The organism is Mycolicibacterium hodleri, assembly GCF_025822245.1.
GTDB classification, from domain to species: Bacteria; Actinomycetota; Actinomycetes; order Mycobacteriales; family Mycobacteriaceae; genus Mycobacterium; species Mycobacterium hodleri.
Genome location: NZ_JACKTL010000021.1, coordinates 1 through 56398 on the forward strand (window position 1 = coordinate 1; position 56398 = coordinate 56398).

A 56398-nucleotide genomic window follows, 5' to 3' on the forward strand; every position below is an offset into this window, starting at 1 on the left:
CTGCTCGAGACAGTCCTCCGCCGCCGTCGACGCCGCGACCGCGCACGCCCGACACGAGGCCGAGGTCGGCGGATACGTCGCCGCCGATGCCGCCGCGCCCGCGCTGCACGCCGGCCGAGCCGCGGTCGGGGCGCTCACCGGCTTCGCCGCCGCCGACGTCGTCTTCACCACCGGCGCCACCCATGCGCTCCGGGTGGTGCTGGGTGACTGGCGGGGCGGCAAGACGGTGGCCTGCCTGCCCGGCGAATACGGGCCCAACCTCGCGGTGATGGCGCGGCTCGGCTTCGAGACCGTGCCGCTACCGGTCGACGGCGCGGGTCGGCTCGATCCCGACGCCGCCGCTCGCACCCTGGCCGAACGTCCCACTGCGCTGGCGCATCTCACGATGCTGGGCAGCCACCGCGGCACCGTCCAGCCCGTCGCCGCGCTGGCCGCGATCTGCCGCGAGCAGGGCATCCCGCTGATCGTCGACGCCGCCCAGGCGTTCGCCCACCTCGACTGCGCCGACCTTGGTGCCGACGCGGTGTACTCGACCTCCCGCAAGTGGGCCGCGGGTCCGCGTGGCGTCGGGGTGCTGGCCACGCGGTCCGGACTGCTGACCGACGACACCCTCGCCGGCCTCGCGGACGCCGAGGCGAACGTCGCTGCGCAGCTTGGCTTCTCGGTGGCCCTCGGCGAGCACGTCGCGGCGGGACCGGAGCGCGTCCGGGCCCGGCTGGCCGTCGTCGGTGCGCAGACGCGAACGGCGCTGGCCGACGTGCCGGGCTGGCGGGTGGTGGAGTCGGTCGACGAGCCGAGCGCCATCACGACGCTGACCCCGCCCGACGGCGTCGACCCGTTGGACGTGCGCGCGCGGCTGATCGCCGAGCACGGCATCGTCACCACCTTCGCCGGGGTCGGCCGGTCGCCCGGCGAGATGGCGGGCCCCGCGCTGCGGGTGTCCCCCCACGTCGACGTCACCGACGAGGAGCTGGGGACTCTCGCGGCAGCGCTGGTCGCCGTCAGCTCCTAGGTTTCCGGGTCGTCACCCCGCCTTGTGGGCCGTCAGCAGGAAGGCGGGCATCTTCGTGCGCCCCTTGTCATCCCGCTCGTGCGGCAGCTGGAACGGAGCGTCCGGTCCCGACGGCATGTTGGCGTGGATGAAGGCCGGCCGGATCTCGTCGACCTCCCAGTACTTGCCCACCGCGGCGCGCAGTTCGGGCTCGTCGACCTCGTTCGGCTTCTCCGCCACCTCGGCGGGGAAGGCGCCCTTGGCGAACACCAGGATGTAGTAGACCGCGCCGGGGGCGGCCGCCCGGTACACCGACTGCTGATAGCCGTCGCGACCCTCCACGGGCAGCGAATGGAACAGCGTCGAGTCCATGATCGTGTCGAAGCGGCCGTCGAAGCCGGTGAACGTGGTGATGTCGTCCTGCACGAAGGTCGCAGTCGGCAGGTTGCGTTCCGTGGCAGCCCGCGTGGCGGCGGCAACCGCCGTCGGCGTCAGCTCGATGCCCACCACGGTGTAGCCCTGAGCGGCCAGCGCCAGCGAGAGTTCGGCGTGCCCGCTGCCTGCGTCGAGCACCTGGCCCCGCACCTTGCCCGCGGCGATGAGGGCGGCCAGCTCCGGCTGCGGCTCGCCGATGTTCCACGGCGGTGCGCCCTCGAAGTGGCCCTCGCCTCGGTAGGCGCCGTCCCAGTCGATGACGTTGGAGTCAGATGCATCGGTCACGAATTCCAACGTACTCGCCGAGAGCCGGTGTGGCACTCAGCCCTTGGTGACCGATGGCGTGACCCGGCAGCCGTCGGTCACGACGGTCGGTCCCAGGTGTGCACGGGCTCGTTGCTGTGCATCCGCTCGCAGTACAGGCGCAGCATCTCGGCCAAGGCCTGCGGCCGAGCCAGTCCGCGGTCGTGCAGCGCGCGCACCGTCTCGACCTGCCAGAGGGCACCGTTGCGACCGGACTTGGCGCGGCCCTCGATGACGCCGAGGTAGCGGTCGCGTACGTCGGCGGCGACGCCCCACCGCTGCAGTCCTTCGTGGGCGAGGGGGAGCAGTTCGCGGAGCACCAGTTCGTCGGGCGTCACCTCGCCGTACCCCGGCCAGTACAGCCGTGCCGACATGCCGCTGCGCGCGGCGGAGGTGAAGTTCCGTTCTGCCGCAGCGAAACTCAGTTGCGACCAGATCGGTCGGTCGTCGTCGGAGAGGGCGCGCAGCGCACCGTAGTAGAACGCCGCGTTGGCGAGCATGTCCACCACCGTCGGTCCGGCCGGCAGCACCCTGTTCTCGACCCGCAGGTGGGGGCGACCGTCGACGACGTCGTACACGGGGCGGTTCCACCGGTAGATGGTGCCGTTGTGCAGGCGTAGTTCGGGAAGCGTCGGGGTGCGGCCGGCCGCCAGCTCGGCGACGGGATCCTCGTCCGACACCTCCGGCAGCAGCGACGGGAAGTACCTGACGTTCTCCTCGAACAGGTCGAAGATCGACGTGATCCACCGCTCGCCGAACCACACTCGCGGCCGCACGCCCTGGGTCTTGAGTTCCTCCGGCCGGGTGTCGGTGGCCTGGGCGAACAACTCGATGCGGGTCTCGGCCCACAGCTCGTGGCCGAAGAAGTAGGGCGAGTTGGCGCCCAGGGCCAGCTGCGGTGCGGCCAGCACCTGTGCGGCGTTCCAGTTCTGCGCGAACTCCGCCGGTGACACCTGAAGGTGCAATTGCATGCTGGTGCACGCGGATTCGGGGGCGATCGACGCCGCCTGCAGCGTCAGCCGCTCCGCCCCGCCGATGTCGATCATGATGTCCTCGCCGCGGGCGGTGAAGATGGAGTCGTTGAGCGCTTGATACCGCGTCGACTCGCTCATCCAGTTCGCCGCCAGATGCTCGGGCATCAGCGTCGGCAGGATGCCGATCATCACGATGTGCGACCCGTCGGCGTTGGCCTTGGACTCCGCGGCGTTGAGGCTGGCACGCACCTCGTCCTCGAGTTCGCGGCTCGAGCTGCCCCCGAGCGGACGCGGCGGCACGTTGAATTCGATGTTGTAGGCGCCCAACTCGGTTTGGAAGGCCGGATCGGCGATGGCGGCGAGCACGTCGCGGTTGGTCATGGCGGGTTGGTATGCGGCGTCGACGAGATTGCACTCGATCTCCATGCCGGTCAGTGGGCGTTCGCACTCGAAGCTCGACTGGGCGAGCATGGTCTCGAAGACGTCGAGGCTGAGCTGGACCTTCCGCCGGTATTGCAGCCGGTGTTCCCGGCTGTACTCGGTCTGCGTGACCTCTTCTCCCACGGCCCGAGCCTAGTGGCGAAACTCGGCGGGTCGCTTCACTTCGCCGTTCTCCGACAGCGCTCGGAGCAGTAGACGATCTGCTCCCACTGGCCGCGCTGTCGCCACTTCTTCCGGTTCTCGAAGGGCCGTCCGCACGTGATGCAGATCTTGACTTCGGCGTTCTTCGGCATCGTCCTAGCCGCGGCGACGCGACGCTACCGCGACCTGCGGACTGAGAAGTCCGCCGCGGAGTTCCATGGCGACGCCGGCGTGGGCGGCGAGGGTGCGCAGTGCCGAGGGGCTGTAGCTGCGCAGTGAACTGATGACGCCGTCGTGGACGAACGGGATGAACGGAGCCAAGGGGAGCATGGTCGCCAACCTGACCAGATGCAGCGGCGCCGGCGGCCGGGGCAGGTCGACGATCACCAGCTTGTCGGCGACGCGGGTCCCCTCGGCGATCACGCGAGCGGCCAGGGCCGGCGGCAGGTGGTGAAACGACAGCGCGAAGACGGCGAGGTCGAAAGTGCCGTCTGCGGCGTCTATTTCGGTGGCGTCGACGACGCGGACGGTGGCTCGCTCGACGGACCCCAGCGGCCCCGCCGCGATCGCCGCCACCGAGTCCGGTTCGACGTCGGTGACCGTGACGTGTGCGGTGGGGTGCATCTCCAACAGCTTGGCCGACAGGCCGCCGTGTCCCGCGCCGAGTTCGAGGATACGAGGGTCGGGCACCTCGGCGACCTCGTCGAGGGCGACGTGGGCGAACTTCTCGTGGTTGCCGAACCAGTCGCCGGTGAGCTCGAGCGCCCGGATCACGCTGCGCTTGCGTGAGTGGACGCCTGGATCATCGGAGTCGCGGTCGAGGTACTCGAGCCGGTCGGTCTCCAGGAAGCGATCCAGGCAGGACGCGGTAGGGCCGCCACGCGGCATGTCGGAGACGTCGACGTTCGACTGGCTCGTGCACCCCATGATGGACGGCGGCGAGTCAGAACTGCCCGGGAAACGGGACGACGGGCAGGTGCCCGCCCGGGACCTGCAACATCTCCGGCATCACCGGGCGCTCAGTGGGGACCCTCGCGCCGTCGCGGTAGACGAGCGTGCCGGCGTAGGTCCCGTTGTCGTAGTTGTCGTAGTAGAAGTGACCCTCGACGATGTACTGGCACTGAGTGTGCGTCGTCCCGTCCGGCGACGTGGGCCCGTTGACGAACACGCCGCCGAAGTCGGGCGCCTCGCATGCCGCCTGCGGGTCGGGCGCCGGCGCGGGCGGATCGGCGCGGGCAATCCCGCACAGAAGTAGCGGGCCGACGGCGCACGCGGCAGCCAGCGCTGCGACCCCACGGCCGCGCGCAATCGCAGAGGCGTTGATCAGCGGCACCTTCCGGTCGTGGTGATGACCCGACGACGCCACTGTAGCGGTGAGTCGGTGCGACGTCGTCGGGTTCGGGTTAGGGGTTGAAGTCGTCGGGGAGTTCGATGTCGGCGACGGCGAGGTTCTCCTCCAAGTGGGCGACCGACGAGGTGCCGGGAATCAGCAGCACGTTGGGGGCGACCGCCAGGGTCCAGGCGAGCGCGATCTGGGCCGGCGTGCGGCCCAGGTCGGCGGCCGCCTTCTTCACCGCCGGGTTGCCGAGGACCGGGTTGTCGTCGTTGAACGCCGAGCCAAGCGGGAAGAACGGGACGAAGGAGATGCCGCGCTCGGTGCACAGGTCCAACACCGGTTGCGACGTGCGGTCCACCAGGTTGTAGGCGTTCTGGACGGTGACGATCTCGGTCCGGTCGAGCGCGTGTCGCAGGTCGTCCTCGTTGACGCTGGACAGGCCGATACCGCCGATCAGGCCCTCGTCACGGGCGGCGATCATTGCCGTCAGCTGGCGGTCGAACAGCTCGTGGTCGACGACGCCGGGCGAGCTCGGGTCACCGGAGTGGATGCGCAGGTTGACCGCGGCCAGCTGGTCGACGCCCAGCTCGCGCAGGTTCAGCTCGATGTCGCTGCGAAGGTCCTCGGGTTCGGCCGCCGGGACCCAGTTGCCCTCCCCGTCGCGACGGGCACCGACCTTGCTGACCAATGCCAGCCGATCGGAGTACGGATGCAACGCCTCGCGAATCAGTTGGTTGGCGACGTCCGGGCCGTAGAACTGGGCGGTGTCGATGTGGTCGACCCCGAGTTCGACGGCGCGGCGTAGCACCGCGATGGCCTGGTCGTGGTCGCGCGGCGGGCCGAAGACGCCGGGTCCGGGCAGCTGCATGGCGCCGAAGCCGACGCGGTGGACCGTGAACGAGCCGAGGGGGAAAGTCGTCATGCCCCCATCCAACAGCGAAAGGGGCGCATTCAATCCGAATGCGCCCCAATTCGACTCGATCGTCGTTACTCCGTCTCGCCGAGGATGCCGTAGATCTCGCGGCGGGCATTGTTGACGACGTCGACGATGCGCTGCTGCTGCTCGGGGGAGGCGGCGTGCGCGGACTGCGCGACCGCACCCATCAGCTGGCCGACGGCGCCACGCAGGTTCGCATGGCCGGGATCGGCACCGTCGGTGATCTCCTCCCACGGTGGGGTCTCGATCTTCTCGGCGGCTTCGCGGCCGGCGTCGGTGAGCTCGAAGAGCTTCTTGCTGCCCTCGCCGGGTGCGCTCTTGATCAGGTCCTCGTCGACGAGCAGCTGAAGGGTGGGGTACACCGAGCCGGGGCTGGGCTTCCACAGGTCCTGGCTGCGTTCGGCGATCTCCTGGATCATCTCGTAGCCGTGCATGGGCCGTTCGACGAGCAGCGACAGGATGGCGGCGCGGACGTCGCCGCGCTTGCCGCGACCGCGACCGCGGCCGCCGCCACGTGGGCCGCCGAACCCGGGACCGCCGAAGCCCGGGCCGAACCCGGGGCCGAACCCGGGGCCGCCGAAACCGCGTCCGAAGCCTCGACCGAAGCCGGGGCCGAAGCCACCGAAGCCGCCGTCGGTGCCGGCGTCGTGCTCGAGGATGGCCTCGCGGAAGCCGCGCCGAGCGGCATGCCGGCGTTCGTGCATGGCGCGCCGGTCGACGGGTGCGAACCCGAAACCGAAGGCGCCGTTGGGGGGTGTGAATGGGGTGTTCATGTGTGTGTCTCCTTGGCCGGGAAACGCCGAATGCGCTTCCGATACGTTGACGATATATCGGAAACTATCGCGATGCAACCATTTGAGGGGAGTTAGTTCTTCGTCCGCTCGTCGATGGCCGTGACCTGGGCGCGCGCCCAGTCGCCCTCCATGGCCGCCGCCCGGAGCCCGTACTCCAGCGCCGCCCCGCCGAAGAACTCGGCGTCGCTGTCACCCCACGGCGCCAGCTCGTCGCGCAGCGCGCTGAGCCGGGCCAGCTCGGAATCGGCGTGGCCGGCCACGCTCACCATGTACTCACGGGCCTGCGCGCGGGGGATCTCGCCGAGGAGGAACACGCGCAGCAGCGACGCGCTGCGGTGGGGCGGGTCGTCGCGGGGATTGGTCACCCACCGGACCAGTTCGGTCCGTCCGGCGTCGGTGACGCGGTACTCCTTGCGTCCGCGCGGGCCGACGTCGGAGACCTCGATCAGGCCGTCCGCGGCGAGCTTGTTCAACTCGCCGTACAGCTGACTCTGGGTGGCGGGCCACACGTTGGCCATCGACTGCTCGAAGCGGCGCAGCAGGTCATAGCCACTGCCGGGGTGCTGGGCGAGGAGGCCGAGGGCGGCGAAGCGGAGGCTCACGAGACGAGCGTACGGCCCGACGTTCCAGTTGTGGAATGTCGGGCCGTACGGTGTGTCGCGGGGAGGTCGGGCAGCGCCCTACGAACCCTCCGCGTCGACGAGCGTGGCGCCCTCCGGCAGCCGCAGCGCCGTCGACCGCCACGGACCCCGGGTGGCCAGCAGGTAGTACAGGGCCAGGGCCACGCCGCAGCCGATGAACCAGCTGTACTGGGCGGCGCCCGCCATGCCGAAGACGATGCCGCCCAACAACACCGGCGCCATGGCCAAGATCGCGCCGACGACGGTGGCCGTCACGGCCGACAGGTTGTAGCCCTTGGAGTACCAGTAGTTGGAGGTCGTGGACATGGTGAACAGGTCGTCGACGACGATCTTCTGCTTGCGGATCAGATAGAAGTCGGCGATCAGCACGCCGAACAGCGGGCCGATGAAGGCGCCGAGGGTCTCCAGGGTGTAGTGGATGACCTCGGGGTTGTTGTAGAGGTTCCACGGCGTCAGCAGCACCGAACCGACGGCGGCGATCATGCCGCCCATCCGCCAGCTGATCTTCTGCGGGCTGACGTTCGAGAAGTCGAAGGCGGGCGAGATGAAGTTGGCCACGATGTTGATGCCGATGGTGGCGATGGTGAACGTCAAGGCGCCCAACACGATTGCGGTCACGCTGTCGATCCGGGCCACCGTGGCAACGGGGTCGGTGAGCAGTTCGCCGAACACCGGCACCGTCGCGGCCGCCGTCACGACGACGAGCAACGAGAACACCAGGAAGTTGACCGGCAGGCCGAGGAAGTTGCCCTTCTTCACCGCCGCGTAGCTCTTGCCGTAACGGGCGAAGTCGCCGAAGTTGAGCATCGGGCCGGAGAAGTACGACACCACCAGTGCGATGGCGCCGAGCATCACGACCAGCGTGTTGCCCTTCTTCTCACCGCCGAGGTTCAGGCTGACGTGCCATCCCGACTTCCACAGCAGGTAGCCGCAGAGGATGAACATCACCACGTAGACAGCCGGCCCGCAGAAGTCGATGAACTTGCGGATGGACTCCATGCCGCGCCAGAACACGGCGGCCTGCAGGATCCACAGCAGGGTGAAGCTGCCCCAGCCGAGCAGCGACAGGCCGGTGAAGCCGTACTGGTCGACGTCGGCGTAGGGCGCGAGGCCGGGGAACAGCTTGAGCAGCACCACGTCGAGTGCCGCCGAGGCCAGGTATGTCTGAATTCCGTACCAGGCCACCGCAATCAGCCCGCGGATGATGGCCGGGATGTTGGCGCCGAGCACGCCGAAGGAGCTGCGGCACACCACGGGATACGGCACGCCGGCCTGCTGGCTCGGCTTGGCCACCAGGTTGCAGAGGAAGTAGACGATGACGATGCCCACCAACAATGCGATCAGGACCTGCCAGCTGGCCAGGCCGAGCGCGAACAGGCTGCCCGCGGTGACGTACCCGCCGACGCTGTGCACGTCGGACATCCAGAACGCGAAGATGTTGTACGACGACCAGGTCTGCTTGCCGAGCGGCGCGAGGTCCTCGTTGGTCAGTTGCGGGTCGTAGTCGTCCTTGATCACTCCGCTGCCGACCGGATGGCCTGCGGCCTCGACCATGTCGCCGACGGCAATCACCGCGCTTGGCGGTGGTTCCTTGACGTTCGTCATTGCTAGCTCCTGATCGTGTGCACGTGTTGCGATGCGATGTGGGGAAAAGCTAGCGGCGAGTTGTTGCGGTGCCGTTGCGGCGAAAATATATTCTCGTCGCAACCGTCTTCGCAGGCCGTCGACCGATTTCAGTGCTCGTCGGCGACGAGCCCCGTGTCGACGGGCAACGTGGCCACCACCTCGTTGAGCCTGCGGTGGTGCGCGGCGCTGGTGGTCAACAACCGGTCGACGTCACGGGCGAGGAAGGCGTCGAGCATCTCGCCGTGGTCTTCGTGCAGGCGTGCGCGCTGGGAGTGCTCGACGTGGACCATCACCTGCACGGGTTCGGTGATGTTCCAAGCTGATTCGAGCATGTGAATGAGCCGGAGCATGCCCGACGGCCGGGTGAGGCCCATGTGGAAGATTCGGCTCTGCCGGTGGTAGGTCTGCGGATCGTCTTCCGTCACGGCGTCTTCGAGCAGTTGATTGGTTCGCGTGACGTGCGCGCGTTCGTCGTCGGTCGCGCGGACGACGGCGGCGGCCAGCGCGGCGGACTCCAACGTCTCGCGGACGATGTACATCTCGGCCAGTTCGCTGGCGGTCAACTGCGCGACGGCGTAGCCGACGTTGGTCTGATGCGCGACCAGGCCTTCGCCGGTCAACGTCTTCAGGCTCTCCCTGACGGGGATGGGGCTGACGCCGAACAAGTCGGCGACCTCGCTGACCGGGATGGGGGTGCCCGGCGGCACCGCGCCGTCGAGGATGACGCGGCGAAGCTCGTCGACGATGCCCTGCTGGGAGAACCCGGCCCGGTTCACCGCGAGCGGCAAGGCCCAGGCGGAGTGGCGGCGGGCCGACATCGCCTCATCCTGCCCCGTTTCGGGCGCGGTGGCGACGAATCCACATTCCACCATTGACATGTCAATCATGGAGTGTCATGGTGGACGAGTCCCACCCTCAGCCCAGGGAGCATCCGACATGACCGACACCCAGCAGGCCGAGTTGCTCGGCACCGGCACCTTCTTTCAGCGCGGCAACTACGCACCGGTGGCCGACGAACTCACCGAATTCGACCTGACGGTCGAGGGGTCCATTCCGCCCGAACTGGACGGTTGGTACCTCCGCAACGGTCCCAACCCACGCACGCCGACCGGCCACTGGTTCAGCGGCGACGGCATGATCCACGGCATCCGCGTCGAGAACGGGCGCGCCGCCTGGTACCGCAACCGCTGGGTCCGCACGGACAGCTTCGAGAACGACTTCCCGCTCTACAACGCCGACGGCACGCGCAATCTGCGGTCGGCGGTCTCCAACACCCACGTCGTCAACCACGCGGGCAAGACGCTGGCGCTGGTGGAGTCGTCGCTGCCGTACGAGGTCACCAACGACCTCGAGACGGTCGGCGCCTACGACTTCGGTGGCCAGCTGGTCGACTCGATGACCGCCCACCCCAAGATCTGCCCCACCACCGGGGAGATGCACTTCTTCGGATACGGCAACCTGTTCGAGCCCTACGTCACCTACCACCGCGTCGACGCCGACGGGACGTTGACCGTCAACCGGCCGGTCGACGTCACGGCGCTGACGATGATGCACGACTTCGCGCTCACCGCCGAGCACGTGATCTTCATGGACCTGCCCATCGTGTTCAACGTCGAGGCGGCCGGCGCAGGCGACATGCCCTTCCGCTGGGACGACGGGTACGGGGCGCGCCTCGGCGTCATGCGACGCGACGACCCGTTCGGTCCGATCCGCTGGTTCGAGATCGACCCGTGCTACGTGTTCCACGTCGCGAACTCCTACGACGTCGGCAATACGATTGTGCTGCAAGCGGTTCGGTACCCCGAGCTGTGGCGTGGCCACGCCGGCTTCGACCAGGACGCGACGATGTGGACCTGGACGATCGACCTGACCACGGGCACGGTCGGCGAGCGACAGCTCGACGACCGGGCGGTGGAGTTCCCCCGCATCGACGACCGGCTCGCGGGCCTTCAGGCGCGTTACGCCGTCTCCGTCGGCAAGGACAAACTCGTCCGTCACGACCTCACCACGGGTAGCGCCGTGGAGCATCCGTTCGGCACGGCGGCCTCACCCGGTGCGCCCGGCGAGGCGGTCTTCGTCCCGGGCAGCGGGCCGGCCGACGAATCGAGCGGCTACTACCTGGGCTACGTCTACGACGCCGCGCGCGACGGCAGTGATCTGGTGATCCTGGACGCGTCCGACTTCGCCGGAGCCCCGGTCGCCACCATCAAGTTGCCGCAGCGGGTGCCATTTGGCTTCCACGGCAACTGGATTGGCGCCTAGCGGTCAGACGGCAGGCGCGGCCAACGGCGGCCGCCCATGGCACGACCGGAACCGGCTGCCGCTGCCGCAAAAGCACGGATCGCTGCGGGGGATCGGCAGCATGTAGACGTGGTCCTCGTGGACCCGCGCCATGGCGTCCTGCAGCCGGTGGGTCGGAGCGGGCATGTGCCGGTGCGTCAGCCAGGCGATCGCCACGGCCAGCGCCCCGAGCAGCATGACGATCTTCACGGCCTCACCCGAGGCCCGGCGAAACCGGAACCAGGCGGCGACCTCGATGCTGTGACGTTCCAGCGCCTTCGCGATCTGCTCGGTGGACGGCATGCCGGTCCGAAGCTCGTCGAGCAGAGCGTCCTGCAGGCGGCTCAGCTCGACGAGCGTCATCTCGACGAGCACGGCCTCGACGTGCGCGTCGGCCGACAACACGTCCCCAGATGTGTACATACGTCCCCCCGAACACTTACGTCTCCCCAGACGTTCTCATTGAAGACCCTAATGCCGATCGTCGCTCGGCGAATGGGGGAAATCCCTCGCATCGTTCCCACAGGCATCCGGTTTAGGGTGTCCGGATGGCGGTCAAGTGGCTCGACGATCCGGAGGACCACGACTACGAGGCGGCCGCGGACTATCTGAGCCTGATCAGCGAGCCCGAGGCCATCACCGCCACGGTCGACGCCCTCAAGTCGGCGCAGACGTCGCAGCGCAAGGCCAAGGACGTCCTGCGAGCCGCCCGACTGGAGCTGCTGCCCGCGACGAATCCCCGCGTCAAGACCGACCTCGCGAAGATCGACGCGGGCAAGAAGCTCTCGCCGGTGCTCCTGGTACGCGGCAAGGTGCTCGACGGCGTGGCGCTGCAGATCGCCGACGGCTACCACCGGGTCTGCGCCAGCTACCTGACCGACGAGAACACCCCCATCCCATGCCGTCTGGTGTCCTGGCAGACCCCGGGCTGACGTGACACCCATCGGGTTCGGCACGCTGGCGCTGATCGTCGTCGCGGCCATGGTGGGTCCGCTGCTGGCGTCGGTTCCCCGGTTGCGTCTTCCCGTCGTGGTCGGCGAGCTTCTGGCCGGAATCGTGTTGGGCAAGACCGGATTCGGGCTACTGGATCACACCGACCCCACGTTCGAACTGCTGGCCAACGTCGGCTTCGCCTTGGTGATGTTCGTGGTCGGGACGCACGTGCCGATCCGCGACCGCGCGCAACGCTCGGCGGCACCGGCCGCGCTGCTGCGCGCCGTCGTGGTCGGCGCGGTCGCGGCCTGTCTGGGGGTCGGGCTCGCCGCGGTCTTCGACACCGGGCACGCCGCGCTGTACGGCGTGCTGATGGCGTCCTCGTCGGCCGCGCTGGCACTGCCCGTCATCGACGACCTGAAGCTGACGGGCCCGGCCGTCCTGTCGGTCACCGCACAGATCGCGGTGGCCGATGCCGCCTGTATCGTGTTGCTGCCCTTGGTGATCGACCCGGCGCGCGCGCCCCGAGCCGCGCTCGGCGCAGTGGCCATCGGGATCTGCGCGGTGGTTCTGTTCTTCGTGCTGCGGTGGGCCGACGCGAAGGGGTTCCGCAAGCGGCTGCACAAATACTCGGAGAAGCAGAAGTTCGCTCTCGAGCTCCGTCTGAACCTGGCGATCCTGTTCGGGTTGGCAGCACTGGCCATCGGTACGCACGTCTCGATCATGTTGGCGGGCTTCGCCCTTGGTCTGGTGGTCGCGTCGATCGGTGAGCCGCGGCGGCTGGCGAGGCAGCTGTTCGGCATCACCGAGGGATTCTTCGGGCCGCTGTTCTTCGTCTGGCTGGGCGCCTCGCTGCAGGTGCGCGACCTGGGGCAGCATCCACAGTTCATCGGGCTCGGGGTGGCGCTCGGGATCGGGGCGATCCTGGCCCACGCCGTCGGCCGCCTCCTCAAACAACCGGTCACGCTGGCAGTGTTGGCGGCGGCGCAACTCGGCGTGCCGGTCGCGGCGGCGACGGTGGGTACGGAGCAGCACTTGCTGCTTCCAGGGGAACCCGCCGCGCTGGTGCTGGGGGCGATCGTCACCATCGCGGCGGCGTCGGTGGCCGGTGTCGTCGCGGCCCGCGCCAACCGGGCGACGCCGCAGCCCGGTGCGCGTTCGGGCTGACGCCGTAGGCACGCTTGAACGCGCTGCTCAAGGCGAACGGGGTGCCATAGCCGACCTGGTGGGCGACCGAGGCGATGGTCGCACCGCTGGCCCGCAGCAGATCGGCGGCCAGCGCCAGCCGCCAGCCGGTGAGGAAGGCGATCGGTGGTTCGCCGACCTGCTCGACGAACCTGCGGGCGAACAGGGCGCGCGAACAACCCACGGCTCCAGCCAGATTGGCGACCGTCCACGGATGCTCCGGATTCTCGTACATCAGCCGCAGCGCGGGACCGACGACGGGATCGTGCGCGGCGTGCCACCAGGTGGGCGCCTGCTCGTCGCGGTCGAACCACGTCCGCAGCACGTCCATCAGCACCAGGTCCAGCAGGCGGTCGAGATACGCGGCCTGCCCGGGACCGTCGCGTCCTGCCTCGTCGGCGAGCAGCGACACCAGGGGGCTCTGCCACTCGTCACCACGAAGCACCAGCACCGTCGGAAGTGCATGCAGTACCCGCGAACTCACCTCGCTTCGACCCTCGTAGGCGCAGACGACGGCGCGGTCGGCGCCAGACGTCGCGTTGCCCCAGGTGCGCACGCCGACCGACATCTCGAAGCGCAAATCCTCCCCGCGCAGCGTCGTGCACCGATTCCCCGGGTGCACCACCACCTGAGGCTCGGTGAGCGCCCGGTCGGCGAACGCGTAGTGCTCCACCCCGCGCGCGAGGGCGACGTCACCGGCTACGAGATCCCACGAGCGCCCGGAGTCGGTCACGATGACGGCGCTGCCCTGCGTCATGGCAATCAGCGTGAGCGGCGCGTCGTCCTGGATGCGCATCGACCACGGCGGATCCAGGGACAGCCGCAGCACGAACGCGCCCCGGGCGCGCACCCCGTCGAGAAGTCCGCCGAGCGCATCCACGCCCTCGAATGTAGACGCTCGCGTATGTGCGAGGGACTCCTGACGATGGAGCGTCTCGGCGTTACGTACTTGACTGGGCGCATGTCGCCGAGCCCCTACCTGATCGCCACCGCCGCTGCCGCCGTCACGACCGCGGTCGTCGGTGGCATCTTCTTCGCCTTCTCCACCTTCGTGATGACGGGGCTCGACCGCGCCCAGCCCGCCGAGGCGCTCGCCGCCATGCGCGGGATCAACGCCGAGGCGCAGGCCAACGTCCCGTTTCTGGCGGTGTTCGTCGGCTCGGCGGTTCTCGCGCTGGGCGTCGGCGTCGCCGCGGTGTGTCGGTTGTCCCAGCCGGGCACGGGTTACGTGCTGGCCGGAGCGATCCTCGGGCTGGTGGCCTTCGTCGTCACGATGGCGTTCAACGTTCCGCTCAACGATCACCTTGCCGCGGTGGATCTTTCGGGTCCCGCAGCGGACGCGTCGCGGGAATGGCGCGCGTACGTGGGGCCGTGGACGGCGTGGAATCACGTGCGGACGGTGGCCCCGCTGCTCGGGTCGGTGCTGATGCTGGTCGGGCTGCGCGGCCGCTGACTCCGCGGAAGGCCAGCGCCACGACGCCCGCCGCAATCAGCGTGAGCACCGCGGCGATGGTCGCCGTCGGCGCGATGCCCGCGTCGAATGCGACCCGGGCCGAGTCCATCAGCCGACCACTCAGCGCGGGCGGCAACGTCTGCGCCACCGAGGCGGCGCCGCCGATGCTCTCCCGGGCGTCGGCAGTCTGCAGCTCGGTGAGACCGCCGGGCAGTTCGACGTTGGCGCGGTAGTACGCCGTGAAGATGGTGCCGAGGGTCGCCGTGCCGACGACCGCACCCAGCTCGTAGGCCGTCTCCGACACCGCCGACGCGGCACCGGACTTGGCAGGCTCGACCGACGCCACGATGGTGTCGTTGGAGATGGTCTGGGACACCCCGACGCCGATCTCCAGGATCACGAACGAGACGACGACCGCCACCACCGTGAGGTCGTGCCGGAACATCAGGATGGCCAGGAACCCGGCGGCGACCAGCACCAGGCCGGCAATCATCAGGGCATGCGGCGCAATGCGTTTCGCGACGGGAACTACCGCGATGCCGGCGATCATCGAGAGCACGGCGCCGGGCAGGGTGACCAGTCCGGCGGCCAGCGGGCTCAACCCGAGCACCAGCTGAAGGTGCTGAGAGATGAAGAAGATGAACCCGATGAGACCCACGATCGACAGGAAGTTGGCCAGGATCGACGACGTGAACGCGCTGTTGGCGAACAGTTCGACGTCGAGCATCGGGGTGGCGGTGCGGCGCTGGCGGCGGACGAACAGCATCCCGGAGCCGACGCCGATCACGACGGCGGCGACGACGAGACCGGACAGGCCGTCGTGTGCCGCGGACTTGACGGCCCAGACGACCGGCAGCATGGTCGTCAGCGTCAGCAGCACGCTGACCAGATCCAGTGGGCCCGGATTCGGATCCCGGGACTCCGGCACCAGTCGGGGCGCCAGTACGAGAAGCGGCAGCAGGATGGGGACGGCGACGAGGAACACCGCGCCCCAGTGGAAGTGCTGCAGCAGCGCCCCGCCGACGATGGGGCCAAGCGCCGAGCCGGCCGTGAAGCACGACGCCCACAGCGCGATGGCCAGCCGGCGAGCGGAGGCGTCCATGAAGATGTTGCGGATCAACGACAGGGTCGACGGCATCAGCATGGCGCCGAATACGCCAAGCAGTGCGCGCGCCGCGACGAGGTATTCGGCGCTGGGGGCGAAGGCCGCGGCGACCGACACGACCGCGAAGCCGCCCGCGCCGATCATCAGCAGCCTGCGGCGGCCGATGCGGTCACCAAGGCTGCCCATCGTCACCAGCAGGGCCGCGAGCACCAGGGAGTAGACGTCCACGATCCACAGCTGGGTGGTGGCCGGTGGCCGGAAGTCCTGCGCGATGCTGGGCAACGCGAACGCGAGCACGGTGTTGTCGACGGCGATCAGCAACACGGGCAGCATGAGCACCGCGAGTGCGAACCAGGCGCGCCGCGGGGTGGGGATGGACGTCGGGGTGGCGTCCATTCGGATGGACATTTCGATTCTCCTGAGAACTACTGAAACTTCTTCGCTGGGGTGAAACCCCTTGGCGTCAAGACTGATTCGGGTTGATGGTGCCCTGGGTGAGACTGGCCATGATGGCGTCGACCACCTGGACGCGGGGAGCGCCCTGGCGCGCGGCGTCGTGGCCGGCGTCCAAGAGCGCCCAGAAGACCAGCCGGGGCCATCCCGGCGGTCCGGCGGTGCCCTGGGTGGCCACCCGGTCGAGCACCTCGACGATCAGTTCGTCGCCGGTGTCGAGTTCGGCGGTCAGCTCGTCGTCGCGCACGATCGACGAGTCGCAATAGACGAACGACGCGATCGGGCCCAGGTCCAGCTGACACTCGACCACCCGGCGCAACGCCTCGACCGGAGGCCCGCAGTTGGGCTCGGCACGCTCGATGGCCGACTTGCTCAGCTCGTGGACGTGCAGGGCCAGGGCCCGCAGAAGGTCGGTGCGCTCGGCGAAGTACCGGTGCAACGTGCTGCGGCCCACGTCGGCCGCCGCGGCGACGTCACCGAGGGACGCGTTCGGATTGGTGCCGAGCACGTCCATGGCGGCGTCGAGAATCGCCTTGCGGGTCCTCGAGCGCGGGCCACCGATGGACGACAACGACGCAGTCATGTACACCAAAATAGCACATCTGACCCATAATGAGACAACCATGTCCCACTATGACGGGGTGGTGAACCCTCCGGGCGGCCCGGCGAGGCTCGCCGGGGGTGGCGGGGCCTGCGGCGCGGGCGGCCACGAGGTGGGCGAGGCAACCGGCCGCAGGCGGGCGAGCTCGCGACGATGCCGCTCGGCCAGCACGGCCGCCAGCACCAGTGGCGGGGGTGCCGAGGCCGGCGGCGGCGGGGAAATCTGCGAGACGACCTCGGCGTAGATGCGGTGTGCCATCTGGTCGCGCAGGGTCGGCTCGAGCTGACCCGCCCGCGAGAGGAACTGACGGGCCAGCTCCGCCTGCTCGGGTCGCAGCCCCGACAACTGCAGCGAGGACGCCCACCACGCCAGGTCCGGCGGCATCGGAACGGGCGGCGGCATCTTTGGTCCGCGCTCGGTGATCACCATGGTGCCCGCGAACACGTCGCCGATCCGCTTGCCCTTGGCCGACAGCATGCTGCAGACCACCGCCGGCGCCCCGGCGAACGCCCAGATCTCGATGAAACCCGACAGCCCCCGAAACAGCGCCTGGCGGAAGCGTTCCGGGCCGCCGTCGTCGGAGACGACGCGCAGGCCGAGTGCCATCTTGCCCAGTGATCGGCCCCGGGTCGCAACCTCGAAGACGACGGGATAGCCGACGAAGCTCAGCACCGTGAAGACGATGAGCACCGCCGCCGACAGGGCGTCGTCGAGGTCGGAGATGGTGAGGGCCCACAGCGCGACGCCGATGAGGTAGGCGACGAAGACCACCGTCAGGTCGATCAGCGCGGCCAGGGCGCGCACCGGCAGTTGGGCGATTTGGACGTCCAGGACGACGGCGTCACCCGTGACCATCGGCTCGGGCTTGGCCACCATGGCACCCCACGCTACTAGGCTCGCCCGTGTGGACGTCGACGCATTCGTCCTGGCCCACCGACCCGCGTGGGACAGGCTGGAGGATCTGGTCAAGCGTCGCCGCACACTGACCGGCGCCGAGGTCGACGAGCTGGTGGACCTCTACCAGCGCGTGTCGACCCACCTGTCGATGGTGCGCAGCGCGTCGAGTGACTCGGTGTTGGTCGGCAGGCTCTCGGGCCTGGTCGCCTCGGCGCGGTCGGCGGTCACCGGTGCCCACGCCCCCGTGTGGAGCGAATTCACCCGCTTCTGGACGGTGTCCTTCCCCGTCGTGGCATACCGCGCGTGGCGCTGGTGGCTCGGTGCGGCGGTCGCGTCCTTCGTCGTGGCCGTCCTCATGGGCAGCTGGGTGGCCGGCAACCCCGAGGTGCAGGCCGCCGTCGGAACCCCCTCCGACGTAGCGGAATTGGTCAACCACGACTTCGCCTCCTACTACAGCGAGAACCCGGCGGGCTCGTTCGCCCTGCGGGTGTGGATCAACAACTCGTGGGTGGCGGCGCAGTGCATCGGCTACGCGGTCGTGCTGGGTCTGCCGATTCCGTACGTGCTGTTCCAGAACGCGGCCAACGTCGGAGTCATCGGTGGACTGATGTTCGACGCGGGCAAGGGCGACGTCTTCCTGGGCCTGCTGACCCCGCACGGCCTTCTCGAGCTGACCGCGGTGTTCCTCGCCGCCGCCGTCGGGATGCGCCTCGGGTGGTCGGTGGTGTCACCCGGTGACCGGCCGCGGGGCCAGGTGCTGGCCGAGCAGGGTCGTGCCGTGGTCTCGGTCGCCGTCGGACTGGTCGTCGTGCTGTTGGCGTCCGGTCTCATCGAGGCGCTGGTGACGCCGTCCCCGCTGCCGACGTTCGTGCGCATCGCGATTGGCGTCGTCGCCGAGATCGGGTTCCTGGCGTACGTGGTCCACTTCGGCCGCAAGGCCGCGCGCGCCGGCGAGACCGGTGACGTCGACGACGCCCCGGACCTGCTCCCGACGTCCTGATCGCGGGCGCGCTACAGCTTGCCGGAGGCCTTCATCGCCAGATAGCGGTCGGCCAAGGCGGGCGCCAATTCCTCGGGCATCGCGTCCACCACGTCGACGCCGTGGCGACGCAACCGCGCCGCCATCGCGCCGCGGTCGTTGCGGGACCGTTCGGCCGCGGCCGCGTCGTACACCTCGGCGGCGTCGGCCCGCCCCGCGGCCAAGCGGTCGACTCTCGGATCGCCGACCGCGGCGAGCACCACCTGGTGCCGGGCGGCCAGCTGCGGCAGCACCGCCATCAGCCCCTCGTCGAGCGCCGAGGAGTTGAGGTCGGTCAGCAGCACCACCAGCGCGCGCCGCCGGATGCGGCGCTGCACCGTGGCGACCGTCGCCGCGGCGTCCGACTCGACCAGCGCCGGCTGCAGCGGTGCCATCGCCTCGACGAGCGCAGGCAGCAGTTCCGAGCGCGTCGCGTTGAAGACCCCGGCTCGAGGCAGCCGATCGTGCGCGACGAAGTCGACGTGATCACCCGCCCGAGATGCCAAGGCGGCCAACAGCAGTGCGGCGTCCATCGACCAGTCCAGTCGCGGCCAGCCACTCGGGTCCCCGGAGGTGGGGTCGACGCCGACCCGGCCCGCGGACGTCCGGCCGGTGTCCAGCACGATGACCACCCGGCGGTCGCGCTCCGGCCGCCACGTGCGGACGACGACGTCGGCCCGCCGCGCCGTCGCGCGCCAGTCGATGGATCGGACGTCGTCGCCGACGACGTATTCGCGCAGCGAGTCGAATTCGGTGCCCTGGCCGCGGATCAGGACGGGGACGGCGCCGTCGAGCTCGCGGAGCTTCGCCAACCGCGACGGCAGGTGCTTGCGCGACAGGAACGGCGGCAGGATGCGCACCTGGGCCGGCACCCGGTGCGAGCTCTGCCGGCCCGCCAGGCCCATGGGGCCCACGGACCGCACCGTCACCAGGTCCGACCGTTGGTCCCCACGGCGGATCGGACGCAGCGTCGTGTCGACCCGAATCCGTTGTCCGCCAGGGATCTTCGCCGCGTGCGTGCGCGGCTCCGCGCGCGCCGACGGTGCCCACGCGTCACGAATCCAGCCGCGGAGTTCGCGGCGGCCCGGATTCTCGACGACCAGTGCCGCGTCGACGGGCTCACCCAACCGGGCGGCGCCGTCGCCAAGTCTGGTGAATCGCAGCCGACGGGTGTTGGCCGCACGCGTCGCGTCGACCACGATGGCCGCCACGAGCAGGACCAGCAGCACCATGAATGTCTCTGCGGGCCACGGCGACACGCCAACGGGGAGGACGCAGATCAGGGCGACCAGTCCGGCCCGGCCGGTGAGCACCACTAGCGCGGTACCGGCACCGCGGACAGGATGCCGTCGAGGACGCCGTCGGGGGTGGCCCCTTCGAGTTCCGCCTCGGGTCGCAGCGCAATGCGGTGTCGCAACGTGGGCCGTGCCATCGCCTTCACGTCGTCGGGGGCGACGTAGTTGCGTCCCGACAACCACGCCCACGACCTCGCCGTCGCGAGCAACGCCGTCGCGCCGCGGGGCGAGACGCCGAGTTGCAGTGCCGGGGACGCCCGCGTCGCGCCCGCGACGTCGACGATGTAGCCCATCACCTCGTCGGCCACCAGCACCCGACTGACCGCTTCGCGTCCCGCGGCGAGTTCGGCGGGTCCCGCCACGGGGCGGATGTCGGAGAGGTTCCGCGGGTCGAAACCCCTGGCGTGCCTGGAGAGAATGGCGATCTCCTGATCGCGCGGCGGCAGCGGCACGTTGAGCTTGAGCAGGAAGCGGTCCAGCTGTGCCTCCGGCAGCTGGTAGGTGCCCTCGTACTCGATGGGGTTCTGGGTCGCCGCGACGATGAACGGATCGGGGAGGGCGCGGGCGTCACCGTCGACGGTGACCTGACGCTCCTCCATGGCTTCCAGAAGTGCGGCCTGGGTCTTCGGCGGCGTGCGATTGATCTCGTCGGCCAGAAGGAGATTGGTGAACACGGGCCCGGCACGGAACTCGAACTCGGCCGTGCGCGCGTCGTACACCAGCGATCCCGTGACGTCGCCGGGCATCAGGTCCGGGGTGAACTGGACGCGCTTGAAGTCCAATTGGAGCGCCGCGGCCAACGTGCGCACCAACAGCGTCTTGGCGACTCCGGGGACGCCCTCCAGCAGGACGTGGCCGCGGCACAGCAGCGCGATCACCAGGCCGCTGATCACGGCGTCCTGCCCGACGACCGCCTTGGCGATCTCGGAACGCAACGCCAGCAATGCGTTTCGAGCGCCGTCGGCGTCCGTGGGGGAAGTCGTTGGATGAGTCACGAGGTGGCGACCTGCCTTTCGATGTCGTCGAGTAGCCGCGAGAGGTTGAGCAGTTGCGCGTCGTCGGATGGGTCCGGCCCGAAGAGTGCGTACTCGACGGTGGCCGGGTCGTAACGAATGCGGCGGGCGACCGTCTCGACGACGGACGCGGGGTCTGACTGGGCGCCGAGGCCGAGCCGGGGGAGGGTGCGCAGCAGCACCGAGGTCCGAAGCGCCGACGCGGCGCGATCGCGCGCGCGTCGGGACCGGTACAGCCGGCCGCGGCCCTCGACGGTCTCCGAGGCGCGCACCACCACCGGAAGGTCTTCGGCCACCAGCGGACCGATCCGGCGACCCTTCCACAACGCCACGAATCCCACGGCGAGGCAGAGCTGCAGCACGATCCAGCCGACCCGGCCGGGGATGAGGTCCATGATCGACGTGGCGCCGTCCGACTCACCGGCGATGCGGCCGGGGGTGTACCAGATGACCCGCGGCCGGGCGCCCGCCAGGTTCATCGCCAAGGCGGCGTTGCCCTCCTGCAGCAGCCCCGCGTTGGTCATGAAGTCGGCCGCGCCGACGACGGTGATCGTACGGCCGCGCTCGGTGTAGCGGACCAACGCGCCGTCGTAGCAGCGGGCGACTTGGGGGCCGCCGTCGACCGGTTCGTAGGTGTCGCTGAGGTTGAGCTGTACGCGGCCCGCACGGGTGGCTTCGCCGACGTCGCAGCGAGGTTCGCCGCCGAAGCTGGTGTGGTCGGCCGTCTGTATCCCCGGCGCCAACGCCTCCCGGGTCCACGACGACGGCTCGACGAGCAGCACGTCCCCCGGCAGGTTCTCGAGCCGTTCCAATCCGGCGTCGTCCACCAAGTACGGGGTGGGCGCGACCAGCAGCAGGGAGTCCGGACGCGCGGCCCGCTCGACTCCCGCGAGATCCTTGGTGGCCACCACGTCGACCCCGCGATCCTTCAGCAGCGCGATCAAGGCATGGGCGCCGTCCGGCGACGTGGCGTCGGGGTTCATCCGGCCGCCCTGTCGCGGGGCGGTCAAATAGGCGGAGACGGCCGAGACGCCGATGACGAGCACCAGGGCCAGCAACACCCATCGCAGGGTCCGCCACCGCTGCACGACGGTGGCGCCGACTGCCGAGGTGGTGTCGCTCATCGCACCTCGACCCAGGCGTCGGCCGGGCCCGAGCTGCCCCGGTCGGTCGCGGCGCCGACGACGTGGCGCAGCAGGTGGTCGTCGAGGTCGGCGATCATCCGGTACGGAGGTTCGGTGCCGGGCAACTCGCCGTAGGTGACGTCGTTGAATGCCGTTGCCGCGCGGCGTAATTCGTCGGCCTGGTCCGGAATGGCCCGACCGGCGTCGCGGGCGAGCTCGGTCGCGGTGCGCCCCGGCACGGGCAGCAGGACCGCGGTCTCCTCGAGGTGGCGCGCTATGGCCCGCAGGCGTTGTCGGATCGCCGTCGTCCAATCGCCCTGGGAAGCAGCCGTTTCCGCGGCGGCCCGGTGCTCCGCCGAGCTCATCTCGGCCGAGGAGAACAACCCGCCGAGGCGGCCGCGATTGGTGCGCATGGTGCGCCGCGCCACCCGGATGGCCACCACGACGACTACCGCCACCAGCACGAGCAGGACGGTGATCGTGAGCCACCCGCCGGGCACCGAGGCGCCGCCGGACATGATCTTGAACAGCAGGTCGTCCAGCAGGCGCCCGAGTTGGTCGGTGAGGGAGCCGCGCGGATAGATGGGCTTGTTCAGCTCGCGCTGCGCGGCGTCGTGCGCCGCGTCGCGGTCGATGTCGATGGTGGACACGTCAGCGTTGCCGGGTGAGCCACAGATCGTCGGTGGACTCGACCGCCCCGTTCGCCCCCGTCCGCAGCACCAGGTCGAAGGCCTCGGCCCTGATCCGGCGGTCGGCGTAGAGGAGGACCACGACCCCGGCGCTGAACGGGGCCGTGATGATCTGACCGATCGCGCCGCCGACGCTGATCAGCACCACCGCGAGCACCATCATGGTCGTGGACTCGCCGACGACCAGCATGACCTGGCCGACGAGGCTGAATGGCACCGTGACCGCGCCGGAGATCACGCTGGTGATGACGGCCGCCAGCAGGCGGATGCCGAAGACCCGCCAGAAGTCGTTCTTGACCAGGCGGAACGAGCGCGAGATGGAGGCCTTGACGCCGATGCGCTCCAGCACGATCAGCGTCGGGGCGAAGCTCAGCATCGTGTACAGGTAGACGAGCCCGGCGACCAAGGCCAGGGTGAGCAACCCACCGACCACGAATGCCGCTCCGCCACCCACTGTTTCGGCGACGGCCACCACCACGCCCACGACCACGGCGATCAACACCGCGGCACCGATCGCCTCCAGCGCGGTGATGCCGAGCAGGGGGAGCAGCCGCCCCCGCGCCCGTCGCCACGCCTCTCCGACGCCGATGGTCGCACCGAAGATCGCGCGACCCACCACGACCGTGAGCAGGCCGCTGAGCACGATGCCTGCCAGCACGGTGGCGATGGTGGCGGCGACGCTGGACAGCAGCAGCCCCACGATCGAGGAGTCGGAGATCTCCGTGGGGTCGGACTGTCCGAATCCGTCAAGCGCGCTCGGCGACAACATGCCGCTGGTCGCCAGCGGCCCGATCTGCAGGAGCAGGGAGACGACCTGGGCCACCACCATGACGATGGTGGTCAGGCCGAGGGTGGCCTTGGGATTGGCCCGGATGTAGGAGACAGACGCGTTGAAGATGTCCGACATCCCGAGCGGGCGCAACGGGATGATGCCGGGCTTGAGCGCCGGCGGCGGTCCGATCGGCGGGTACCCAGGCGGCGGGTAGCCCTGGTAGCCCGGTGGCGGGTAGTACCCGGACTGCGGCGGGTAGCCCGGTGGCTGGTAACCCGGCGGCGGGTAGTAGCCGGGTGTTGGCGGATACCCCGGTGGCTGGTAGCCCGGTGGCGGCTGGTGCTGCGGCGGGACCTGCCCGTAGGCGGGTGGCGGATATGCGGGCGGCGGTGGGACGGCGGGGCCGCCGGCTTCGCTGCTCATGTCTCCCATCCTGTCGATACCGGCGATCAATGACAACGTGTCCGGGGTGCCCGAGCGTAGCGTCTACGCCATGGCGGAACTCAAGGATCGGCTGCGCGCCGACCTCACGGTGGCGATGAAGGCACGGGACAAGCTGACCACGGCGACGCTGAGGATGCTGATCGCCGCGATCCAGTCCGAGGAGGTGTCGGGCACCGCCGTGCGCGAGCTCTCCGACGACGACGTCCTCAAGGTGCTGGCCCGCGAGTCGCGCAAGCGCGGCGAGGCCGCGCAGATCTACGTGTCGAACGGGCGCGGGGAACTGGCGGCTAACGAACGGGCGGAGGCCCAGGTCATCGACGCCTATCTTCCCACTCAGCTCAACGACGACGAGCTCGCCAACGTGGTGAACACCGCGATCGCTCAGGTGGCCGAGGACATCGGGCACCGGCCGGGCACCAAGCAGATGGGCCAGGTGATGAAGGCGGCCATGGCCATCGCCGAGGGCAAGGCGGACTCGGCACGCCTGTCGGCGGCGGTGAAGGACCGGCTCTAGCCGGTTTTCCTCCGCCGTACCGGGGTAGCCGTACTCCATGACCCGATTCGGCTACACCCTGATGACAGAGCAGAGCGGCCCGAAACAGCTTGTGGAGTATGCGGTTTCGGCTGAACGACTGGGCTTCGACTTCGAGGTCTCCAGCGACCACTACTCGCCGTGGCTGTCGGCGCAGGGCCACGCGCCCAATGCCTGGACGCTGCTCGGGGCGGTGGCGCAGGCCACCGAGCGCGTCGAGCTCTTCACCTACGTGACGTGCCCGACGGTCCGGTACCACCCCGCGATCGTGGCTCAGCAGGCCGCCACGTTGCAGATTCTCGCCGACGGCAGGTTCACCCTCGGGGTCGGCAGCGGCGAGAACCTCAACGAGCACGTCGTCGGCCGGGGATGGCCGACGATCAAGCGGCGCCAGGACATGCTTCGCGAGGCCGTGCAGATCATCCGCGAACTGTTCACCGGCGAGATGGTGGACTGGAAGGGCGACTACTTCGAGGTGGACTCCGCGCGCCTGTGGGACGTGCCGGAGGTACCCGTCGCGATCGCCGCCGCGGTGTCCGGGGAGCGTTCGGTGCAGACCTTCTCGCCGTTGGTCGAGCACCTGATCGCCGTCGAACCCGACAAGGACCTGGTCGACGGGTGGCATGCCGCCCGCAAGGGCACCGGGTTGCCCGGCGACTCCCGGGTCGTCGGCCAAATCCCCATCTGCTGGGACACCGACGAGGCCACCGCCGTCGCGCGGGCCCACGAGCAGTTCCGGTGGTTCGCCGGCGGTTGGTCCGTCAACGCCGACCTGCCCACCACGGCGGGTTTCGCGGGTGCCACCCAATTCGTCCGCGAGGAAGACGTGGCGTCGTCGATTCCCTGCGGACCGGACCTCGACAAGATCGTCGAGGCGGTGCGTGAGTACTGGGAGGCGGGCTTCACCGACATCGCCCTGGTGCAGGTGGGCGACGAGGGACAGGACCGCTTCCTCGACCAGGCCGCCGCCCCACTGCTGGAGAAACTTCGCAACGCCGCTGGTTGAGACCCGTCGGGTTTGGCATTCGCCGTTCTGGGAAGACCTTTGCCGGTAGCAAACCTACGAGGAGGCATCGTGGTCGTGACCTTGCTCATTGCATACACCGCCGTGGCGCTGGTCGCGGCCGTCGTGGTGTTCGTCGCCAGCGCGCGTCTCGGTGACGAGCGTCGGCCCCCTCCGGAGCGCTTCGGTCTGAGCCTCGCGGCGGGTGCGGTGTGGCCCGTCATCCTGCTTGGCCTGGCCGAATTCAGCTCGTTCGCGGTATACGCCAAGGCGCACCAGCACGACGACGAGACCGAACGGGTGCTGGTCAAGGTCTAGGTCAGGTCGACGGTCACGATTCGGTACGAAATCGTGACCGTTTTGAGATAACCTCGTGTGGCGGGTCGGGGAGGACCATCGCGCGAGAGGTTTACCATGTTCGGTTTCGAATCGAATGCACGCCACAGCACCACCGCAGGTCGGTCGAGTTCACTCGGCGCCACGATTCGGCGGGCGGCTGCTGCCATCGCCGTCGCAGCCTTCGCCACGGGGCTGGGTGCCCAAGCAGTCGTCGTCGCGTCCCCGGCAGCCGCCGACACGGTCGACCAACTCGCCATCCGCACCGTCGGGCGCACACAGGCCATCAACCCGGGCACCCCCGGACAGTGCACCTGGGGCGCGGCCGAGAAGTGGTTCGAGGTCACCGGGTCCTATCCGGCGATGCGGGGCGACGCCCTGAATTGGACCAACGCGGCGTCGGCCGCGGGCTACACCGTGGTGGACACCCCGCAGGACCGGTCGCTCGTGGTCTTCCAGCCCGGTGTCGCCGGTGCGGGCGGTTACGGGCACGTCGCATGGGTCGACTCCGTGTCCCCGGGCGGGCAGTTCATCCACGTGACGGAGATGAACGGGCTCGCCGGCGAGGGTCTCTGGAACGACCGCGACGTCCAGAACGTCCCGGGCATGGCGTACGTGCTGCTGCCCTGACCGGGCCCCGAAAAACAGAAAACCCCGGCCGGTGGAACCGGTCAGGGCCTCTGAGCTGCATTTACGCGGTCGGGGTAGCGGGATTCGAACCCACGACCTCTTCGTCCCGAACGAAGCGCGCTACCAAGCTGCGCCATACCCCGCGTAGAGCGTCGTCAGCTTAACGCACCGAGCCAGTCGGAAGCCAAACGCCTGGGCCGTCGCGCCCGGCGTGATTGGCGAACCTGTGAATGGGTAGACAGTGTCGAACGCGAAGACGGTCAGACGCCGTCCCGCGGAATGTAATTCCACGCTGGCGACGTTGTAACCAGCACGTTCGACCATCTTCTCGAGGAGAGGCATTCACATGACCGGGTTGGGAGCCACGATGTACTTCGGGTTGTTCGCCATCGCCGCATTGTGGCTGTTCGCGACCTCCGACCGCTTCAGCCGTAGCGCGTTCCAGAGCGGCGATCAGACCCAGCGACCCGAGCGCTCGAACTCGTGGAGCACCGAAGCCGACTCCGAGGGGTCCAGCCCCTGGCTGGTGAGCCACTCCGAGTCGAAGTAGGTGTCGGCGTAGCGCTCGCCGGCGTCGCACAGCAGCGTCACCACCGACCCGCTACGACCCTCCGAGACCATCTCGGCGAGCAGCGTGAACGCCCCCCACACGTTGGTTCCCGTCGACGGTCCCACCTTGCGGCCCAGCACCCCGCTGACGTGATGTGCCGCGGCCACCGACGCCGCGTCGGGCACCACCATCATCCGGTCGATCACGTCCGGTAGGAACGACGGCTCAACTCGCGGCCTGCCGATGCCCTCGATCCGCGAGGACCTGCCGACGACGTCGCGGCGGCCCTCTGCATACGACGGGAAGAACGCCGAGTTCTGCGGATCCACCACGCACAACTGCGTGTCGTGGCGTCGATACCGCAGATAGCGGCCGATCGTCGCGCTGGTGCCACCGGTGCCTGCCCCGACGACCACCCAGTCCGGTATTGGGAAGCGCTCCTCGCGCATCTGGTCGAAGATCGACTCCGCGATGTTGTTGTTCCCACGCCAGTCGGTTGCCCGCTCGGCATTGGTGAACTGGTCGAGGTAGTGCCCGCCGGTCTCCTTCGCCAGACGCTCCGCCTCGGCATACACCTCACCGGACTGGGCGACGAAATGGCAACGGCCACCCTGTGATTCGATCAGACGGATCTTCGTGGCACTCGTCGACGACGGCATGACGGCGATGAACGGCAACCGCAGCATCGCCGCGAAGTAGGCCTCGGAGACCGCCGTCGACCCCGACGAGGCCTCGATGATCGTCGTGTTCTCACCGACCCAGCCGTTGCACAGCGCGTACAGGAAGAGCGACCGCGCCAGCCGGTGCTTGAGACTGCCGGTGATGTGGGTCGTCTCGTCCTTCAGGTACAGCTGGACACTGAAGTCCGAGCCGCCCGAATCCGCTGAACCACACCATGCCGAGGGCAACGGATACCGCAACAGATGGGTGTCCGCGCTCCGCCTGGCGTCGGCCTCGATCAGTCGTATCGCGTTGTCCACCCAGGCGCGCGGGTACCGGCGAACGGTGACGGAGTCGCGGCCGGTCAACGCGCCGATACGGTCGGGTGCGACATGCTGACCCGGCTGCCGAGGCTGCCCCCGCCGGTCGGGGCGGCCACCAGCGTCAACAGGGTCGCCTCGGGCCGGCAGCAGAACCGGTAGGGCGCGTACGGCGACGTGCCCAGCCCCGCGGAGACGTGCAACTGCATGTGGGCGCCCCATCGCGACGGACCCTTGGCCCGCGACGGGTCCAGATCGCAATTGGTGACCACCGCGCCCTTGAACGGCAGGCACAGCTGCCCACCGTGGGTGTGTCCGGCCAGCACCAACTGGTAGCCGTCGGCCGCGAACCGGTCGAGCACCCGCGTGTAGGGCGCGTGGGTCATGCCGAGGGTCAGGTTCGCCGCCGGGCTCGCCGGGCCGGCGACCGTGTCGTAGCGGTCGCGGGACAGGTGCGGGTCGTCCACGCCGGCGACGGCGACGAGCTGGCCCTTCACCTCGATCTCGCGACGGGTGTGCGTCATGTCCAGCCAGCCGCGCTCGGTGAACGCCGCGCGCAGGTCCTGCCACGGCAGCGGCTCACCGGTGACGCGATGTGTCGGCTTGAACAGATAGTTCGTCGGGTTCTTCGGCGACGGGCCGAAGTAGTCGTTGCTGCCGAAGACGAACAGCCCCGGTACCGACAGCAGGTCACCGAGCGCCTGGACCACCGACGGCACGGCCTTGGGGTGCGACAGGTTGTCACCGGTGTTGATGACGAGGTCGGGCTCCCACCCGGCGAGCTCGCGGATCCACTCCTGCTTGCGGCGCTGCCGCGGCGTCATGTGGAGATCGCTCAGATGCAGCACGCGGAGCGGGGCGGACCCCGGCGTCAGCACCGGCATCGTCGTCTCCCGCACGACGAACGCATTGCGTTCGATCAACGTGGCGTAGGCGATCCCCGTGGCCAGTGACCCGGCGGCCAGCGAGCCGGCAAGGGTGGCGGGGTTCTTCAATACCGTCGAACGGGCGAGCATGGGTGCAGCCTACTGCCACATCCTGACCGCCACCGCCTCTCCGGCTGCCGGATCGCCGACCGCGCGGGTCGGGTTACGGAGGCGGCGGCGGTGGTGGCGGGCCCAGTACCGGAACGGTGATGGGCGGCAGACCGGGGATCATCACGACCGTCGACCCCACGGGCGCGGGAATCGCGTTCGGGTCGTTCGGGTCGATCGGCAATCCCGGCGGCGGGGGCGGCGGTGCCGGCGGAATGCCGTTGCTGATCTGGATCGTGATGATCGACCCCGGCACCGTCTGACCGGCGGGAGACGTTCCGACGACCGCACCCGCAGGCGAGTTGCTGTTGACCGGGTTGGCCTGATCGGCAACCTGGAAGCCGGCGTCCTTCAGACGTTGCCGGGCCAGGTCCTGCGTCATGCCGCCCACGCTGGGCACCTTCGAACCCGGTGCGCCGTCGACGTATCGCGGGTCGGTCGGCGGTAGCGCCACGTCGTCGGGGGTGAACTGCTTCATCGCGGTGAACCAGGTGCGCGCCGGCTCGTTGCCGCCGTAGAGGTTGCCCGAGCCGCACTGCCGCAGCGGGAACGAGCACAGGTCCGACGGCGACGAGGAGTCGTCGTAGATGTAGTTGGCGGCCGCGAAGGCGTTGGTGAACCCGAAGAAGCCCGAGGACCGGTGAGCCTCCGTGGTACCGGTCTTGCCCGACACCGGCAGGCTCCAGCCGGCCGAGCTGGCCGCGCTCGCGGCGGTTCCGCTCTGGTCGTCCTTGCTCATCGCGTTGGCGAGGGTGTTGGCCAGACCCTCGGGGACGACCTGCTCGCACGTCTCGGTGGTGACGGAGACGTCCTTGCCGTTGCGGTCGTAGATCTTGTCGATCGGGTTGGGCGGGCACCACGTGCCCCCGGAGGCGAGGGTGGCGGCGACGTTGGACAGCTCCAGCGGGTTGACCTCGATGGGACCGAGGGTGAACGAGCCCAGATTCTGCCGCTTGACGAAGTCGGCCAGGCTCTCGTTGCTGTCGGGGTCGTAGGCGCGGGCGGTGCCCGGCAGCGCGTAGGAGCGCAACCCGAGCTTGACCGCCATGTCGACGGTGCGTTGCACTCCGACCTGCGAGATGAGCTTGGCGAACGCCGTGTTGGGCGAGGTCGCGAGGGCGTCGGTGACGCTGATGGCGCCGCGGTAGCTGCCGTCGTTCAGCACGCACCACGTGGCCGGCGGGCACCCCTTCGCGCCGCCGCTGCCGAGGCCCTTGGCCTCGAACCGCCCCGGAGCGTCGAGCTGGGCGTTGATGCCCATGCCCATCTCCAGCGCCGCCGAGGTGGTGAAGACCTTGAAGATGGACCCCGCGCCGTCACCCACCAGCGAGAAGGGCTGGGGTTGCATGGTCTCCCCGGCGTCGCTGTTCAACCCATAGGTGCGGTTGGAGGCCATGGCCACGATCGGGTGGCTGTCCTTGCCGGGCTTGATGACGCTCATCACGCTGGCGACGCCGTCGAGGTCGGGCGCGGCGAAGTTGGTGATCGACGACTTCACCGAATTCTGGATGTCGGGGTCCAGGGTGGTCTTGATGAGGTAGCCGCCCTTGGCGACCTGTTCCTTGCTGATCCCGGCGCGAGCGAGGTAGTCGAGCACGTAGTCGCAGAAGAAGGCACGGTCGCCCGCCGCGATGCAACCACGCGGCAATTCGTTGGGCTGCGGGAGCACACCGAGGGGCTCCTGCTTCGCCGCGCGAAGGGCGTCGGCCTCCTGCGGCACGTTGGCGATCATGGTGTCCAGCACCACGTTTCGACGCTCCAGGGCACCCTCGGGGTTGGTGTAGGGATTCAGCGCGCTGGTCGACTGCACCATGCCGGCCAAGAGGGCGGCCTGCTGCCAGTTCAGCTGGGAGGCGTCGACTCCGAAGTAGGTCTGCGCGGCGTCCTGCACGCCAAACGCGCCGTTGCCGAACGACACCAGGTTCAGGTATCGCGTCAGGATCTCCGACTTGGTGAACGTCTTGTCCAACGTCAGCGCCATGCGGATCTCGCGCAGCTTGCGGGCGGGCGTGGTCTCGATCGCGGCGCGCTTCTCGGCGTCGGTCTGCGCGATCACCAGCAGTTGGTAGTTCTTCACGTACTGCTGCTCGAGGGTGGAACCACCGCGGGTGTCGGCGGCGCCGGTGACGTATCCGGACAGCCCGGTGAGCGTGCCCTTCCAGTCGACGCCGTTGTGTTCGGCAAACCGCTTGTCCTCGATCGAGACGATGGCCAACTTCATCGAGTTGGCGATCTGGTCGCTGCGCACTTCGAAGCGCCGCTGGTTGTACAGCCACGCGAGGGTGTTGCCCTTGGCGTCGACCATCGTCGACACGGCGGGAACCTCGCCCTCCACCAGCTGAGCGGAGCCGTTGGCGACGACGTCGGAGGCGCGGTTGGACATCAGACCGAAGCCGCCGACGACCGGGAACATCAGTCCTGCGGCGACGACGCTGGCCAGCAATATGCACCAGGCGAGCTTGATGAGCGTGACCGCGGCGGGCGCGCGCCGCGGCGGCGGCGTCGCCTGCGATCGGTCGGGCATGGCTACAGAGTAGCGAGACCAATCCTTACCAGCGTCGCAGCGGTGCTTCTAACCCCTCGAGCACCCACTGTGCAACCGCAAATCATGGCCGATGACGTATCACGGCACGGTCGTCCCAAAAATTCGTGATTTAGCTGTTGCGCAAAACCACCCTGACCACCTAGCTTTGACTGACAGTGCGATCTAAGTAACACTCCCAATCGCAATGTGGCGTAGATCGCAATGGCGTTCTACACCGAGGTGCGCCGTCGCAGGGGGCGGCTGGACGAAGGGATCGCTGGTGTCAGGAATACGGCCCGCGGCGCGCAGGACAGTCATGAGTTCCCCAGTCAACGGTGTGGTGGTCCAAAGCGCCGAAGCCGAAGCGCGCATCGCGTGGGTTTCCCAGGCTCGCTGCCGCCAGGCCGATCCCGACGAGTTGTTCGTCCGCGGCGCCGCCCAGCGCAAGGCGGCCGTGATCTGCCGCCATTGCCCGGTGATCTCCGAATGTGGCGCAGACGCCCTGGACAACCGGGTGGAGTTCGGCGTCTGGGGCGGCATGACCGAGCGTCAGCGCCGGGCGCTGCTCAAGCAGCATCCCGAGGTCGTGTCCTGGGCCGAGTTCTTCGCCGCCCAGCGCAAACACCGCAGCGCCGTCTGAGCCGTTCGGCTCACTCCAGGTCGCCGGTGATCTGATCGGCGATCGCGCGTAGCGCCTCCAGATCAGACACGTCGAACGGCAGCGACGGCACCCCGACGATCGCCACTTGAGGGTTGGCGCCGGTGAATCGCGACAGCAGCCGCACTTCCCGCTTCGCGGTCTGAGCCCGATCGGCATGCACGCGCAGCACGGCCGCCGCCAGCCCGTCCGTCTGCCCGTCGGCATCCAGCTGGTCGGCGGCCTCCCTGGCCTTGTCGGTCTGCAGATCGCACAGCGTGGGGTGCGTGCGGTTGAGGATGAGGCCGGCCAGCGGCATCTTCTCACTCGACAGGCGGTCGACGAAGAAGGACGCCTCCCGCAGCGCGTCGGGCTCGGCGGCCGAGACGACGACGAACTGGGTGCCCCGGCGCTTCAGCAATTCGTAGGTGCGGTCGGCCTTTTCGCGAAAACCGCTGAACGTCGAGTCCAGGGCTTGAACGAAACCCGCTGCATCCGAGAGCATCTGGGAGCCCAGGACGGTCGACAGCGCCTTCATGGCCAACCCCACCGCGCCGGTCACCAGCTTGCCGATGCCCCGGCCCGGCGCCAACAGCAGGCGCCACAGCCGACTGTCCATGAAGCTGCCGAGCCGCTTTGGCGCGTCGAGGAAGTCCAGCGCGTTGCGCGACGGGGGAGTGTCCACGACGACCAGATCCCACTTGTCCTCGCCCAGCAGCTGGCCGAGCTTCTCCATGGCCATGTACTCCTGCGTGCCGGCGAGGGACGTGGCGACGGTTTGGTAGAACTGGTTCTCCAGAATCGCCTCGGCGCGGTCGCCGCCGGAGTACTGGATGACCATCTCGTCGAACGTGCGGCGCATGTCGAGCATCATCGCGTGCAACTCGCCGGTCACCTCGGGGGCCAGTGGCACGCGTTGCGGCGTGTTGCCGAGGTCCTTGATGCCCAAGGCCTGCGCGAGCCGCTTGGCCGGGTCGATGGTCAAGACGACCACGGTGCGGCCGTACTCGGCGGCCCGCAGCGCCATCGCCGCGGCGGTCGTCGTCTTTCCGACACCGCCTGCGCCGCAACACACTACGACTCGGTTGGAGCGATCCGACAGGACGGAGCGCAGGTCGAGGGCGGCGGGTGTGGTGCTCATCGCTGGTTCTCCTGGTGGTCTTCGCTGGCGCTCATCGCACGCCTTGCTGGGAGAGTGCTTCGGCGAGCTCGTACAGGCTGCCCAGGTCGACGCCGTCGGAGATGGCGGGCAGTTCGAGCCGCGGTATGTCGACCTCGTCGAGCTGGGCCGCGCTCTCCGCCCGCGCGCTGACCCGCGTCGCGTGCTGAATCGTCTCGGTGAGCAAGCCGGCGAAGTCCGCGTCGCCCAACGTGATTCCGGCCTTCGCGAGTCCCGCTCGCACCGAGTCCGCGTCGACGTCCCCCTCGGCTGCCTTCGCGATGTCGTCCGCGTCGAGGTAGGCCGGGATGTTGCGGTTGACGATGACGCTGCCGATCGGCAGCCCGAGCTCCTTGAGCTCGTCGATGGCCTCGAGGGTCTCCTGAATGGGTAGGGCCTCCAGCAGGGTGACGAGGTGGATGGCCGTGAGCTCGGAGTGCAGCAGCTTGACCACGCCGTCGGCTTGGGAATGCACGGGTCCGCCCTTCGCCAGGTCCGAGACGGCCTTGGTGACGTCGAGGAAGCGGGCGATGCGTCCGGTCGGCGGCGAGTCGACCACCACGGCGTCATAACCCGTCGGCTTGCCCTTCGAGCCCTTGGAGCGCTCCTTCTCGGCTCGGACGACGATCTCCTTGATCTTGCCGGTCAGCAGCACGTCACGCAGGCCGGGCGCAATCGTGGTCGCGAACTCGACGGCGCCGATGCGGCGCATCGCCCGACCCGCGATCCCGAGGTTGTAGAACATGTCGAGGTACTCGAGGAACGCCGCCTCGGTGTCGATGGCCAGCGCGTTGACTTCGCCGCCGCGCTCGGCGGTCGCGATCTTCACCTCTTCGTACGGCAGCGGAGGCACGTCGAAGAGCTGCGCGATGCCCTGGCGTCCCTCGACCTCGACGAGCAGAACCCTCCGACCGCCCGCCGCGAGGGCCAACGCCAGCGACGCGGCGATGGTCGACTTCCCGGTACCGCCCTTGCCGGTGACGAAGTGCAGCCGCGCCTTGTTCAGCCGGGACGGCCAGCCAACGGAATTGCGGTTGCTCGATCCGGGAACATCGTTGCTCACTACTGCATGCTAGCCATCGCGCACACAGGCACCGATAAGCTCGGGCCCATGAGCGAACTGATCAAGTGGGAATACGTGACGGTGGCACTCCTGACGCACGCGACCAAGCAGATCCTCGACCAGTGGGGTGAGGACGGATGGGAGCTGGTCTCCATCGTTCCCGGGCCCACGGGCGAGCAGTTGGTGGCCTACATGAAGCGACCAAAGTGACGATCCTGGAACGGCTTGCGGAGCTGGGCGTCGAACTGCCCGCCGTGGTCGCCCCACTGGCCGCCTACGTGCCCGCCGTTCGGACGGGCACCCTCGTCTACACCTCGGGGCAGCTGCCGATGATCGACGGTGAACTGCCGAAGGCAGGCAAGGTCGGCGCCGAGGTCACCGCCGAGGAGGCCAAGGACCTCGCGCGTACCTGCGCGCTGAACGCACTGGCCGCCGTCCACGCCCTCGTCGGGGTCGACTCGGTGGTCCGCGTGGTCAAGGTGGTCGGATTCGTGGCGTCCGCACCGGGTTTCAACGGTCAGCCCGGAGTGGTCAACGGGGCGTCGCAACTCCTCGGTGACGTCTTCGGCGACGCGGGGGTGCACGCCCGCTCGGCGGTCGGAGTGTCCGAATTGCCGCTGAATGCTCCGGTGGAAGTGGAGCTGATCGTCGAGGTCGCGTGAGCGACGATCAGGCGGAGGTCGCGTGACGCATCCCGCCTACGGGGAGCTGCGCCGCGTCACCGACACGGCGTCGGTGCTGTTGTGCGACAACCCCGGCCTGATGACGTTGGACGGCACCAATACCTGGGTGCTGCGGGGGCCGGGCAGCGACGAGATGGTGGTCGTCGACCCGGGGCCCGACGACGACGCACACGTCGAGCGGATCGCGGCGCTCGGCAAGATCCCCTTGGTGCTGATCAGCCACAAGCACGGCGACCACACCGACGGGATCGACAAGCTCGTCGACCGGACCGGCGCCGTGGTGCGGTCGGTCGGCAGCGGATTCCTGCGCGGGCTGGGCGGCCCGCTCGCCGACGGCGAGGTGATCGACGCCGCGGGCGTGCGCATCACGGTGCTGGCGACGCCGGGGCACACCGCGGACTCTCTGTCGTTCGTGCTGGAGGATGCCGTGCTGACGGCGGACACGGTGCTCGGCCGCGGCACCACCGTCATCGACAACGAGGACGGCAGCCTCCGCGATTACCTGGAGTCCTTGGCTCGCCTGCGCGGGCTCGGCCCCCGCGCCGTGTTGCCCGGGCACGGACCGGATCTCGACGATCTCGAGGCGGTGACGGCGGCATACCTCGCCCATCGCGAGGAGCGGCTGAACCAGGTGCGCGAGGCGCTGCGGGTGCTGGGCGAGGACGCCACCGCCCGCCAGGTCGTCGAGCGCGTCTACACCGACGTCGACGAGAAGCTGTGGGAGCACGCCGAATGGAGCGTGCAGGCCCAACTGGACTACCTCAGGGCGTGATTTGGGCGTGATTGGTTGCGGTGAACGCGACTGATCACGCCGAAATCGCGGGGGACCGGATTAACGGGCGCGGCGCGCCAGCCGCTCGGAGTCGCTGATCAGAACGCTCTTGCCCTCGAGACGGATCCACCCGCGGTGGGCGAAGTCGGCGAGCGCCTTGTTGACCGTCTCGCGCGAGGCGCCGACCAACTGGGCGATCTCTTCCTGGGTCAGGTCGTGCGTCACGCGAAGGGCGCCGCCCTCCTGGGTCCCGAAGCGCTGTGCGAGCTGCAGCAGCTGCTTGGCGACGCGGCCGGGCACGTCGGTGAAGATGAGGTCGGCGAGGTTGTTGTTGGTGCGACGCAGCCGGCGGGCCAGCACGCGCAGGAGTTGCTCGGCGATCTCGGGGCGGTCGGCGATCCACGCCCGCAACGCATCACGGTCCATCGACACGGCGCGCACCTCGGTGATGGTGGTGGCGCTGGAGGTGCGGGGGCCGGGGTCGAAGATCGACAGCTCGCCGAACATGTCCGACGGTCCCATGATGGTGAGCAGATTCTCGCGGCCGTCCGGTGAGCGGCGGCCGATCTTCACCTTGCCGGAGATGATGATGTAGAGCCGATCGCCGGGCTCACCCTCGGCGAACACCGTGTGCCCACGGGGAAAGTCGACTGGCTGCAGCTGCTTGGTCAGCGCGGAGACCGCAGTCGGTTCCACTCCCTGGAAGATTCCGGCCCTCGCCAGGATCTCGTCCACGTTGCCCCTTAACCCGTCGGAATATGACACCACGAAGGCCACCCTGCGTGGATGGCGAAATCAGTCTAAGCGTTGGTGCCTTCGCGACGTGCCAACGCTACACACGATAGGCGTGCCGAGTCGGCCGAAATTCGGTATTCGACTCGTGGGGGATGATCACCCGCGTCGGCAAACGCCGTGCTGAATTGGTGAATACGCTTTCCCGGCAGACGTCGTCGTACCCGTCGTCGAGCAGTTCGTAGGATACGACGGCACTGCCGCGCGCCGCCGGCTTGGCGCAGTCCGCCTTGGCCTGTTCGAGAAACGCGGTGACGTCCGCGGGGGACACGGTGTCGTCGTCCAAGCCGGCCTCCAAGCGGTCGAGCCCGAATGTCGCCAACATCAGCAACACCGGGATGAACGCTACGAGCAACCAGGACACATGGCGAAGTAAACACGCCGAAGGTCTCGGTGGGATCACGAATTGCCACCGGTCCGCGCTTACACTTATCGGTTGGCTCAGTAGGCTGACGTACGTGGCAACGCGCGCAGTGGTGGCCCCCAAATCCGCCAAGTACGACAACGAAACTCACACCGGTCTGGTCCGGCGGGCACGGCGAATGAATCGCACGCTCTCCCAAGCGTTTCCGCACGTGTACTGCGAGCTCGACTTCACCAACCCGCTGGAGCTCGCCGTCGCGACCATCCTGTCGGCCCAGAGCACCGACAAGGGGGTCAACCTGGCCACCCCGGCGCTGTTCGCGAAGTACCGGACGGCCGCCGACTATGCCGGTGCCGACCGCGAGGAGTTGGAGGCGCTGGTCCGCACCACGGGCTTCTACCGGAACAAGGCCAACTCACTGATCCGGCTGGGCCAGGAGTTGGTCGAACGGTTCGACGGGGAGGTGCCGCGGACGCTCGACGAGCTGGTGACGCTGCCCGGCATCGGCCGCAAGACCGCCAACGTCATCCTCGGAAACGCCTTCGACATCCCGGGCATCACCGTCGACACCCACTTCGGCCGACTGGTGCGCCGGTGGCGGTGGACCGAGCTCGAGGATCCGGTGAAGGTCGAGTTCGCGATCGCCGACCTCATCCCGCGCAAGGAGTGGACGCTCCTCAGTCACCGCGTGATCTTCCACGGCCGCCGGGTGTGTCACGCCAAGAAGCCCGCCTGCGGCGTGTGCGTGTTGGCCAAGGACTGCCCGTCGTTCGGGCTCGGCCCGACCGATCCGCTGGCCGCCGCCGCATTGGTGAAGGGCCCCGAGACCGAACACCTGCTGGCACTGGCCGGTCTGTAGAGCCTGCCGGACTTCATGCGCGCATCCACCCGATGGACCGTGGCGGGACTGGTCGTCGTCGTCGCCCTGGTGGTCGCGTTGTGGCGCGAGATGGGGGCCGAGGACCCGGCCGGCGACACCGGCGGTGGTCTGTCCGCGAGCGCCGCCAGGGAGCACCGTGACGCCGACACCGCGGCGGCGCTGGCGGGCCCGCGCGCGAAGGCAGACTTGCCGCCGTGCCCGGCGCCGTCGAGCGGCCCGGGTCCCGCGGCCTTGACCGGCGTCGTCGTCGAGTGCGCCGCCGACGGCAGTCGCGCGGACGTCGGTGCCCTCGTCGCGGGCCGCAACGTGGTGCTCAACCTGTGGGCCTACTGGTGTGGGCCGTGCGCCGACGAACTGCCCGCGATGGCGGAGTACCAGCGGCGGATGGGACCGGCCGTGACGGTGCTGACCGTGCACCAGGACGAGAACGAGACCGCCGCGCTGCTGCGCCTGGCCGAACTCGGCGTCAGGCTTCCGACCCTGCAGGACGGTCGACGGCTCGTCGCGGCCGCCCTGCAGGTGCCCAACGTCATGCCCGCCACCGTCGTGCTGCGCTCGGACGGTACGGTGGCCAAAATCCTGCCGCGTGCGTTCACCAGCGCCGATGAGATCGCAGCAGCGGTGAATCCAGCGATGGGAGTGCGCGGTTGATCTCCAACGGTGACGGGGGACCCCCTGCTGCCCTCGATGCCGCAGCAGCCCCGTCCTGGCTAGCGCCGCTGCTCGACAACGTCGCCGACGTGCCCCGCGCCTACCGCGAGCGGGTGCCCGCCGACGTGCTCGCCGCCATCACGGTCGCCAACACCGCGGCCACGTTGACCGGAACCAAGCGTGACGCCGCGGTCCTGGTGCTGTTCTCCGGGCCGTTCGACTCACCGTCGGGTGGTGTGCCGCCCGACGCCGACCTGCTGCTCACCGTTCGGGCGTCCACGTTGCGCCAGCACGCCGGCCAGGCCGCCTTTCCCGGCGGAGCCGCCGATCCCGGTGACGGCGGTCCCGTCGGCACCGCGCTCCGCGAGGCCAACGAGGAGACCGGCGTCGACGTGACGCGGTTGCAGCCCCTCGCCACGCTCGACCGGATGTTCATCCCGCCGTCGGGCTTCCACGTCGTGCCCGTGCTGGCCTATTCACCCGACCCCGGCCCGGTCGGCGTCGTCGACGAGAGCGAGACGGCGATCGTCGCCCGCGTTCCCGTCCGTGCCTTCGTCAACCCCGAGAACCGGCTGATGGTGTACCGCAAAGAAAACACCACCCGGTTCGCCGGGCCGGCGTTCAAGCTCAACCAGATGCTGGTCTGGGGTTTCACCGGCCAGGTGATCTCGGCGATTCTCGACGTCGCCGGCTGGGCGCAGCCGTGGGACACCGACGACGTGCGCGAACTCGACGTGGCAATGGCGCTCGTCGGCGGCGGCACCGATTACCGTGAGGGCCCACAATGACTTCGTCGCAGTGGCTCGATCTGGCCGTCCTCGCCATCGCCTTCGTCGCCGCCATCTCCGGTTGGCGGTCCGGGGCACTTGGCTCGTTGCTGTCCTTCGTCGGGGTGATCCTCGGCGCCGTGGCAGGTGTGCTGCTGGCGCCGCACGTCGTCGGTCACGTCGACGGGGCGCGGACCAAGCTGTTCGTGGCACTGTTCCTGATCCTCGGGCTCGTCGTGATCGGTGAGATCGCCGGCGTCGTGCTCGGCAGGGCGGTGCGCGGCGCGATCCGCAACGGCGGGTTGCGCACCATGGACTCCGTGGTCGGCGTGGCGCTGCAGCTGGTCGCGGTCCTGGTGGCGGCCTGGTTGCTCGCCACCCCGCTCACGTCCTCCGATCAGCCCAATCTCGCAGCGGCCGTTCGTGGTTCGCGCGTGCTGTCGACGGTCGACCAGGCTGCGCCGGCCTGGTTGAAGCGGGTCCCGACCCGGTTGTCGTCGCTCCTGGACACCTCAGGGCTGCCCGACGTGCTGCAGCCGTTCGGCCGGACCCCGATCGTCAACGTCGACGCGCCGGACGCCGCCCTGGCGACCGACCCCGTCGTCGCGGCCACCCAGCCCAGTGTGCTGAAGATCCGCGGCGTGGCCACCAGCTGCCAAAAGGTGCTCGAGGGCAGCGGTTTCGTCGTCGCGCCCAATCGGGTCATGTCCAACGCGCACGTGGTGGCGGGCTCGGAGAGCGTGACCGTCGAATCCGAAGGGAAGACCTACGACGCGACGGTCGTGTCGTACGACCCGAACGCCGACATCTCCATCCTCGACGTGCCCGACCTTCCGGCGAAGCCACTGGAGTTCGACATGCAGGAGGCGGCGACGGGCACCGACGCGTTGGTGATGGGGTATCCCGGCGGCGGTGAGTTCACCGCGACACCCGGTCGGATCCGCGAGATCATCCAGCTCAACGGGCCGGACATCTATCACACGACGACGGTCACCCGCGAGGTGTACACCATCAGGGGCACTGTCCGCCAGGGCAATTCGGGTGGTCCGTTGATCGACAAGGACGGCAAGGTGCTCGGTGTGGTGTTCGGCGCGGCGGTCGACGACGCGGACACCGGCTTCGTGCTCACCTCCACCGAGGTGGAGAAGCAGATGGCGAAGGTCGGCAACACCCAGCGGGTGTCCACCGACACCTGCATCTCCTAGCGTCAGGCGCCGTTGACGTCGGCGAGGAACCTGGTCAGCTGCTCGTTGACGAGCTCGGGATTCTCCTCGTGGGCGAAATGTCCCGACCCGGCGATGGACACGTACCGCCCGTGCGGGACCAGTCGCTGCGTGCGGCGCACCGGATCGGCGAGCACGTAGGGGTCGGCGTCGCCGCGCATGTGGAGCACGGGCACCGACAGCGGCCGCTTCATCGAGCGCATGAAGCGGCGTCCCTCCCCGCGGAGCTGGCTGCGGACGGCCCAGCGCTGGTACTCCAGCGCGGAGTGCGCCGCCGACGGGATCTGGATCGCCCGGCGCAGGTACCGGATCGTCTCGGAGAAATCCTGTGAGACAAGCCAATTCGCGCCGGCTCGGCTGCGGACCACCACCTCGAGCTCGGCGGCGTCGTCACGCGTCAGCGACCGCTCCGGCCAGACGGGCACCTGATAGCGCATCATCCACGGCAGCAGTGCCATGCCCTGATCGCGACGGGTCAACGCCGACGCGCGCAGCGCGACCGGATGCGGCGAGCTGACCACGGCGATGGAGCGCACCACCCGCGGGTGCAGCACCGAGGTGGCCCAGCACACCAGTCCGCCGTCGGCGTGCCCGACCAGCGTCGCGGTCTCGTGCCCGAGCGCGCGCACCAGGCCCGCGGTGTCCCCGGCCAGCGTCCAGCCGTCGTAGCCGCGCGGCGGCTTGTCGCTGCCGCCGTACCCCCGCAGGTCGACCGCCACCACCCGTGCCCCCCGAAGTCCGCGGAGCTGGTGGCGCCAGGACCACCAGAACGACCCGAAGCCGTGCAGGAGGATGACCAACGGTTGCTCGGCGGAGCGGTCTGCGTCGTCGCTCGTCGGGTTCGCCTCGACGACGTGAAAGCGGATTCCGTTGGCGTGCACGTCCATGTGCCGCCACGGGCCCGCGATGCGCGTGACCGACGGATCGGGGGGCGGCTGTTTGATACCGCCGCTCCGGATCACTACCAGCCGGAGGGATCTGCCGTCGGCGCGTCCGGCTTTGCCGGGGTCTTGTCGCCGCCGGGCACCAGCGCGACCCGCGCCTCCTTGACCGATTGGATGGTCTTCTGTGGGCCCCTGATCCGGCGGACCTTCAGGTAGCCGAGGAACGCCAGCGCGCCGGTCGTCAGCAGCATCAGGCCGAAGACGATCAGGTCCGCCGCCCACTTCTGCAACCACAGGTCCAACAGGTCCGCGACGAAGAAGAAGAAGAAGAACGTCGAGTAGAACAGGACGACGAGGGCGAGGACGAAGTAGACGCTACCCGTCAGGCCCTTCTTGACGTCCCGAGTGATCTCGGCGCGCGCCAATTCCACCTCGGCACGCACCAGCGTGGACATCTGCGCCGTCGCATCCTTGACCAGGTCGCCCACGGAGGGGTCGGGCTTCGGTGCGTGCGGATCCACCAATGGAATCGAGGTCACCGTCGTCGGAACGCCGCTCTTGCGGTCGCCATTGCTCACGGACACGTCCTCCCCGTTCGATGTACAGTCCCGCAGTTCATGGGGTTCGGCGCCCATGTTGCCATGTCGCGGCCCGTGCAACGATTCCGGCCGACGTTAGACTGGCGGCGCTTGGCCGTCGGCCGGGGCAGTGCCGGAGGAGGTTTCTTGCAGTTCGTACGAAGTCATCGGAGTCAGTTCGTCCTGTCCGCACTCTTCGTCGTCCTGGTAGCCGCCCTCACCACACCGCACCCCGCGGTCTCCCACGCCGAGGACAAGGTGGTCCTCGGGGGTGGGTCGGGAATCGTGATAGACGGCGACACCTTCTGCACCCTGACCACCATCGGCAACGACTCCAAGGGCAACCTGATCGGCTTCACCTCCGCGCACTGCGGAGGGCCCGGCGCGCAGGTCGCTTCCGAGCGCGCCCAGTCCAGCGGCGTCGTCGGCACGATGGTCGCGGGCAACGACGGTCTCGACTACGCCGTGATCCAGTTCGACCCCGCGAAGGTGCAGCCGGTCAACTCGATCGACGGCTTCGAGATCGACGGCCTCGGACCCGATCCGGTGTTCGGTGAGAACGCCTGCAAGCTCGGCCGCACGACGGGCCAGTCGTGCGGCGTCACGTGGGGTCCGGGCGACAAGCCCGGCACCATCCTCAACCAGGTCTGCGGCCAGCCCGGCGACTCGGGTGCCCCGGTCACGGTGAACAACATGCTGGTCGGCATGATCCACGGCGCCTTCAGCGAGGACCTGCCGACGTGCGTGGTGAAGTTCGTCCCGCTGCACACCCCGGCGGTCACCATGTCGATGACCGCGGTGCTGGCCGACATCAACGCGAAGAACCGACCGGGCTCGGGTTTCGTCCCGGTCGGTGCCGCGCCGTCGGCCTAGCTCAGGTGATGGACGTCCTGTAGCCCGTACACCGGGGTGGGCAGGCCTTCGTGGCGTGCCTTGAGCTGCAGGGCCAGATACAACGAATAGTGCCGGGACTGATGCAGATTCCCGCCGTGGAACCACAGGTTCTCCTGCTGCGTCGGCTTCCACATGTTGCGCTGCTCGCCCTCCCACGGGCCCGGGTCCTTCGTCGTCCCGCTTCCCAGACCCCAGACCTTGCCGACCTTGTCGGCGACGTCCTGGCCGATGAGGTCGGCCGCCCAGCCGTTCATCGAGCCGTACCCGGTGGCGTAGACCACGACGTCGGCGGGCAGCACCGTGCCGTCGGTGAGCACCACCGCGTCCTCGGTGAGCTTCTCGACCTGACCGTGGGCCAGCTTGATGGTGCCGTCGGCGACCAGGTCGCAGGCACCGACGTCGATGTAGTAGCCCGACCCGCGGCGCAGGTACTTCATGAAGAGGCCGGAATCGTCGTCGCCCCAATCCAATTCGAAGCCGGCGGCGGTCAGCCGGTCGTAGAACTCCTTGTCGCGCTCGCGGATGGCGTCGTAGATCGGAATCTGGAACTCGTGCATGATCTTGTACGGCAGCGAGGCGAACGTCAGATCGGCCTTCTCGGTCGTCATGCCCGACGCCACGGCCCGCTCCGAGTAGAGGTCGCCGAGGCCGATCTCCATCAGGGAGTCCGACTTCACGATGTGGGTCGAGGAACGCTGCACCATCGTGGTGTCCACGCCGTTCTCGACGAGCGCCTTGCAGATGTCGTGCGCCGAATTGTTGGACCCGATCACCACGGCGCGCTTGCCGACGTAGCCGTCGGGGCCGGGGTGGGCGCTGGAGTGGTGCTGCTCGCCGCGGAACACGTCCTGACCGGGCAGCGTCGGAATGCTGGGCTTGCCGGACATGCCGGTGGCCAGCACCAGCTGCGTGGGATGCAGCGTCAACCGCTCCCCGTCGCGGTTGATCTCGACGGTCCACTGCTTTTCGGCCTCGTCGAAGGAGGCGGACAGGCACGTGGTCTTCGACCAGTACGGGACCTCCATGACCCTGGTGTAGAACTCGAGCCAGTCGCCGATCTTGTCCTTGGGCGCGAACACCGGCCAGTTCTGCGGGAAGGGCATGTACGGCAGGTGGTCGTACCAGACCGGGTCGTGCAGGCACAGCGACTTGTAGCGCTTGCGCCACTGGTCGCCCGGGCGTTCGTGCCTGTCGACGACGATCGCGGGCACGCCGAGCTGGCGCAGCCGCGCGCCGAGGGCGATGCCGCCCTGGCCGCCGCCGACCACCAGGGCGTAGGGCTGCTCGCTGCGGCCCAGGGCCCGTTCTTCGTCCGCGCGCTTCTCCGCCCACGACCGGGTGTCGGCGTCGGAGCCGTGCACGGCGCCCAGCACCCGGGTCACGCCCTTGCGCTCCTCGTAGCCCTTGAGCTCCTGCATCGCCGTCAGCAGGGTCCACGCCAGGTCGTTCCCGTCGGCGCCGGTCTTCAGGCGCAGGTGCCCGGTGCCGCGGCCCACCGCGGTCTCGAACTCGATGAACGCGCTGGCGACGTCCCCGTCGGCGGTGGGTTCCTCACGCGTGCGGAACCCCGACGGGCTGGTCTCGGCAAGCCGCGCGGTCAGCATGTCCGCGACGCCGTCGCGACCCTCGACGGTCTTGAGGTTCCAGGTGAAGGAGACCAGGTCGCGCCAGAAGCAGTCGACGGCGAACATCGCCACCACCCGCTCGACGTCGCGCACCGCCAGGGCCGCCTCGAAGTCGGCGAGCCACGCGTCGACGCGGGCCTGGGGCGAGAGGGCCGCGGAGGCCGGCTTTTCAATCGTGTCAGTCATGTGACTCAGAGCACACCACGGCGGGCACCCGGCGCAAGGGTTGCAGCGGGTTGCACGCGGGGATGCAACGGAGTGCAACTCTTTCGGACGTGGTCCGCGTCACATAGACATGGCCCATGAGAGCAGCTGTGTACTACGGACCCAACAAACTCGAGGTCGCCCACGTCCCCGAACCGCACCCGACGCCAGGCACCGTCAAGGTCCAGGTCGGGTTCAACGGGATCTGCGGCACCGACCTGCACGAGTACTACGCGGGCCCCATCTTCATCCCGACGTCGCCGCACCCGCTGACCGGACAGCAGCTGCCGCTGACCATGGGGCACGAGTTCTCCGGCGTCGTCACCGAGGTGGGCGACGGCGTCACGGACTACGCGTCGGGCGACCGGGTGGCCGTGATGCCGCTCTACCGGTGCGGGCACTGCGGGCCGTGCCGGGCGGGGAACTACAACATCTGCCAGCAGATCGGCTTCCACGGGTTGATGTCCGACGGCGGCATGGCCGAGTACACCGTCGTGCCGACCGACATGCTGCACCGCCTGCCCGACAACGTGTCGATGGAACTCGGCGCCCTCGTCGAGCCGATGTCGGTGGCCTACCACGCCGCCACCCTGGGGGTCGGCGGGCAGGAGCGGAGCGACCCGGGAGGTGTTGGCGCGAACGCCGACGGCACCTCGATGGTGTTCGGCGCCGGCCCGATCGGCATCGGGCTGTGGTTCGCGTTGCGCGGCAAGGGCGTCGAGGACGTCTTCGTCGTCGAACCGTCGGCGACCCGGCGGGCGTCGATCGAGGCGCTCGGTGCGCGCACCCTGGATCCGACCGCGGTCGACGTGCCGGCCTTCATCGCCGACCACACCAACGGCGCGGGTGCCGACTCGGTGTTCGACGCCGCCGGCGTGGCGCCCGCGGTCGAGACGGCGCTCGCCTGCGTCGGGGCACGCCGGCCGATGGTCAGCGTCGCCATCTACGAAAAGCCGCTGACGACACCACTTCTCAACCTGGTGATGAACGAGTCCCGGATCCAGGGTTCGCTCTGCTACACCGCCGCCGACTTCGAGGCCGTCATCGCCCTGATGGCTCGGGGCACGTACGACACCACCGGCTGGGTGACGTCGATCGCGCTGGACGACGTCGTCGACGAGGGTTTCGAGGCGCTGCACGCGGGCACCAAGATGAAGGTCCTCGTCGACCCCTCCATCGCGGGCGGGGCGTCATGAGCGGACCGCTGACCGGCAAGGTCGTACTGATCACCGGCGCCGGACGGGGGATCGGCCGCGGCATCGCGCTGCGGCTGGCTCGCGACGGTGCGGACGTCGCGCTGGTCGACCTCGGGCCCGACGGCATCTCCGCGGTCGCCGAGGAGATCACCGAGATCGGCTCCAAGACGACGACATTCGTCGCCGACGTGAGTGACCGAGACCAGGTGTTCGCTGCCGTCGACCATGCGGCGTCCGCCCTGGGCGGGCTCGACGTGATGGTGAACAACGCCGGCATCGCGCTGGTCGCCCCCCTGCTCGACACCAGGCCGGAGGACGTCGCCAAGATCTGGGCCGTCAACGTCGACGGGGTGCTGTGGGGCATCCAGGCCGCGGTCACCAAGTTCAAGGAGCTGGGTCACGGCGGCAAGGTCGTCAACGCCTCGTCGATCGCCGGTCACGACGGGTTCGCCATGCTCGGCGTCTACAGCGCGACCAAGTTCGCCGTCCGGGCGCTGACCCAGGCCGCGGCCAAGGAGCACGCCGCCGACGGCATCACCGTCAACGCGTACTGCCCTGGCGTCGTCGGCACCGACATGTGGGTCGAGATCGACAAGCGCTTCGCCGAGCTGACCGGTGCCGCCGAGGGCGAGACGTACGACAAGTTCGTCGGCGGCATCGCGCTCGGCCGCGCGGAGACTCCCGACGACGTGGCGGGCTTCGTGTCCTACCTGGCCGGACCCGACGCCGACTACATGACGGGGCAGGCGGGCCTGATCGACGGTGGGCTGGTGTATCGATGAGCGCTCGTGCGAACAGTCGACGGTCCGAGCGGTAATGGCATTTGGATGTGATCGGGAGCACAATCAGGGGTGATGCAAGACCTTTCCTCTCCCGAACCGGCCGTCGCGGTCGGCGAGGACCCGCGCCACTACGCGCGGCTGATGTCGGCCGTCTACGACGCGACGATGTCCGGCACTCGCGCCCCCGCCCGCCCGCGGTCGGTCATCGAGGATTCCTGGCAGCGCATGATGGCCAACGGGCTTGCGCCCGACCGGTTGTCGGCGCCGGTCGTCGAGCTCGCCGGCCTCGAGATGCTGCGCAAGTCCTCGGGGTTGCTCGGCGTCCTCGACGAGGTGTCGCGCAATCTGGAGTCGCTGATCGCCGACGGGGACAACATCCTGGTCGTCGCCGACGCGCTAGGCCGGGTGCTGTGGCGAAGCGGGTCTGCCTCGGTGCTCAACCACGCCGACCGGCTGGGCTTCGTCGAGGGAGCGCACTGGGGTGAGAGCGCCGTCGGCACCAACGCCATCGGGACCGCGCTGGCCTCCAACCGCGCGGTGCAGGTGTTCTCCGCCGAGCACTACCAGCGCAGCCATCACCCGTGGACGTGTGCCGGAGCGCCGATCAAGGACCCGCGCACCGGACAGGTCATCGGCGTCGTCGACGTCTCCGGCCCGGCGACGACGGTGCACCCGACGACGGTCGCGTTGGTCGACGTCGTCGCCCGGCTCGCCGAGTCCCGGCTGCGCGAACAGCACGACCAGACCCTGAACCGGTTGCGGGCGGTGGCCGCGCCGATCCTGGCCCGCATCGGGGCGCCCGCACTCGCCGTCGACCACGACGGGTGGGTCGCCGCGGTGGACTCGGTGCCACTGCACAACCGGATCCTGCTGCCGGCGGACATCACCCCCGGCCGCGCGTGGGTGCCGCCACTGGGAATGTGCGTGATCGAATTGCTGCCCGGCGGTTGGCTGGTGCGCCCCACCGACGACGACGCCACCCCCGGCATCTCCCGCGTCACGCTCGACGTCCGCGACTCGGGGGCGCCGTCGCTGGAAATGGTCGGTCAGTTCGGCTGCTGGCGGCACGACATCTCGCCGCGCCATGCCGAAATCCTGCTGATCCTCGCCACCCACCGCGACGGTCGGTCGGCACCCGACCTCGCCGACGACCTCTACGGCGACCGGTCCCGGGTGGTGACCGTGCGGGCCGAGATGTCGCGCCTGCGACGGCAACTCGCCGGCCTGGTGCACGGCCGTCCGTACCGCTTCCCGCCGGCGGCGGTGGTCGACGTCTGCTACCCACCGGACCGCACCACGCTGCTCGCCACGTCGACGGCGCCGGCGATCCGGGCCATGCGCTTCCCGCCAACGTGAAGAAGTGCGCGAGATCTCGAGCATTTCTCGCGCACGTCTTCACGTTCGGCGGGGGTTAGAAGAAGCCCTGCGCCTTGTTGCCGTAGGACACCAGCAGGTTCTTGGTCTGCTGGTAGTGGTCGAGCATCATCTTGTGGTTCTCGCGGCCGATGCCGGACTGCTTGTAGCCACCGAACGCCGCGTGCGCGGGGTAGGCGTGGTAGCAGTTGGTCCACACGCGACCTGCCTTGATGTCCCGACCGGCCCGGTAGGCGGTGTTGCCGTCACGGCTCCACACGCCTGCGCCGAGACCGTAGAGGGTGTCGTTGGCGATCGAGATCGCGTCGTCGTAGTCGGTGAACGACGTGACGGCGACGACGGGGCCGAAGATCTCCTCCTGGAACACCCGCATCTTGTTGTTGCCCTCGAAGATCGTCGGCTGCACGTAGTAGCCGCCGGCCAGTTCGCCACCGAGCTCGGCACGCTCGCCGCCGGTGATGACCTTGGCGCCCTCGTCCTTGCCGATCTCGATGTAGGACAGGATCTTCTCCAGCTGGTCGTTGGAGGCCTGGGCGCCGATCATCGTCTCGGTGTCCAGCGGGTCGCCCTGGCGGACGGCCTTGGTGCGGATCGCGGCCTGGGTGAGGAACTCGTCGTAGATGTCGGCCTGCACCAGGGAACGCGACGGGCAGGTGCACACCTCGCCCTGGTTGAGGGCGAACATCGTGAAGCCCTCCAGCGCCTTGTCCTGGAAGTCGTCGACCTGGGCCATGACGTCGGAGAAGAAGATGTTGGGGCTCTTGCCGCCCAGCTCCAGGGTGACCGGGATCAGGTTCTGCGACGCGTACTGCATGATGAGGCGCCCGGTCGTGGTCTCACCGGTGAAGGCGATCTTCGCGATCCGGTTGCTCGACGCCAGCGGCTTGCCCGTCTCGACGCCAAAGCCGTTGACCACGTTGACCACACCGGCGGGCAACAGGTCCCCGATGATGGACATCAAGTAGAGGATCGACACCGGGGTCTGCTCGGCGGGCTTGAGGACCACCGCGTTGCCCGCGGCGAGCGCGGGAGCGAGCTTCCACACCGCCATCAGGATGGGGAAGTTCCACGGGATGATCTGGCCGACCACGCCAAGGGGCTCGTGGAAGTGGTAGGCGACGGTGTCCTCGTCGATCTGGGACAGCGAACCCTCTTGTGCGCGAAGCGCTCCGGCGAAGTAGCGGAAGTGGTCCACGGCCAACGGGATGTCGGCGTTGAGGGTCTCGCGGACGGGCTTGCCGTTGTCCCACGCCTCGGCGACGGCGATCGACTCGAGATTCTGCTCGATGCGGTCGGCGATCTTGTTGAGGATGTTGGCCCGCTCGGCGGGTGAGGTCTTGCCCCAGGCGGGGGCGGCGGCGTGGGCGGCGTCCAGCGCCTTGTCGACGTCGGACTCGTCGGACCGCGCCACCTCGCAGAACGTCTTGCCCGTGATGGGCGTCGGGTTCTCGAAGTACCGGCCTGCCGTGGGTGCCACCCACTCGCCGCCGATGTAGTTGTCGTAGCGGGACTCGAAGGACATCAACGAGCCTTCGGTGCCGGGCCGCGCGTAAACAGTCATGGGTTCCTCTCCAACGAACGGGGCGACATCACCACTCGAAAAGTGTGTCGGTCGTCACTGAAGATAGGCCAAGAGGGGTTGCATCACGGTTGCATGCGTCACCCGAATTCGAAGTCCAGACCGGCGAGGTGTCCACCCGCCCTGGCGCGCTCCATCGGCTCGGTGCGGACGCTGTCGTGCAGCAGGCGCCAGCCGTCACGGTCGTCGGAGCCCTCCGGCAGCTGCAACCATCGGCGCAGCAGCCCGAGATCGCGGGTCGCGACGACCGCCCCGCGCAGGCTGGCACTCAGCTCGGTGCGCAGCCTCCCGATGGCCGGGGACACCGACTTGCTCAGCAGCGGTCCGGCGTACGCGTCGAGCGCCGACGCCACGTCACCGCGGGCGAGGGCGTCGAAGACCTCGGCGAGATCGCTCGAGAACGGCGCCGTCAGGCGGTAGGGCCGCGACGACAGCAGATCGGGTCCGACGACCCGGCGCAGCCGCGACATCTCGGCTCGGACGGTCACGACGTCGAGGTGCCCGTCGTCCAGCAGCGTGGCGAGGTGGTCGGCGCTGAGTCCCTCGGGGTGCCTGCTCAACAGCACCAGGATGTCGGCGTGCCTGCCGGTGAGTGCGACGCGGGTGGGCCGACCGTTCGCGTCGGTGCTCTCCCACCGGGGGCGGTCGGCGCCGAGCACCCGCAAATGGTCTGGGCCGGAACGGGATTCGGCGCGGAGCGGCTCGGTGAAGCGCAGCAGTGCGAGATGGTTCTCGACGGCGACGACGGTGGCGCGGACCAAGGCGAGGGTCTGGGCCGAGGACACGTCGTCACCGCCGGTGAGGTCGATGGCCCCGATCAACGTCCCCGTCACGGGATCGTGCACCGGAACCGCCGTGCAACTCCACGGTTGGACCAGTCGGGAGAAGTGCTCGATGCCGCGGATCTGCACCTCGGCGTCCAGCGCCAGCGCGGTCCCCGGGGCGTTGGTGCCCGCGCCGCACTCGCTCCAGTCGGCGCCGGGAACGAAGTTCATCGATTCGGCCCGACGGCACGCCGTGGTGTCACCCTCGACCCACAGCAGAGTGCCGTCCGCCGCACTGACGGCGACCATCACCCCCGACGACCGCGCGTCCTCCACCAGCAGCCGTCGGATGACCGGCAACGCCGACGCCAGGGGATGAGCCGCCCGCATCCGGGCCACGCTGAGCGCCAGGTCCGAGGACTGCGCGCCGCCGCGGTCGGGGTCGACGCCCCTGGCCAGGCTGCGCTGCCAACTCTCGACCACGACGCGGCGCAACGGGGTCGACGCCAGATAGGAGCCGTCGACCTCGCCCGCGACGAAGAGATCGTGGACCGCGCGCACGCTGGCGTCCGACGTCTTCGATGAACTCACCGGTGATCACGCTCCTCGCGGGGCGCGTCGACGCCCCACGTGAGAGCCACGATAGACCCGTCGGCCGCCGAACGGCCCCGTCTTTCGGCCCTACTTGCTGGCGCGGATGGCCTCGAAGACGCTGGGGTCGACCAGGGTGGAGGTGTCGCCAAGCTCGCGGCCCTCGGCGACGTCGCGCAGCAGGCGCCGCATGATCTTGCCGCTGCGGGTCTTCGGCAGCTCGGGGACGACGTGGATCTCGCGCGGCCTGGCGATCGGGGAGATCTCCGTGGCAACCTGCTTGCGCAGTTCGTCGACCATGTCCTCCTCGCCGCCCTTCGCCGAGGCCTTCAGGATGACGAACGCGCAGATGGCCTGGCCGGTCTGTTCGTCGGTGGCGCCGACGACGGCGGCCTCCGCGACCCCGGAGTGTCCGACCAACGCGGACTCGACCTCGGCGGTGGAGATCCGGTGTCCGGAGACGTTCATGACGTCGTCGATGCGGCCGAGCACCCAGATCTCGCCGTCCTTGCCGTAACGGGCACCGTCACCGGCGAAGTACCAGCCCTGCTCGGCGAAGCGTGACCAGTAGGTCTCCTTGAAGCGTTCGGGGTCGCCCCAGATGCCGCGCAACATCGACGGCCACGGCTTGTCGAGCACCAGGTAGCCGCTGGCCTGCTCGCCGTGGTCGGTGCCCGGCTCCAGCTTGTTGCCGTCGTCGTCGACGATGATCGCGGAGATGCCCGGCAGCGGGGTCATGGCCGACCCCGGCTTGGTGTCGGTGACGCCGGGGAGCGGCGAGATCATGATGGAACCGGTCTCGGTCTGCCACCAGGTGTCGACGATCGGGGTCTGGTCGGCGCCGAAGACGGTGCGGTACCAGCGCCACGCCTCGGGGTTGATGGGTTCGCCGACCGAGCCGAGCAGCCGCAGACTCGTCAGGTCGTGCTCGGCGGCGATTTGGCGGCCCAGCTTCATGAAGGTGCGCACCAGCGTCGGAGCGGTGTAGTAGATGGTGACGCCGTACTTCTCGATGATCTCGAAGTGCCGGTGCTCGGTGGGCGAGGTAGGAGTGCCCTCGTAGACGACTTGGGTGACGCCGTTGGAGAGCGGCCCGTAGACGATGTAGGTGTGCCCGGTGACCCAGCCGATGTCGGCGGTGCACCAGTACACGTCGGTGTCGGGCTTGACGTCGAAGACGTTGACATGGGTGTACGACGACTGCGTCAGGTACCCGCCCGTGGTGTGCAGGATGCCCTTGGGCTTGCCGGTCGTGCCCGAGGTGTAGAGCAGGAACAGCGGGTGCTCGGCGTCGAATGCCTCGGGCTCGTGCTCCGTCGACGCGCCGTCCATCACCTGGTGCCACCACAGGTCGCGGCCCTCGGTCCAGCCGACGTCGATTCCGGTGCGCTTGACCACCAGCACGTGCTCGACGCTGTCGGACCCCGTGACGGCTTCGTCGACCGCTTCCTTCAAGGAGGCGGCCTTGCCGCGGCGGTACTGACCGTCGGTGGTGATGACCAACTTCGCCTCGGCGTCCTCGACGCGGGCCTTCAGCGCTGACGCCGAGTACCCGGCGAACACCACCGAGTGCATCGCGCCGAGCCGGGCGCAGGCCAGCATCGCCACGATGGCCTCGGGCACCATCGGCATGTAGATGGCAACGCGATCGCCGGCGACCAGGCCCAGTTCGGTCAGGACGTTGGCGGCCTTGCAGACCTCGTCCTTCAGCTCGGCGTAGGTGATGGTGCGTTGGTCGTCGACCGGCTCGCCGACCCAGTGAATGGCGACCCGGTCGCCGTTGCCCGCCTCGACGTGGCGGTCGACGCAGTTGTAGGCCACGTTGAGCTTGCCGTCGGCGAACCACTTGGCGACCGGTGCCTCCGACCAGTCCAGGACCTCGGTGAACGGGGTCTGCCAACTCAGCCGGTTGGCCTGCTCGGCCCAGAAGGCAAGCCGGTCGGCTTCCGCCGCGTCGTAGAGGTCGGCGGTCGCGTTGGCCTGCTCGGCGAAAGCGGCCGACGGCGGATAAGAGGTCGCCACGGAGTCGTTCTGTGCCATGAACGTGAGCGTAGTCACCACCGGTGTCGGGCAAGGAGACAACTCACATCGGCGGCTGCGGACGGCACCCGGTGAGCGACGAACGCGCACGTGGACGGGTCCAACGGTCGGCGACCCCGCGCCGATGCGCCGCGCCGGGGCACTAGCGTGTCCTCGTGGCCGCTCCCGATCCCCTTGCCCCACTGGCGGAACTGCCGGGGGTGGCCGACGCCGGTGAAGAGGCCCGCGAGGCGCTGGCCCTGGCGCATCGCCACAAGGCGAACAGACGGGGGTGGCCCGCCACGGCGGCAGAGGCCGCGATGCGGGCCGCGCGGGCGTCGTCCGTCCTCGACGGCGGATCGCTGGTGCTGACGCCCGGCGAAGGACCCGACCCGGTGCTGGCTGGCGCGTTGCGCGTCGCCGAGGCGCTGGAAGGTGGGGCGTCTTCGCTCATCGGGGTGTGGCAACGCGCGCCGCTGCAGGCCATCGCGCGGCTGCACGCGCTGGCCGCCGCCGACCTGACCGACGACGACCGGCTCGGCAGGCCACGCGCGGACGCCGGGGTCGGGCGTCGCCTCGAGATGCTCGCCGACGTCGTGACGAGCACGCGTGTTCCGGCCCCGGTGCTCGCCGCGGTGGTCCACGGTGAACTGCTGGTGCTCGCGCCCTTCGGCGTGGCGGACGGGGTGGTGGCGCGGGGCGTCTCGCGGCTGGCCACCATCGCCAGCGGGTTGGACACGCGCGGCCTCGGCGTGCCCGAGCAGTTCTGGATGCAGAAGCCCGGCGACTATCGGGCGGCGGCCCGGGGATTCGAGTCGGGCACCCGCGAGGGTCTCACCGCGTGGCTCGTCAACAGCTGTCACGCCCTGAGGGCGGGCGCCCGCGAGGCCTTGGCGATCGCCGAGGCCTCGACCAAGAAGTGACGCCAGCAAAATGAAGCGGGCGACGCCCCGAAGTGATTCGGCTCGCCGCCCGCTAGCACGGAACTCCGGATACCATGCGTGCTTCGTGGGTTGCGTGGGTGGCCTCGGCGTTCTTGCGATGCGCTACGGCTGCTGACCCCACCCAAGGGATCCTCGCTTGGCGTCCGCTATTCGCAATTACGCAGGCCCGCAACACTTTTACCATTATCGCGGTATGTGCTCCGCGTGGGTTCGCAGGCTCCGTGCTGGGATGCCTCTGTCGGGAGTGCGAACCTTCTCTTCTGGTTCGCACTTGGCCTCGATCGGCTTCCGTGACTCCTTTGTACTCCGTGACCGCGGTCACATCAAGGGCCAATTCGGGCGAGTCGCCAGATCGTTACGCCACGGCGTCAGCAACCGTGTTCCGAGTAGTCTTTGCGCGCTTAGAAGGCGAACCGGCGCAGCAACGAGTAGGTCAGTGCGCCGGCGGCCAGCGCGCTGACGCCGACGGCGACCGACGTGGCGACGGCGGCGCCGGAGGGGGCGCCGATGCGTTCCCGCAGGGACACCGCTCGGGAGAACGTCAGTACGGGCCAGTCCCTGCCGAGTGCCTCCCGGCGCAGCGCGCGGTCGGGATTGACGACCGTGGGGTGACCGACCGCCTCCAGCATCGGCAGGTCGGTGATCGAGTCGGAGTACGCGTAGCAGTGGTCCAGCGCGTATCCCTCACGGGCGGCAAGCTCGTGAATGGCCTCGACCTTGCCCTCGCCATAACAGTAAAAGGCCACTTCGCCGGTGTACTTGCCGTCCTCGACGACCATGCGGGTCGCCATCGCGTGCGTTGCGCCGAGGGCCTTGGCGATCGGTGCGACGATCTCCTCGCCCGACGCGGACACGACGACGACGTCACGGCCACAGAGTTTGTGGTCGGCGATGAGGTTGGCGGCTTCGACGAACACCAGGGGGTCGACGATGTCGTGCATGGTCTCCCCGACGATCGACTTGACCTGGTCGACGTTCCACCCGGCGCACATCGTGGTGATGTAGGAGCGCATCCGGTCCATCTGCTCGTGGTCGGCGCCCGACATGTGGAAGAGGAACTGCGCGTAGGTCGACTTGAGCACCGCTTGCCGGTTAATTAGACCCTGGTCGAAGAAGGGTTTGCTGAAAGCGAGCGTGCTCGACTTGGCGATGATCGTCTTGTCAAGATCAAAGAATGCGGCGGTGCGGACCGGGGCATCGTCACGAGCCGCGGAATGCGGCTCTGTCGGGCCCGCCGAGGCGGCGCCGGAAGCGGTCACGGTGCCAGCATATGCGTCGGGCGTGTCGGGTGAGGTGCCCGCCGCAGCGAAGTGGCAGTGTCCGCCAGCTGTCCCCTTGGGTAACTTTCCAGGTCACCGTACGATTTCATTGGAGATTCATAGGGTGTAGATGACTTGCGCTCGCCCACATTGCCGTGTGTATAGTGAGCATTACTCGGCTTATGCCGGGTGTGCATCAGCCCGACCCCCCGGGGCTGATACACGACGACCTCCGCCTCCTCCCCCCTGGCGGGGTCGTCCCTTTTTCTGGGCAAGTGCGTCAGTGTCTCCCCGTCGTTGACCCGGGGGACGTGACAGCCTCCCTCTCGAGTTTGCGCGGCGTGGCCCGCGCCCAAGTAGTCCACAGACGCCCCTTCATCCACAGGTGGGCCTCGATTGACGGCTCGGGGCCGGTGGCGCGTCCGTCGTAGCCACACAGTGGGGACATGAGTTCGAGCAACGGCATCCTCGCCGTGGTCGTCGACGCTTCCCTCGGCCGCGAAGTCGACCGCGTCGCGGCGGCGGCAGGCGTGCGGGTCGTCCACGTCGACGAGCCGTCCAGTCGCAGGGTGTGGCTGGCGGCCTCGGCCATCGTGCTCGACCTCGACGGGGCCCAACGGTGCGCCGAGCTGGGCCTGCCGCGCCGAGACCGTGTCCTGGTCGTCGGTGCCGCGGCGCCGCATCCCGATCAGTGGCACGTCGCCCTCTCGATCGGCGCTCGACGCGTGGTGTCCCTACCCGCCGAGGAGGTGGCGTTGGTGTCGGAACTGGCCGACGCGGCCGAATCGGCTGGCGACGACGGCCGACGAGGTGCGGTGCTGGCGGTCGTCGGCGGATGCGGCGGAGCGGGTGCGTCGGTGTTCGCGACGGCCCTGGCCCATTGCGCGCCCAAGGCCCTGCTGGTGGACGTCGACCCCTGGGGCGGCGGGATCGATCTCACCCTGGGCAGCGAGCGGGACGCCGGTCTGCGATGGCCCGAACTGGCCCTCGGCGGCGGCCGGGTCGGGTATCCCGCGCTGGCGGCGGCACTGCCCTCGCGGCACGGCATCACGGTGTTGTCGGCGGGGCAGTCCGGCGGTGAGATCGACGCCGGCGCGCTCGCGGCGGTGGTCGACGGCGGCTGCCGCGCGGGCGTCACGACGGTCTGCGATCTGCCCCGCCGGGCGACGCCGGCGGTCGGAGCCGCCCTCGACGCGGCGGACCTCGTCGTCCTCGTCGCCCCCGCCGACGTCCGATCCTGCGCC

General features: G+C 69.1%; 57 protein-coding genes, 1 tRNA gene and 1 pseudogene (1 of these 59 cut by a window edge). 24 read left to right on the forward strand and 35 right to left on the reverse strand.

The window, feature by feature from the left end:
* A partial coding sequence (gene egtE, locus H7J06_RS07540; RefSeq protein ID WP_264038100.1) for an ergothioneine biosynthesis PLP-dependent enzyme EgtE occupies positions 1 to 1012 on the forward strand: 1012 nt, incomplete at its 5' end.
* 12 nt (positions 1013 to 1024) lie between these two features.
* Here the strand turns inward: egtE and H7J06_RS07545 are convergent.
* From H7J06_RS07545 to H7J06_RS07590, 10 genes are all read right to left on the reverse strand, one after another.
* Positions 1025 to 1684 carry a class I SAM-dependent methyltransferase gene (locus H7J06_RS07545; protein ID WP_264038157.1) on the reverse strand — a complete coding sequence of 220 codons (660 nt, stop codon included), beginning with the start codon at positions 1682 to 1684 and terminating at the stop codon, positions 1025 to 1027.
* 104 nt (positions 1685 to 1788) lie between these two features.
* Positions 1789 to 3267 carry a glutamate-cysteine ligase family protein gene (locus tag H7J06_RS07550; protein ID WP_264038101.1) on the reverse strand — a complete coding sequence of 493 codons (1479 nt, stop codon included), beginning with the start codon at positions 3265 to 3267 and terminating at the stop codon, positions 1789 to 1791.
* Positions 3268 to 3302: 35 nt separating this feature from the next.
* Positions 3303 to 3437 carry a DUF2256 domain-containing protein gene (locus H7J06_RS07555; protein WP_264038103.1) on the reverse strand — a complete coding sequence of 45 codons (135 nt, stop codon included), beginning with the start codon at positions 3435 to 3437 and terminating at the stop codon, positions 3303 to 3305.
* 4 nt (positions 3438 to 3441) lie between these two features.
* Entirely contained in the window at positions 3442 to 4212 is a 771-nt protein-coding gene (locus H7J06_RS07560) for a class I SAM-dependent methyltransferase (RefSeq protein WP_264038104.1), read from the reverse strand.
* 16 nt (positions 4213 to 4228) lie between these two features.
* Entirely contained in the window at positions 4229 to 4618 is a 390-nt protein-coding gene (locus tag H7J06_RS07565; protein WP_264038105.1) for a hypothetical protein, read from the reverse strand.
* Positions 4619 to 4688: 70 nt separating this feature from the next.
* A complete protein-coding gene (locus tag H7J06_RS07570; protein WP_264038106.1) occupies positions 4689 to 5543 on the reverse strand; it encodes an oxidoreductase in 855 nt (284 codons plus the stop codon).
* A 65-nt stretch (positions 5544 to 5608) separates the two neighbouring features.
* Positions 5609 to 6331 (reverse strand): PadR family transcriptional regulator, encoded by a 723-nt coding sequence (locus H7J06_RS07575; RefSeq protein WP_264038107.1) that lies wholly within the window; start codon positions 6329 to 6331, stop codon positions 5609 to 5611.
* Positions 6332 to 6423: 92 nt separating this feature from the next.
* Positions 6424 to 6954, reverse strand: a complete 531-nt coding sequence (locus tag H7J06_RS07580) for a PadR family transcriptional regulator (protein ID WP_264038108.1) — start codon at positions 6952 to 6954, stop codon at positions 6424 to 6426.
* Between the two features lie 78 nt (positions 6955 to 7032).
* Complete coding sequence (locus H7J06_RS07585; protein WP_264038109.1) at positions 7033 to 8598, reverse strand: NCS1 family nucleobase:cation symporter-1; 1566 nt, start codon at positions 8596 to 8598, stop codon at positions 7033 to 7035.
* Positions 8599 to 8726: 128 nt separating this feature from the next.
* Entirely contained in the window at positions 8727 to 9437 is a 711-nt protein-coding gene (locus H7J06_RS07590; protein WP_264038158.1) for a GntR family transcriptional regulator, read from the reverse strand.
* A 118-nt stretch (positions 9438 to 9555) separates the two neighbouring features.
* Here H7J06_RS07590 and H7J06_RS07595 point away from each other — a divergent pair, with 118 nt between their 5' ends.
* A complete protein-coding gene (locus H7J06_RS07595; RefSeq protein WP_264038110.1) occupies positions 9556 to 10881 on the forward strand; it encodes a carotenoid oxygenase family protein in 1326 nt (441 codons plus the stop codon).
* A 3-nt stretch (positions 10882 to 10884) separates the two neighbouring features.
* On the opposite strand, the gene H7J06_RS07600 is transcribed toward H7J06_RS07595, so the two are convergent.
* The gene (locus H7J06_RS07600) at positions 10885 to 11322 is read right to left on the reverse strand and encodes an SEC-C domain-containing protein (RefSeq protein WP_264038112.1); all 438 of its coding nucleotides are present in this window, start codon (positions 11320 to 11322) and stop codon (positions 10885 to 10887) included.
* Between the two features lie 125 nt (positions 11323 to 11447).
* Between H7J06_RS07600 and H7J06_RS07605 the strand changes: the two genes are divergently transcribed.
* Together H7J06_RS07605 and H7J06_RS07610 are read left to right on the forward strand one after the other, a co-directional pair.
* Positions 11448 to 11831 carry a hypothetical protein gene (locus tag H7J06_RS07605; protein ID WP_264038113.1) on the forward strand — a complete coding sequence of 128 codons (384 nt, stop codon included), beginning with the start codon at positions 11448 to 11450 and terminating at the stop codon, positions 11829 to 11831.
* Positions 11832 to 11880: 49 nt separating this feature from the next.
* Positions 11881 to 12999 carry a cation:proton antiporter gene (locus H7J06_RS07610; RefSeq protein ID WP_264038159.1) on the forward strand — a complete coding sequence of 373 codons (1119 nt, stop codon included), beginning with the start codon at positions 11881 to 11883 and terminating at the stop codon, positions 12997 to 12999.
* Here H7J06_RS07610 and H7J06_RS07615 read toward each other — a convergent pair.
* The gene (locus H7J06_RS07615) at positions 12914 to 13897 is read right to left on the reverse strand and encodes an AraC family transcriptional regulator (RefSeq protein WP_264038114.1); all 984 of its coding nucleotides are present in this window, start codon (positions 13895 to 13897) and stop codon (positions 12914 to 12916) included. The two genes, H7J06_RS07610 and H7J06_RS07615, sit on opposite strands and share 86 nt — an antisense overlap.
* A gap of 219 nt (positions 13898 to 14116) precedes the next feature.
* Between H7J06_RS07615 and H7J06_RS07620 the strand changes: the two are divergent.
* Positions 14117 to 14383, forward strand: a pseudogene (locus H7J06_RS07620) (anthrone oxygenase family protein); the annotation flags it as partial.
* Here H7J06_RS07620 and lfrA read toward each other — a convergent pair.
* The 3 genes from lfrA to H7J06_RS07635 are packed head-to-tail and all read right to left on the reverse strand — an operon-like array spanning position 14310 to position 17505.
* Positions 14310 to 15983: an efflux MFS transporter LfrA gene (gene lfrA / locus H7J06_RS07625; protein WP_264038115.1), complete on the reverse strand. Its 1674-nt coding sequence runs from the start codon at positions 15981 to 15983 to the stop codon at positions 14310 to 14312. The pseudogene H7J06_RS07620 and the gene lfrA sit on opposite strands and share 74 nt — an antisense overlap.
* Positions 15984 to 16038: 55 nt before the next feature.
* Entirely contained in the window at positions 16039 to 16611 is a 573-nt protein-coding gene (locus H7J06_RS07630; RefSeq protein ID WP_264038116.1) for a TetR/AcrR family transcriptional regulator, read from the reverse strand.
* Between the two features lie 48 nt (positions 16612 to 16659).
* The gene (locus H7J06_RS07635; protein ID WP_264038117.1) at positions 16660 to 17505 is read right to left on the reverse strand and encodes an RDD family protein; all 846 of its coding nucleotides are present in this window, start codon (positions 17503 to 17505) and stop codon (positions 16660 to 16662) included.
* 28 nt (positions 17506 to 17533) lie between these two features.
* On the opposite strand from H7J06_RS07635, the gene H7J06_RS07640 reads away from it, so the two are divergent.
* The gene (locus tag H7J06_RS07640; protein WP_264038118.1) at positions 17534 to 18526 is read left to right on the forward strand and encodes a stage II sporulation protein M; all 993 of its coding nucleotides are present in this window, start codon (positions 17534 to 17536) and stop codon (positions 18524 to 18526) included.
* A gap of 11 nt (positions 18527 to 18537) precedes the next feature.
* Here H7J06_RS07640 and H7J06_RS07645 read toward each other — a convergent pair whose 3' ends face one another.
* The 5 genes from H7J06_RS07645 to H7J06_RS07665 are packed head-to-tail and all read right to left on the reverse strand — an operon-like array spanning position 18538 to position 23860.
* Positions 18538 to 19860: a DUF58 domain-containing protein gene (locus H7J06_RS07645; protein ID WP_264038120.1), complete on the reverse strand. Its 1323-nt coding sequence runs from the start codon at positions 19858 to 19860 to the stop codon at positions 18538 to 18540.
* Complete coding sequence (locus tag H7J06_RS07650; RefSeq protein WP_308205723.1) at positions 19860 to 20834, reverse strand: AAA family ATPase; 975 nt, start codon at positions 20832 to 20834, stop codon at positions 19860 to 19862. Before H7J06_RS07650 ends, H7J06_RS07645 begins: the two co-directional genes overlap by 1 nt.
* The gene (locus H7J06_RS07655) at positions 20831 to 21976 is read right to left on the reverse strand and encodes a DUF4350 domain-containing protein (protein ID WP_264038121.1); all 1146 of its coding nucleotides are present in this window, start codon (positions 21974 to 21976) and stop codon (positions 20831 to 20833) included. Before H7J06_RS07655 ends, H7J06_RS07650 begins: the two co-directional genes overlap by 4 nt.
* Complete coding sequence (locus tag H7J06_RS07660) at positions 21973 to 22626, reverse strand: DUF4129 domain-containing protein (RefSeq protein WP_264038122.1); 654 nt, start codon at positions 22624 to 22626, stop codon at positions 21973 to 21975. Before H7J06_RS07660 ends, H7J06_RS07655 begins: the two co-directional genes overlap by 4 nt.
* Position 22627: 1 nt before the next feature.
* The gene (locus tag H7J06_RS07665) at positions 22628 to 23860 is read right to left on the reverse strand and encodes a DUF7847 domain-containing protein (RefSeq protein ID WP_308205724.1); all 1233 of its coding nucleotides are present in this window, start codon (positions 23858 to 23860) and stop codon (positions 22628 to 22630) included.
* 70 nt (positions 23861 to 23930) lie between these two features.
* On the opposite strand from H7J06_RS07665, the gene H7J06_RS07670 reads away from it, so the two are divergent.
* The 4 genes from H7J06_RS07670 to H7J06_RS07685 all read left to right on the forward strand — a co-directional run bounded on the left by H7J06_RS07670 (position 23931) and on the right by H7J06_RS07685 (position 26382).
* Positions 23931 to 24395 (forward strand): GatB/YqeY domain-containing protein, encoded by a 465-nt coding sequence (locus H7J06_RS07670; RefSeq protein ID WP_264038160.1) that lies wholly within the window; start codon positions 23931 to 23933, stop codon positions 24393 to 24395.
* A 37-nt stretch (positions 24396 to 24432) separates the two neighbouring features.
* Positions 24433 to 25419, forward strand: a complete 987-nt coding sequence (locus H7J06_RS07675; protein WP_264038124.1) for an LLM class F420-dependent oxidoreductase — start codon at positions 24433 to 24435, stop codon at positions 25417 to 25419.
* Positions 25420 to 25494: 75 nt separating this feature from the next.
* Positions 25495 to 25734, forward strand: a complete 240-nt coding sequence (locus H7J06_RS07680; RefSeq protein ID WP_264038125.1) for a hypothetical protein — start codon at positions 25495 to 25497, stop codon at positions 25732 to 25734.
* Positions 25735 to 25830: 96 nt separating this feature from the next.
* A complete protein-coding gene (locus H7J06_RS07685; RefSeq protein ID WP_264038126.1) occupies positions 25831 to 26382 on the forward strand; it encodes a CHAP domain-containing protein in 552 nt (183 codons plus the stop codon).
* A 69-nt stretch (positions 26383 to 26451) separates the two neighbouring features.
* Here the strand turns inward: H7J06_RS07685 and H7J06_RS07690 are convergent.
* From H7J06_RS07690 to ponA2, 4 genes are all read right to left on the reverse strand, one after another.
* Positions 26452 to 26525, reverse strand: a tRNA-Pro gene (locus H7J06_RS07690).
* Between the two features lie 310 nt (positions 26526 to 26835).
* Positions 26836 to 27960 (reverse strand): L-cysteine desulfhydrase Cds1, encoded by a 1125-nt coding sequence (cds1, locus tag H7J06_RS07695; protein WP_264038128.1) that lies wholly within the window; start codon positions 27958 to 27960, stop codon positions 26836 to 26838.
* Positions 27957 to 28928, reverse strand: a complete 972-nt coding sequence (locus H7J06_RS07700; protein WP_264038129.1) for a metallophosphoesterase — start codon at positions 28926 to 28928, stop codon at positions 27957 to 27959. Before H7J06_RS07700 ends, cds1 begins: the two co-directional genes overlap by 4 nt.
* A gap of 73 nt (positions 28929 to 29001) precedes the next feature.
* Positions 29002 to 31470: a transglycosylase/D,D-transpeptidase PonA2 gene (gene ponA2, locus H7J06_RS07705; RefSeq protein WP_264038130.1), complete on the reverse strand. Its 2469-nt coding sequence runs from the start codon at positions 31468 to 31470 to the stop codon at positions 29002 to 29004.
* 280 nt (positions 31471 to 31750) lie between these two features.
* Here ponA2 and H7J06_RS07710 point away from each other — a divergent pair, with 280 nt between their 5' ends.
* On the forward strand, positions 31751 to 32110 hold the full coding sequence (locus H7J06_RS07710; protein WP_264038131.1) for a WhiB family transcriptional regulator: 360 nt from the start codon (positions 31751 to 31753) through the stop codon (positions 32108 to 32110).
* A 10-nt stretch (positions 32111 to 32120) separates the two neighbouring features.
* Here H7J06_RS07710 and bagB read toward each other — a convergent pair whose 3' ends face one another.
* Positions 32121 to 33248 carry an ATPase BagB gene (bagB, locus tag H7J06_RS07715; protein WP_264038132.1) on the reverse strand — a complete coding sequence of 376 codons (1128 nt, stop codon included), beginning with the start codon at positions 33246 to 33248 and terminating at the stop codon, positions 32121 to 32123.
* 31 nt (positions 33249 to 33279) lie between these two features.
* Entirely contained in the window at positions 33280 to 34329 is a 1050-nt protein-coding gene (gene bagA / locus H7J06_RS07720; RefSeq protein ID WP_264038133.1) for an ATPase BagA, read from the reverse strand.
* 48 nt (positions 34330 to 34377) lie between these two features.
* Between bagA and sp36 the strand changes: the two genes are divergently transcribed.
* The 3 genes from sp36 to H7J06_RS07735 are packed head-to-tail and all read left to right on the forward strand — an operon-like array spanning position 34378 to position 35784.
* Complete coding sequence (gene sp36, locus H7J06_RS07725) at positions 34378 to 34539, forward strand: Sp36 family protein (protein WP_156720899.1); 162 nt, start codon at positions 34378 to 34380, stop codon at positions 34537 to 34539.
* A complete protein-coding gene (locus H7J06_RS07730) occupies positions 34536 to 34991 on the forward strand; it encodes a RidA family protein (RefSeq protein WP_264038134.1) in 456 nt (151 codons plus the stop codon). Before sp36 ends, H7J06_RS07730 begins: the two co-directional genes overlap by 4 nt.
* Positions 34992 to 35013: 22 nt before the next feature.
* Positions 35014 to 35784 (forward strand): MBL fold metallo-hydrolase, encoded by a 771-nt coding sequence (locus H7J06_RS07735; protein WP_264038135.1) that lies wholly within the window; start codon positions 35014 to 35016, stop codon positions 35782 to 35784.
* 60 nt (positions 35785 to 35844) lie between these two features.
* On the opposite strand, the gene crp is transcribed toward H7J06_RS07735, so the two are convergent.
* Both crp and H7J06_RS07745 read right to left on the reverse strand, forming a co-directional pair.
* Positions 35845 to 36519, reverse strand: coding sequence for a cAMP-activated global transcriptional regulator CRP (crp, locus tag H7J06_RS07740; protein WP_003883807.1), 675 nt, complete (start codon positions 36517 to 36519; stop codon positions 35845 to 35847).
* Positions 36520 to 36616: 97 nt separating this feature from the next.
* The gene (locus H7J06_RS07745) at positions 36617 to 36862 is read right to left on the reverse strand and encodes a hypothetical protein (RefSeq protein ID WP_264038137.1); all 246 of its coding nucleotides are present in this window, start codon (positions 36860 to 36862) and stop codon (positions 36617 to 36619) included.
* A 172-nt stretch (positions 36863 to 37034) separates the two neighbouring features.
* On the opposite strand from H7J06_RS07745, the gene nth reads away from it, so the two are divergent.
* Genes nth through marP form a run of 4 tightly spaced genes read left to right on the forward strand, consistent with a single transcriptional unit; the run spans position 37035 to position 40443 of the window.
* Positions 37035 to 37799 carry an endonuclease III gene (nth, locus tag H7J06_RS07750; RefSeq protein WP_308205726.1) on the forward strand — a complete coding sequence of 255 codons (765 nt, stop codon included), beginning with the start codon at positions 37035 to 37037 and terminating at the stop codon, positions 37797 to 37799.
* Between the two features lie 15 nt (positions 37800 to 37814).
* Positions 37815 to 38471, forward strand: coding sequence for a TlpA family protein disulfide reductase (locus H7J06_RS07755; RefSeq protein WP_264038138.1), 657 nt, complete (start codon positions 37815 to 37817; stop codon positions 38469 to 38471).
* The gene (locus H7J06_RS07760; RefSeq protein WP_264038162.1) at positions 38471 to 39259 is read left to right on the forward strand and encodes an NUDIX hydrolase; all 789 of its coding nucleotides are present in this window, start codon (positions 38471 to 38473) and stop codon (positions 39257 to 39259) included. Before H7J06_RS07755 ends, H7J06_RS07760 begins: the two co-directional genes overlap by 1 nt.
* Positions 39256 to 40443, forward strand: coding sequence for an acid resistance serine protease MarP (marP, locus tag H7J06_RS07765; protein ID WP_264038139.1), 1188 nt, complete (start codon positions 39256 to 39258; stop codon positions 40441 to 40443). The genes H7J06_RS07760 and marP overlap by 4 nt, the downstream gene beginning before the upstream one ends.
* Before the next feature lie 2 nt (positions 40444 to 40445).
* Here the strand turns inward: marP and H7J06_RS07770 are convergent, their stop codons facing one another.
* Together H7J06_RS07770 and H7J06_RS07775 are read right to left on the reverse strand one after the other, a co-directional pair.
* On the reverse strand, positions 40446 to 41348 hold the full coding sequence (locus H7J06_RS07770) for an alpha/beta fold hydrolase (RefSeq protein ID WP_264038140.1): 903 nt from the start codon (positions 41346 to 41348) through the stop codon (positions 40446 to 40448).
* Between the two features lie 74 nt (positions 41349 to 41422).
* Entirely contained in the window at positions 41423 to 41923 is a 501-nt protein-coding gene (locus tag H7J06_RS07775; protein WP_264038141.1) for a phage holin family protein, read from the reverse strand.
* Positions 41924 to 42127: 204 nt separating this feature from the next.
* Between H7J06_RS07775 and H7J06_RS07780 the strand changes: the two genes are divergently transcribed.
* A complete protein-coding gene (locus tag H7J06_RS07780; RefSeq protein ID WP_264038163.1) occupies positions 42128 to 42796 on the forward strand; it encodes a S1 family peptidase in 669 nt (222 codons plus the stop codon).
* On the opposite strand, the gene H7J06_RS07785 is transcribed toward H7J06_RS07780, so the two are convergent.
* On the reverse strand, positions 42793 to 44628 hold the full coding sequence (locus H7J06_RS07785; protein ID WP_264038142.1) for an NAD(P)/FAD-dependent oxidoreductase: 1836 nt from the start codon (positions 44626 to 44628) through the stop codon (positions 42793 to 42795). The two genes, H7J06_RS07780 and H7J06_RS07785, sit on opposite strands and share 4 nt — an antisense overlap.
* A 116-nt stretch (positions 44629 to 44744) precedes the next feature.
* On the opposite strand from H7J06_RS07785, the gene H7J06_RS07790 reads away from it, so the two are divergent.
* The 3 genes from H7J06_RS07790 (at position 44745) to H7J06_RS07800 (ending at position 47980) form a co-directional block, all read left to right on the forward strand.
* On the forward strand, positions 44745 to 45842 hold the full coding sequence (locus H7J06_RS07790; protein WP_264038143.1) for a 2,3-butanediol dehydrogenase: 1098 nt from the start codon (positions 44745 to 44747) through the stop codon (positions 45840 to 45842).
* Positions 45839 to 46624, forward strand: coding sequence for an acetoin reductase (locus H7J06_RS07795; protein ID WP_264038144.1), 786 nt, complete (start codon positions 45839 to 45841; stop codon positions 46622 to 46624). Before H7J06_RS07790 ends, H7J06_RS07795 begins: the two co-directional genes overlap by 4 nt.
* 72 nt (positions 46625 to 46696) lie before the next feature.
* A complete protein-coding gene (locus H7J06_RS07800) occupies positions 46697 to 47980 on the forward strand; it encodes a helix-turn-helix domain-containing protein (RefSeq protein ID WP_264038146.1) in 1284 nt (427 codons plus the stop codon).
* A 55-nt stretch (positions 47981 to 48035) separates the two neighbouring features.
* Here the strand turns inward: H7J06_RS07800 and adh are convergent, their stop codons facing one another.
* The 3 genes from adh to acs all read right to left on the reverse strand — a co-directional run bounded on the left by adh (position 48036) and on the right by acs (position 52972).
* A complete protein-coding gene (adh, locus tag H7J06_RS07805) occupies positions 48036 to 49559 on the reverse strand; it encodes an aldehyde dehydrogenase (RefSeq protein WP_264038147.1) in 1524 nt (507 codons plus the stop codon).
* Between the two features lie 98 nt (positions 49560 to 49657).
* A complete protein-coding gene (locus tag H7J06_RS07810) occupies positions 49658 to 50932 on the reverse strand; it encodes a GAF domain-containing protein (protein ID WP_264038148.1) in 1275 nt (424 codons plus the stop codon).
* Positions 50933 to 51022: 90 nt separating this feature from the next.
* The gene (acs, locus tag H7J06_RS07815) at positions 51023 to 52972 is read right to left on the reverse strand and encodes an acetate--CoA ligase (protein WP_264038149.1); all 1950 of its coding nucleotides are present in this window, start codon (positions 52970 to 52972) and stop codon (positions 51023 to 51025) included.
* Positions 52973 to 53127: 155 nt separating this feature from the next.
* Between acs and H7J06_RS07820 the strand changes: the two genes are divergently transcribed.
* Positions 53128 to 53874, forward strand: a complete 747-nt coding sequence (locus H7J06_RS07820; protein ID WP_264038150.1) for an oxidoreductase — start codon at positions 53128 to 53130, stop codon at positions 53872 to 53874.
* 422 nt (positions 53875 to 54296) lie between these two features.
* On the opposite strand, the gene H7J06_RS07825 is transcribed toward H7J06_RS07820, so the two are convergent.
* Positions 54297 to 55154 carry an HAD-IB family hydrolase gene (locus H7J06_RS07825; RefSeq protein ID WP_264038151.1) on the reverse strand — a complete coding sequence of 286 codons (858 nt, stop codon included), beginning with the start codon at positions 55152 to 55154 and terminating at the stop codon, positions 54297 to 54299.
* Positions 55155 to 55600: 446 nt separating this feature from the next.
* Here H7J06_RS07825 and ssd point away from each other — a divergent pair, with 446 nt between their 5' ends.
* Positions 55601 to 56398: the 5' portion of a septum site-determining protein Ssd gene (gene ssd / locus H7J06_RS07830; protein WP_264038152.1), read on the forward strand. Its footprint extends 279 nt past the window's final position; only the first 798 of its 1077 coding nucleotides appear in the window; its start codon is at positions 55601 to 55603; its stop codon lies beyond the right edge, outside the window.

What these genes read in the sequence shown, in the direction of transcription:
- H7J06_RS07685 (WP_264038126.1), top strand. Translation starts at nt 25,831, where the DNA reads ATGTTCGGTTTCGAATCGAATGCACGCCACAGCACCACCGCAGGTCGG.
- H7J06_RS07665 (WP_308205724.1), bottom strand. Translation starts at nt 23,860, where the DNA reads ATGAGCAGCGAAGCCGGCGGCCCCGCCGTCCCACCGCCGCCCGCATAT.
- H7J06_RS07785 (WP_264038142.1), bottom strand. Translation starts at nt 44,628, where the DNA reads ATGACTGACACGATTGAAAAGCCGGCCTCCGCGGCCCTCTCGCCCCAG.
- H7J06_RS07630 (WP_264038116.1), bottom strand. Translation starts at nt 16,611, where the DNA reads ATGACTGCGTCGTTGTCGTCCATCGGTGGCCCGCGCTCGAGGACCCGC.
- H7J06_RS07700 (WP_264038129.1), bottom strand. Translation starts at nt 28,928, where the DNA reads ATGCTCGCCCGTTCGACGGTATTGAAGAACCCCGCCACCCTTGCCGGC.
- adh (WP_264038147.1), bottom strand. Translation starts at nt 49,559, where the DNA reads ATGACTGTTTACGCGCGGCCCGGCACCGAAGGCTCGTTGATGTCCTTC.
- H7J06_RS07605 (WP_264038113.1), top strand. Translation starts at nt 11,448, where the DNA reads ATGGCGGTCAAGTGGCTCGACGATCCGGAGGACCACGACTACGAGGCG.
- marP (WP_264038139.1), top strand. Translation starts at nt 39,256, where the DNA reads ATGACTTCGTCGCAGTGGCTCGATCTGGCCGTCCTCGCCATCGCCTTC.
- H7J06_RS07600 (WP_264038112.1), bottom strand. Translation starts at nt 11,322, where the DNA reads ATGTACACATCTGGGGACGTGTTGTCGGCCGACGCGCACGTCGAGGCC.
- H7J06_RS07755 (WP_264038138.1), top strand. Translation starts at nt 37,815, where the DNA reads ATGCGCGCATCCACCCGATGGACCGTGGCGGGACTGGTCGTCGTCGTC.
- H7J06_RS07560 (WP_264038104.1), bottom strand. Translation starts at nt 4,212, where the DNA reads ATGGGGTGCACGAGCCAGTCGAACGTCGACGTCTCCGACATGCCGCGT.
- H7J06_RS07655 (WP_264038121.1), bottom strand. Translation starts at nt 21,976, where the DNA reads ATGAGCGACACCACCTCGGCAGTCGGCGCCACCGTCGTGCAGCGGTGG.
- H7J06_RS07770 (WP_264038140.1), bottom strand. Translation starts at nt 41,348, where the DNA reads ATGGACGTGCACGCCAACGGAATCCGCTTTCACGTCGTCGAGGCGAAC.
- ponA2 (WP_264038130.1), bottom strand. Translation starts at nt 31,470, where the DNA reads ATGCCCGACCGATCGCAGGCGACGCCGCCGCCGCGGCGCGCGCCCGCC.
- acs (WP_264038149.1), bottom strand. Translation starts at nt 52,972, where the DNA reads ATGGCACAGAACGACTCCGTGGCGACCTCTTATCCGCCGTCGGCCGCT.
- H7J06_RS07575 (WP_264038107.1), bottom strand. Translation starts at nt 6,331, where the DNA reads ATGAACACCCCATTCACACCCCCCAACGGCGCCTTCGGTTTCGGGTTC.
- sp36 (WP_156720899.1), top strand. Translation starts at nt 34,378, where the DNA reads ATGAGCGAACTGATCAAGTGGGAATACGTGACGGTGGCACTCCTGACG.
- H7J06_RS07610 (WP_264038159.1), top strand. Translation starts at nt 11,881, where the DNA reads ATGGTGGGTCCGCTGCTGGCGTCGGTTCCCCGGTTGCGTCTTCCCGTC.
- H7J06_RS07670 (WP_264038160.1), top strand. Translation starts at nt 23,931, where the DNA reads ATGGCGGAACTCAAGGATCGGCTGCGCGCCGACCTCACGGTGGCGATG.
- H7J06_RS07790 (WP_264038143.1), top strand. Translation starts at nt 44,745, where the DNA reads ATGAGAGCAGCTGTGTACTACGGACCCAACAAACTCGAGGTCGCCCAC.
- H7J06_RS07675 (WP_264038124.1), top strand. Translation starts at nt 24,433, where the DNA reads ATGACCCGATTCGGCTACACCCTGATGACAGAGCAGAGCGGCCCGAAA.
- bagB (WP_264038132.1), bottom strand. Translation starts at nt 33,248, where the DNA reads ATGAGCACCACACCCGCCGCCCTCGACCTGCGCTCCGTCCTGTCGGAT.
- H7J06_RS07585 (WP_264038109.1), bottom strand. Translation starts at nt 8,598, where the DNA reads ATGACGAACGTCAAGGAACCACCGCCAAGCGCGGTGATTGCCGTCGGC.
- H7J06_RS07590 (WP_264038158.1), bottom strand. Translation starts at nt 9,437, where the DNA reads ATGTCGGCCCGCCGCCACTCCGCCTGGGCCTTGCCGCTCGCGGTGAAC.
- H7J06_RS07795 (WP_264038144.1), top strand. Translation starts at nt 45,839, where the DNA reads ATGAGCGGACCGCTGACCGGCAAGGTCGTACTGATCACCGGCGCCGGA.
- H7J06_RS07555 (WP_264038103.1), bottom strand. Translation starts at nt 3,437, where the DNA reads ATGCCGAAGAACGCCGAAGTCAAGATCTGCATCACGTGCGGACGGCCC.
- H7J06_RS07635 (WP_264038117.1), bottom strand. Translation starts at nt 17,505, where the DNA reads ATGGTGGCCAAGCCCGAGCCGATGGTCACGGGTGACGCCGTCGTCCTG.
- H7J06_RS07595 (WP_264038110.1), top strand. Translation starts at nt 9,556, where the DNA reads ATGACCGACACCCAGCAGGCCGAGTTGCTCGGCACCGGCACCTTCTTT.
- lfrA (WP_264038115.1), bottom strand. Translation starts at nt 15,983, where the DNA reads ATGTCCATCCGAATGGACGCCACCCCGACGTCCATCCCCACCCCGCGG.
- H7J06_RS07570 (WP_264038106.1), bottom strand. Translation starts at nt 5,543, where the DNA reads ATGACGACTTTCCCCCTCGGCTCGTTCACGGTCCACCGCGTCGGCTTC.
- H7J06_RS07800 (WP_264038146.1), top strand. Translation starts at nt 46,697, where the DNA reads ATGCAAGACCTTTCCTCTCCCGAACCGGCCGTCGCGGTCGGCGAGGAC.